At 43.3% G+C, this 57,671-nt stretch carries 55 protein-coding genes (2 of these 55 only partly in view); 22 read left to right on the top strand and 33 right to left on the bottom strand.

Annotated features, from left to right (window positions below; all coding sequences use genetic code 11):
- From purM to AC04MM_RS09115, 9 genes are all read right to left on the bottom strand, one after another.
- Window positions 1–773: the 5' portion of a phosphoribosylformylglycinamidine cyclo-ligase gene (purM, locus tag AC04MM_RS09075; protein ID WP_475380029.1), read on the bottom strand. Its footprint begins 241 nt before the window's first position; 773 of the gene's 1,014 nt are visible here — the first part of the coding sequence; the start codon lies at window positions 771–773; its stop codon lies beyond the left edge, outside the window.
- A gap of 39 nt (window positions 774–812) precedes the next feature.
- Window positions 813–2,378 (bottom strand): bifunctional phosphoribosylaminoimidazolecarboxamide formyltransferase/IMP cyclohydrolase, encoded by a 1,566-nt coding sequence (gene purH, locus AC04MM_RS09080; RefSeq protein ID WP_475380030.1) that lies wholly within the window; start codon window positions 2,376–2,378, stop codon window positions 813–815.
- Window positions 2,375–3,145, bottom strand: coding sequence for a phosphoribosylformylglycinamidine synthase subunit PurQ (locus AC04MM_RS09085; protein WP_475380031.1), 771 nt, complete (start codon window positions 3,143–3,145; stop codon window positions 2,375–2,377). Before AC04MM_RS09085 ends, purH begins: the two co-directional genes overlap by 4 nt.
- Window positions 3,145–6,117, bottom strand: a complete 2,973-nt coding sequence (locus tag AC04MM_RS09090; RefSeq protein WP_475380032.1) for a phosphoribosylformylglycinamidine synthase subunit PurL — start codon at window positions 6,115–6,117, stop codon at window positions 3,145–3,147. Before AC04MM_RS09090 ends, AC04MM_RS09085 begins: the two co-directional genes overlap by 1 nt.
- Window positions 6,118–6,128: 11 nt before the next feature.
- The gene (gene purN / locus AC04MM_RS09095) at window positions 6,129–6,734 is read right to left on the bottom strand and encodes a phosphoribosylglycinamide formyltransferase (RefSeq protein WP_475380033.1); all 606 of its coding nucleotides are present in this window, start codon (window positions 6,732–6,734) and stop codon (window positions 6,129–6,131) included.
- Window positions 6,727–8,025, bottom strand: a complete 1,299-nt coding sequence (gene purD, locus AC04MM_RS09100; RefSeq protein ID WP_475380034.1) for a phosphoribosylamine--glycine ligase — start codon at window positions 8,023–8,025, stop codon at window positions 6,727–6,729. Before purD ends, purN begins: the two co-directional genes overlap by 8 nt.
- Window positions 8,022–9,065: a phosphoribosylaminoimidazolesuccinocarboxamide synthase gene (locus tag AC04MM_RS09105; protein ID WP_475380035.1), complete on the bottom strand. Its 1,044-nt coding sequence runs from the start codon at window positions 9,063–9,065 to the stop codon at window positions 8,022–8,024. Before AC04MM_RS09105 ends, purD begins: the two co-directional genes overlap by 4 nt.
- A gap of 2 nt (window positions 9,066–9,067) precedes the next feature.
- Window positions 9,068–10,570 (bottom strand): amidophosphoribosyltransferase, encoded by a 1,503-nt coding sequence (gene purF, locus AC04MM_RS09110; protein ID WP_475380036.1) that lies wholly within the window; start codon window positions 10,568–10,570, stop codon window positions 9,068–9,070.
- An 83-nt stretch (window positions 10,571–10,653) separates the two neighbouring features.
- Entirely contained in the window at window positions 10,654–11,100 is a 447-nt protein-coding gene (locus AC04MM_RS09115; RefSeq protein WP_475380037.1) for an NUDIX hydrolase, read from the bottom strand.
- 126 nt (window positions 11,101–11,226) lie between these two features.
- On the opposite strand from AC04MM_RS09115, the gene AC04MM_RS09120 reads away from it, so the two are divergent.
- The 4 genes from AC04MM_RS09120 to AC04MM_RS09135 all read left to right on the top strand — a co-directional run bounded on the left by AC04MM_RS09120 (window position 11,227) and on the right by AC04MM_RS09135 (window position 13,994).
- Window positions 11,227–12,366 (top strand): 5-(carboxyamino)imidazole ribonucleotide synthase, encoded by a 1,140-nt coding sequence (locus tag AC04MM_RS09120; RefSeq protein WP_475380038.1) that lies wholly within the window; start codon window positions 11,227–11,229, stop codon window positions 12,364–12,366.
- Window positions 12,363–12,863 carry a 5-(carboxyamino)imidazole ribonucleotide mutase gene (gene purE / locus AC04MM_RS09125; RefSeq protein ID WP_475380039.1) on the top strand — a complete coding sequence of 167 codons (501 nt, stop codon included), beginning with the start codon at window positions 12,363–12,365 and terminating at the stop codon, window positions 12,861–12,863. Before AC04MM_RS09120 ends, purE begins: the two co-directional genes overlap by 4 nt.
- Window position 12,864: 1 nt before the next feature.
- On the top strand, window positions 12,865–13,257 hold the full coding sequence (locus tag AC04MM_RS09130; RefSeq protein WP_475380040.1) for a YccF domain-containing protein: 393 nt from the start codon (window positions 12,865–12,867) through the stop codon (window positions 13,255–13,257).
- A gap of 86 nt (window positions 13,258–13,343) precedes the next feature.
- On the top strand, window positions 13,344–13,994 hold the full coding sequence (locus AC04MM_RS09135) for a hypothetical protein (RefSeq protein ID WP_475380041.1): 651 nt from the start codon (window positions 13,344–13,346) through the stop codon (window positions 13,992–13,994).
- 99 nt (window positions 13,995–14,093) lie between these two features.
- On the opposite strand, the gene AC04MM_RS09140 is transcribed toward AC04MM_RS09135, so the two are convergent.
- The 5 genes from AC04MM_RS09140 to AC04MM_RS09160 form a co-directional block, all read right to left on the bottom strand.
- On the bottom strand, window positions 14,094–16,601 hold the full coding sequence (locus AC04MM_RS09140; protein WP_475380042.1) for an acyl-CoA dehydrogenase: 2,508 nt from the start codon (window positions 16,599–16,601) through the stop codon (window positions 14,094–14,096).
- A gap of 291 nt (window positions 16,602–16,892) precedes the next feature.
- Window positions 16,893–17,117 (bottom strand): acylneuraminate cytidylyltransferase, encoded by a 225-nt coding sequence (locus AC04MM_RS09145; protein ID WP_475380043.1) that lies wholly within the window; start codon window positions 17,115–17,117, stop codon window positions 16,893–16,895.
- 73 nt (window positions 17,118–17,190) lie between these two features.
- Window positions 17,191–18,045 carry a bifunctional DNA-formamidopyrimidine glycosylase/DNA-(apurinic or apyrimidinic site) lyase gene (gene mutM / locus AC04MM_RS09150; protein WP_475380044.1) on the bottom strand — a complete coding sequence of 285 codons (855 nt, stop codon included), beginning with the start codon at window positions 18,043–18,045 and terminating at the stop codon, window positions 17,191–17,193.
- Window positions 18,045–18,680, bottom strand: coding sequence for a DsbA family protein (locus tag AC04MM_RS09155; protein WP_475380045.1), 636 nt, complete (start codon window positions 18,678–18,680; stop codon window positions 18,045–18,047). The genes mutM and AC04MM_RS09155 overlap by 1 nt, the downstream gene beginning before the upstream one ends.
- A 2-nt stretch (window positions 18,681–18,682) precedes the next feature.
- Window positions 18,683–19,096 carry a disulfide oxidoreductase gene (locus AC04MM_RS09160; protein ID WP_475380046.1) on the bottom strand — a complete coding sequence of 138 codons (414 nt, stop codon included), beginning with the start codon at window positions 19,094–19,096 and terminating at the stop codon, window positions 18,683–18,685.
- Between the two features lie 47 nt (window positions 19,097–19,143).
- On the opposite strand from AC04MM_RS09160, the gene AC04MM_RS09165 reads away from it, so the two are divergent.
- Complete coding sequence (locus tag AC04MM_RS09165) at window positions 19,144–19,953, top strand: NAD(P)H-hydrate dehydratase (RefSeq protein WP_475380047.1); 810 nt, start codon at window positions 19,144–19,146, stop codon at window positions 19,951–19,953.
- 50 nt (window positions 19,954–20,003) lie between these two features.
- On the top strand, window positions 20,004–20,465 hold the full coding sequence (locus AC04MM_RS09170) for a hypothetical protein (protein WP_475380048.1): 462 nt from the start codon (window positions 20,004–20,006) through the stop codon (window positions 20,463–20,465).
- A gap of 4 nt (window positions 20,466–20,469) precedes the next feature.
- Here the strand turns inward: AC04MM_RS09170 and AC04MM_RS09175 are convergent, their stop codons facing one another.
- The 3 genes from AC04MM_RS09175 to AC04MM_RS09185 all read right to left on the bottom strand — a co-directional run bounded on the left by AC04MM_RS09175 (window position 20,470) and on the right by AC04MM_RS09185 (window position 26,938).
- Window positions 20,470–25,113, bottom strand: a complete 4,644-nt coding sequence (locus AC04MM_RS09175; RefSeq protein WP_475380049.1) for a tail fiber domain-containing protein — start codon at window positions 25,111–25,113, stop codon at window positions 20,470–20,472.
- A gap of 201 nt (window positions 25,114–25,314) precedes the next feature.
- Window positions 25,315–25,956 (bottom strand): hemerythrin domain-containing protein, encoded by a 642-nt coding sequence (locus tag AC04MM_RS09180; protein ID WP_475380050.1) that lies wholly within the window; start codon window positions 25,954–25,956, stop codon window positions 25,315–25,317.
- Window positions 25,957–26,047: 91 nt separating this feature from the next.
- Complete coding sequence (locus AC04MM_RS09185) at window positions 26,048–26,938, bottom strand: hypothetical protein (RefSeq protein ID WP_475380051.1); 891 nt, start codon at window positions 26,936–26,938, stop codon at window positions 26,048–26,050.
- Window positions 26,939–27,099: 161 nt separating this feature from the next.
- Between AC04MM_RS09185 and AC04MM_RS09190 the strand changes: the two genes are divergently transcribed.
- The gene (locus AC04MM_RS09190) at window positions 27,100–27,825 is read left to right on the top strand and encodes a VC0807 family protein (RefSeq protein ID WP_475380052.1); all 726 of its coding nucleotides are present in this window, start codon (window positions 27,100–27,102) and stop codon (window positions 27,823–27,825) included.
- Here AC04MM_RS09190 and AC04MM_RS09195 read toward each other — a convergent pair.
- Window positions 27,822–28,571: a hypothetical protein gene (locus tag AC04MM_RS09195; RefSeq protein ID WP_475380053.1), complete on the bottom strand. Its 750-nt coding sequence runs from the start codon at window positions 28,569–28,571 to the stop codon at window positions 27,822–27,824. The two genes, AC04MM_RS09190 and AC04MM_RS09195, sit on opposite strands and share 4 nt — an antisense overlap.
- Window positions 28,572–28,739: 168 nt before the next feature.
- On the opposite strand from AC04MM_RS09195, the gene sohB reads away from it, so the two are divergent.
- The 8 genes from sohB to AC04MM_RS09235 all read left to right on the top strand — a co-directional run bounded on the left by sohB (window position 28,740) and on the right by AC04MM_RS09235 (window position 36,942).
- Window positions 28,740–29,756: a protease SohB gene (gene sohB / locus AC04MM_RS09200; RefSeq protein WP_475380054.1), complete on the top strand. Its 1,017-nt coding sequence runs from the start codon at window positions 28,740–28,742 to the stop codon at window positions 29,754–29,756.
- A gap of 135 nt (window positions 29,757–29,891) precedes the next feature.
- Window positions 29,892–30,872 carry an ABC transporter ATP-binding protein gene (locus tag AC04MM_RS09205; RefSeq protein ID WP_475380055.1) on the top strand — a complete coding sequence of 327 codons (981 nt, stop codon included), beginning with the start codon at window positions 29,892–29,894 and terminating at the stop codon, window positions 30,870–30,872.
- Between the two features lie 9 nt (window positions 30,873–30,881).
- A complete protein-coding gene (locus AC04MM_RS09210) occupies window positions 30,882–31,901 on the top strand; it encodes an ABC transporter ATP-binding protein (RefSeq protein WP_475380056.1) in 1,020 nt (339 codons plus the stop codon).
- An 18-nt stretch (window positions 31,902–31,919) separates the two neighbouring features.
- Window positions 31,920–33,644, top strand: a complete 1,725-nt coding sequence (locus AC04MM_RS09215; RefSeq protein WP_475380057.1) for a peptide ABC transporter substrate-binding protein — start codon at window positions 31,920–31,922, stop codon at window positions 33,642–33,644.
- 117 nt (window positions 33,645–33,761) lie between these two features.
- Window positions 33,762–34,733, top strand: coding sequence for an ABC transporter permease (locus tag AC04MM_RS09220; protein WP_475380058.1), 972 nt, complete (start codon window positions 33,762–33,764; stop codon window positions 34,731–34,733).
- A 12-nt stretch (window positions 34,734–34,745) separates the two neighbouring features.
- Window positions 34,746–36,035, top strand: a complete 1,290-nt coding sequence (locus AC04MM_RS09225; protein WP_475380059.1) for an ABC transporter permease — start codon at window positions 34,746–34,748, stop codon at window positions 36,033–36,035.
- Between the two features lie 131 nt (window positions 36,036–36,166).
- Window positions 36,167–36,658, top strand: a complete 492-nt coding sequence (locus AC04MM_RS09230) for a hypothetical protein (RefSeq protein WP_475380060.1) — start codon at window positions 36,167–36,169, stop codon at window positions 36,656–36,658.
- A gap of 44 nt (window positions 36,659–36,702) precedes the next feature.
- Window positions 36,703–36,942: a twin-arginine translocase TatA/TatE family subunit gene (locus tag AC04MM_RS09235; protein ID WP_475380061.1), complete on the top strand. Its 240-nt coding sequence runs from the start codon at window positions 36,703–36,705 to the stop codon at window positions 36,940–36,942.
- Window positions 36,943–37,032: 90 nt separating this feature from the next.
- On the opposite strand, the gene AC04MM_RS09240 is transcribed toward AC04MM_RS09235, so the two are convergent.
- The 8 genes from AC04MM_RS09240 to greA form a co-directional block, all read right to left on the bottom strand.
- Window positions 37,033–38,022 carry a hypothetical protein gene (locus AC04MM_RS09240; RefSeq protein ID WP_475380062.1) on the bottom strand — a complete coding sequence of 330 codons (990 nt, stop codon included), beginning with the start codon at window positions 38,020–38,022 and terminating at the stop codon, window positions 37,033–37,035.
- Complete coding sequence (locus AC04MM_RS09245; RefSeq protein WP_475380063.1) at window positions 37,991–38,464, bottom strand: type IV pilus modification PilV family protein; 474 nt, start codon at window positions 38,462–38,464, stop codon at window positions 37,991–37,993. Before AC04MM_RS09245 ends, AC04MM_RS09240 begins: the two co-directional genes overlap by 32 nt.
- Window positions 38,461–40,131, bottom strand: coding sequence for a hypothetical protein (locus AC04MM_RS09250; RefSeq protein ID WP_475380064.1), 1,671 nt, complete (start codon window positions 40,129–40,131; stop codon window positions 38,461–38,463). Before AC04MM_RS09250 ends, AC04MM_RS09245 begins: the two co-directional genes overlap by 4 nt.
- On the bottom strand, window positions 40,121–41,902 hold the full coding sequence (locus AC04MM_RS09255) for a hypothetical protein (RefSeq protein ID WP_475380065.1): 1,782 nt from the start codon (window positions 41,900–41,902) through the stop codon (window positions 40,121–40,123). Before AC04MM_RS09255 ends, AC04MM_RS09250 begins: the two co-directional genes overlap by 11 nt.
- A gap of 7 nt (window positions 41,903–41,909) precedes the next feature.
- Window positions 41,910–43,283 carry a PulJ/GspJ family protein gene (locus tag AC04MM_RS09260; RefSeq protein ID WP_475380066.1) on the bottom strand — a complete coding sequence of 458 codons (1,374 nt, stop codon included), beginning with the start codon at window positions 43,281–43,283 and terminating at the stop codon, window positions 41,910–41,912.
- 95 nt (window positions 43,284–43,378) lie between these two features.
- A complete protein-coding gene (locus AC04MM_RS09265; RefSeq protein WP_475380067.1) occupies window positions 43,379–44,128 on the bottom strand; it encodes a glycerophosphodiester phosphodiesterase in 750 nt (249 codons plus the stop codon).
- Between the two features lie 2 nt (window positions 44,129–44,130).
- Window positions 44,131–46,116, bottom strand: a complete 1,986-nt coding sequence (locus tag AC04MM_RS09270) for a hypothetical protein (protein ID WP_475380068.1) — start codon at window positions 46,114–46,116, stop codon at window positions 44,131–44,133.
- A gap of 21 nt (window positions 46,117–46,137) precedes the next feature.
- Entirely contained in the window at window positions 46,138–46,617 is a 480-nt protein-coding gene (greA, locus tag AC04MM_RS09275) for a transcription elongation factor GreA (protein WP_475380069.1), read from the bottom strand.
- 116 nt (window positions 46,618–46,733) lie between these two features.
- On the opposite strand from greA, the gene AC04MM_RS09280 reads away from it, so the two are divergent.
- On the top strand, window positions 46,734–47,708 hold the full coding sequence (locus tag AC04MM_RS09280; protein WP_475380070.1) for a DHH family phosphoesterase: 975 nt from the start codon (window positions 46,734–46,736) through the stop codon (window positions 47,706–47,708).
- On the opposite strand, the gene AC04MM_RS09285 is transcribed toward AC04MM_RS09280, so the two are convergent.
- From AC04MM_RS09285 to AC04MM_RS09295, 3 genes are read right to left on the bottom strand one after another with little or no spacing between them, the layout of a single operon-like run.
- Window positions 47,682–48,074, bottom strand: a complete 393-nt coding sequence (locus tag AC04MM_RS09285) for a (2Fe-2S)-binding protein (protein WP_475380071.1) — start codon at window positions 48,072–48,074, stop codon at window positions 47,682–47,684. The two genes, AC04MM_RS09280 and AC04MM_RS09285, sit on opposite strands and share 27 nt — an antisense overlap.
- 37 nt (window positions 48,075–48,111) lie before the next feature.
- A complete protein-coding gene (locus AC04MM_RS09290; protein WP_475380072.1) occupies window positions 48,112–49,467 on the bottom strand; it encodes a TIGR01777 family oxidoreductase in 1,356 nt (451 codons plus the stop codon).
- Window positions 49,464–50,768, bottom strand: a complete 1,305-nt coding sequence (locus AC04MM_RS09295) for a cryptochrome/photolyase family protein (RefSeq protein ID WP_475380073.1) — start codon at window positions 50,766–50,768, stop codon at window positions 49,464–49,466. Before AC04MM_RS09295 ends, AC04MM_RS09290 begins: the two co-directional genes overlap by 4 nt.
- 67 nt (window positions 50,769–50,835) lie before the next feature.
- Here AC04MM_RS09295 and AC04MM_RS09300 point away from each other — a divergent pair, with 67 nt between their 5' ends.
- From AC04MM_RS09300 to AC04MM_RS09310, 3 genes are all read left to right on the top strand, one after another.
- The gene (locus AC04MM_RS09300) at window positions 50,836–51,639 is read left to right on the top strand and encodes a glycosyltransferase (RefSeq protein WP_475380074.1); all 804 of its coding nucleotides are present in this window, start codon (window positions 50,836–50,838) and stop codon (window positions 51,637–51,639) included.
- Window positions 51,640–51,642: 3 nt separating this feature from the next.
- Window positions 51,643–52,488 (top strand): COX15/CtaA family protein, encoded by an 846-nt coding sequence (locus AC04MM_RS09305; protein WP_475380075.1) that lies wholly within the window; start codon window positions 51,643–51,645, stop codon window positions 52,486–52,488.
- A gap of 84 nt (window positions 52,489–52,572) precedes the next feature.
- Complete coding sequence (locus tag AC04MM_RS09310) at window positions 52,573–53,373, top strand: hypothetical protein (protein ID WP_475380076.1); 801 nt, start codon at window positions 52,573–52,575, stop codon at window positions 53,371–53,373.
- Here AC04MM_RS09310 and AC04MM_RS09315 read toward each other — a convergent pair whose 3' ends face one another.
- Window positions 53,374–53,964 (bottom strand): LON peptidase substrate-binding domain-containing protein, encoded by a 591-nt coding sequence (locus tag AC04MM_RS09315; RefSeq protein ID WP_475380077.1) that lies wholly within the window; start codon window positions 53,962–53,964, stop codon window positions 53,374–53,376.
- 20 nt (window positions 53,965–53,984) lie between these two features.
- Here AC04MM_RS09315 and AC04MM_RS09320 point away from each other — a divergent pair, with 20 nt between their 5' ends.
- The gene (locus tag AC04MM_RS09320) at window positions 53,985–54,395 is read left to right on the top strand and encodes a thiol-disulfide oxidoreductase DCC family protein (protein ID WP_475380078.1); all 411 of its coding nucleotides are present in this window, start codon (window positions 53,985–53,987) and stop codon (window positions 54,393–54,395) included.
- Here the strand turns inward: AC04MM_RS09320 and AC04MM_RS09325 are convergent.
- Entirely contained in the window at window positions 54,392–54,802 is a 411-nt protein-coding gene (locus AC04MM_RS09325; RefSeq protein WP_475380079.1) for a (deoxy)nucleoside triphosphate pyrophosphohydrolase, read from the bottom strand. The two genes, AC04MM_RS09320 and AC04MM_RS09325, sit on opposite strands and share 4 nt — an antisense overlap.
- Before the next feature lie 31 nt (window positions 54,803–54,833).
- Here AC04MM_RS09325 and AC04MM_RS09330 point away from each other — a divergent pair, with 31 nt between their 5' ends.
- Entirely contained in the window at window positions 54,834–56,471 is a 1,638-nt protein-coding gene (locus AC04MM_RS09330; RefSeq protein WP_475380080.1) for a Na/Pi cotransporter family protein, read from the top strand.
- On the top strand, window positions 56,468–56,809 hold the full coding sequence (locus AC04MM_RS09335; protein WP_475380081.1) for a DMT family protein: 342 nt from the start codon (window positions 56,468–56,470) through the stop codon (window positions 56,807–56,809). The genes AC04MM_RS09330 and AC04MM_RS09335 overlap by 4 nt, the downstream gene beginning before the upstream one ends.
- 4 nt (window positions 56,810–56,813) lie before the next feature.
- On the opposite strand, the gene AC04MM_RS09340 is transcribed toward AC04MM_RS09335, so the two are convergent.
- The gene (locus AC04MM_RS09340) at window positions 56,814–57,614 is read right to left on the bottom strand and encodes a DUF547 domain-containing protein (protein WP_475380082.1); all 801 of its coding nucleotides are present in this window, start codon (window positions 57,612–57,614) and stop codon (window positions 56,814–56,816) included.
- Window positions 57,611–57,671, bottom strand: the end of a protein-coding gene (locus tag AC04MM_RS09345; RefSeq protein ID WP_475380083.1) for a DUF366 family protein. The gene runs 506 nt beyond the window's last position; 61 of the gene's 567 nt are visible here — the last part of the coding sequence; its start codon lies beyond the right edge, outside the window; the stop codon is at window positions 57,611–57,613. Before AC04MM_RS09345 ends, AC04MM_RS09340 begins: the two co-directional genes overlap by 4 nt.

Consider the following 57,671-nt stretch of genomic DNA (forward strand, 5'->3'; position numbering starts at 1 on the left):
TCGAAAGCTTCGTTCATGCGCGGAATATTTAAAAATCCAGAACCGGTGATATTGGCAAGCCCTTTGATATGATCTTTAAATTTGCTCAGTAAATGTAAAACACTGTTTACATAAATCCGAGTCGGCGTTAAGCAGTCATTTTTAAGCTGGACCAGATCAGATGCAGAGAGCTGTTTACTTGCAACTTCAGATATCACTTTTCTAACCAACGAGTAGCCGTTTGAATGAAAACCCGAACTTTGTATGGCCACGAGCGTATCACCAGCTTTAATTTTTTTGCCATCAACCAGGTTGTGCGTAAATACTTCTCCGACCGAAAAACCTGCCAAATCGTAATCACCTTCTTGGTACATGCCCGGCATCTCTGCGGTTTCACCGCCGATCAAAACCATTTTAGACTGCAAACAACCTTCTACGATTCCTGCGATGATCTTTTCTGAGGTTTTTAAGTTCAATTTACTGCTGGCAAAATAATCCAAAAAGAACAAAGGCTTTGCGCCAGAGCAGATCAGATCATTTACACACATCGCAACTAAATCGATACCGATGGTGTCATGTTTATCAAGTTCGATGGCAAGCTTTAGCTTCGTCCCTACCCCATCAGTACTCGATGCTAAGAATCGCTCTTGATCCATTCTATAGAGAGCACAAAAGCCCCCTACCCCGCTCTGAACGCTTTGGTTGTAGGTCGATTTTACCATTTGTGAAATTTTATTTACAAACAGATCAGCTTTTTCGATATCTACACCACTGTCTTTATATGAAATACTCATAATTAAGCTTCTCTTTCTTTTTAGGCACGTACGCGCGGCCTAGTGTCTAAAGTGTCGTACACCGGTCATCACCATGGCGATACCGTATTTATTGCAGGCATCTATAACTTCGTTATCGCGGATGCTTCCGCCCGGTTGCACGATGGCTTTAATCCCTACTTCGTGACAAACATCGACTGAATCCGCAAACGGAAAAAATGCATCCGAGATCATCAACACCTGATCCATCGGGATGTTTTTCATTTTGGCGCGGTGAACCGCAAGCAAACGCAATGAATCTAAACGGTTTGGCTGTCCCATGCCTGTTCCCACCACTGCAAAGCCGTTTGCGGTTTTAGCAACTAAAGCAATGCCGTTTGATTTCAGATGTTTACACGCCAGAACGCCAAAATCGAGCAACTCCTGCTGATTTGGAGGCAGTGATTTTTCAGTCACAAGCTTTGTAACTTCAGTTTTAAAACATCTTTCATCCTCGTCCTGTAGCAATAGACCGCCTGAAATAGAACGCATCATGGTTTCTTTTTGTTTAAATTCGCGCAGCGGCGTTTTTAAAAGTCTTACGTTTTTCTTTCTTGAAAATAACTCTAAAGCTTCCGCTGTGAAATCCGGCGCTATTAAAACTTCGATGAAATTCTGTGTTAAAAATTCGGCGTGTTTAACTTCAACTTTATAAGAACAGGCGATTATGCCGCCAAAGGCCGAGATGTTATCACCGTTCCAGGCTTCCATTAACGAATCAAAACTCTCAGTTGTCGCAGCCAATCCGCATGGGTTTGCGTGTTTAACAACAGCAGTAACAAACTTATCGGGTGCGGCGTGCGCTACATCACTCATTGCACGCCAGGCACTGTCGGCATCAACCCAGTTATTATAGGATAATTCTTTACCCTGGATGATCTCAGCCTTTGCTAAAGTGATCTGCGAATCCGTGTTGTTTTTAAGCATTAAACTTGCACTTTGATGAGGATTTTCGCCGTAGCGTAAGATCTTATTCATTTCCGGAAGATAGTTCTTCGTTAATTCGGTTGCAATCGCCTGATCATACTCAGCGATACGGACAAATGTCTTTACAGCTTGCGCCCTTCTAAACTCAAAGCTAGTGCCCGCTTTGTTTTCTATAAAGTGAGTCATAAAGTTTACGTACTCACCGGCACCTGATAATACCGTGACTGATTCGTAGTTTTTGGCTGCCGCCCGTAACATCAAGGGCCCGCCGATGTCGATGTTTTCAATCAACACATCCTCGGGCGAGTTTTGATTCATATATTTTTCAAACGGGTACAGATTGCAGATCACTAAATCAATCGGTTTAATATTTAATTCTTTTGACTCTTGTAAATCCTGGTCATGGTATCTGCGAAATAACAATCCTGAAGAAATCTGAAAGCTGATGGACTTCATTCTTCCACCGAAAGCCTCTGGATTGCCAGTCAGCGATTCAACGCTTGTTACCGGAAGACCTAACTCTTCTAAGTATTTTTTAGTTCCGCCAGTTGAGATTAATTCAACTTTGTATTCAAACAAAAACTTAGCAATTTTATCAATGCCGTTTTTATCTGAAACACTGATTAGTGCTCTTTTGATGCCTAGATTTTCTGTTCTCATAATAAAAACTCCTCACAGTGCTTTACTGCGTTCATAAAAAAATGTGATCCGAAGGCATGTCCTGATTTTTTAGCTGTACCGTCTGGTAAGAGCCAGTTTGAGGTCGCAGCCTCTGGATGCGGCATCAAACCTAAGATACAGCCTGTCGGATCGGTAACACCTGCAATCTGCTGGTAAGATCCATTCACATCTTCTGTGTATGATAAAGCGATTTGTCCGTTAGAATTAAGCGCCAAAAAAGTATTATGTTGCGTTTTCTGATCCCCGGCAAAAGTGATTTTTCCCTCACCGTGACGGATCGGAAGCTGGATTTCTTTTCCTTGTAATGACTTAGTCCAGATACATTTTGATTCAGGAACTTTTAAACTTACCCATTTGTTAATAAAATGTCCTTGGCGGTTGTGAGTTAAGGTCATTTGTCTTTCGGTAAATGGTTTTGGCAGTAAGCCTAAGCGCACTAGCACCTGAAAGCCGTTACAGATGCCGATAATCAATTTTCTCTGGTTAATAAATTCAGTCAGCGCTACACCTAATGAGTATTTCAGTTTTAACGCTAAAATCTGGCCCGAGCCGATTTCATCTCCGAAAGAAAATCCTCCAGGCAGTGCTAAGATTTGATACTGACCTAATTGCCCTGGCTGATCGATTAAATCCTGAATATGCATGATCTTTGTTTCGCAGCCATAGGGCGCAAAAGCTAAGGCGGTTTCTGTTTCGCAGTTAATACCATCGCCGGTAAGAATAAGCACTTTTACTTTCTTAGGCATTAGATAACTCCTTTTGCTTTTACACGGTACGCCGTTAAACTTTCTGAATTTAAAACCGTAAGTCTATTTTTGATATCTAGCTGACTAGAATCCGTTACTGCTCCTAAGCAGATACAGTGTGCAGCAAACAACCCTTCAAATTCTTTTTGCTTAGTTTTCTCGATCGTTACAACAATACGACCGGCACTTTCTTTAAAAAGATCAAGCGAAGTGCTGATTTCCATGCCAAGACCTGTGGCCATGATTTTTTCAGCCAATGCCACGGCCAGCCCACCTTCTGATACATCGTGTGCACTTTTCACAAATCCAGAAGTGATAGCCTTATATAAAGACTTATACAGCTCTAATTGCTTTTTAAAATCTGTTAATTGCTCAGGCCCCAGTAAGTAAACCAGATCGCCTGCAGCTTTCGCTTCGCTGGTCGTAACATGGCTTAAGGAGCGAACGCGCCCCATAGCGGTCACAAGTAAAGTCGGCAGAACCGAAATCTTAACATCATCAGCCATGAAGTCGTTTTTCATCGAGTCTTTACCGCTGACAAACGGCATTCCGTAATCAGTGCTTAAATCGTAAATCGCTTTTGAAGTACGAACTAACTGCGCAAGCTTGTAAGCACCGTCGGGGTTTTTACTTTGTGTGATTGGATCAGGCCAGCAGTAATTGTCGACTAAAACCATCTCAGACGGATCAGCTCCGACGCAGACGCCGTTTCTTACCGCTTCATCAAGCGCATGCACAGCCATCTCGTAAGCATCATAATGACTCACTTGCGGCGCGATCCCGCAAGAAATAGAAATGGCATTATCCTGTTCACCACCGTGGGGATAGAGCCAGATTACACCTGCATCGGTAGGAGCATGACGGCCTATTTCTTCCGTGCCGGTAAATGGTTTGACCAAAGTGGCTGCTTTAACTTCATGATCATAGCGTCGCACCAGGTGTTCATGCGACCTGATATTGGCAGAAGCTAATAACATGAGTAATTGATCTTTTGCTGACGCTGGCTTCTTCGCTTCTTTAATCCTTCCGCTTAACCAGTGTGATCTTTTAGACGCCTCAACCGAAGCCGTATCAATATGCGCCTTTAACTGCATTGGCTGAAGCGACTCGTGTAAGAAATGTAAATTCAGATCAGCTACGGTTTTTCCCTGATAGCGCACGAGAAGCTGCCCCTGGTTTGTAAACTCGCCGATCACCGACGAAAGGACATTGCGCTTTTCTGATAATTGTAAAAACTGGTGAATCTTTTCTTTTGGCACAGCAAAAGTCATGCGCTCTTGTGATTCACTCACCATTAATTCAAATGGCGAAAGACCCGGATACTTTGTCGGCGCGCGGTCCAAATCAACAATGGCCCCGTTTGTGTAAGTCGCCATCTCACCGATTGAAGAACTTAACCCTCCTGCCCCGTTATCTGTCACACTTGAAAATAAGTTTAAGCCTCTGGCTTCAACTAAAAAATCGCCCAGACGCTTTTGTGTAATCGGGTCACCGATTTGCACAACCGATGCTGGCGCATTTTCGTTTAATTCCATCGAGCTGAAGGTCGCACCATGGATACCGTCTTTACCGATCTTACCACCTGACATGACGATATAGTCACCGGCTCTTTGCCTTTTTTCTGCAGTCGATTGACTATTTTCAGATTGCGGTAAAACCCCAACCGTTCCGCAGAACACCAGGGGTTTTCCGACGAAATCATGATCGTACACGAAAGCGCCATTGACCGTCGGAATCCCTGACTTATTTCCGCCGTCCTGCACCCCTAGATGAACACCTTCTGCGATACGATCCGGGTTTTTAAGTTTAGGGTGAAGGGTAATCTTATGCTCTTTAAAGAATGAATCTTCGGCCAGACAAAAGACGTTTGTGTTAGCGATGGGTTTTGCGCCCTGGCCGCAGCCTAAGATATCTCGGTTTACCCCTAATATACCAGTCAGCGCACCGCCGTAAGGATCAAGTGCCGATGGCGAGTTATGCGTTTCAACCTTAATACAGACATCAACATTTTTATCAAAACGAACAATACCTGCATTATCGTGAAAAACAGAGACCAGCCAATCTAGATTACGATCAGCTCTGATCTTTTCTGTAGCGCCACGGATAAACGTTTTAAATATACTTTTTACTTCAAAGTTACCAAGTTTTTTCATGTGGCTTGGCAGTTCACCTTCAGTGTAATCAATGTGGCTGGCAAATATTTTATGTTTACAGTGTTCTGACCAGCTTTGCGCGATGACTTCCATCTCAACATCAGTCGGATTACGACCTAGAGTTTTAAAGTATTCACGCACAAAATGCATTTCTTCTAAGGTTAAAGCCCAGCAGTTATCGGCATTTATCTTTAACAACGCCTGATCATCTTGGTTTAAATCAATCACCGCCGCTTCATGAGATGTAGAAATCACTTCGACGATCTTTGGCGCCTGCATTCGTAAATTGTTCGCCAAGGCCTCTTTACGGCTTACGCTGACTTTTTGTAATAGTTGATTGGCCAGTTTTTCAAAAGTGTATTTTTCAAAGTCTGTATCAGTTAAAGCAGCAGAACTTTGCATAAAATAGCATTCGCCCGAAGCCACATTTAAATCGTATTTTTTTAGATCAGGAATCAGTTTGAATGCCTCTAACACCGCCTGCGCCGAGTTGTCCGTAACTCCCGGTTTAAAGCTGATGTCGCATAACACAGGGTCAGTAAATCCGCGTTTTGCCAGATAAGCAATCAGGTCCATATTTTTTGACTCGGATGAAAACAAGACTTCGGTAACCGAGTCTGTCAGAATGGTTTTTGCATAAGTGCCGATTTCTGTAATCGGTGCATTTGATTCTAATAAAAAGTAATTTACTTTAAATACTTTATCGAACTTTATGTTGCAGTATTTGGCAAACCACTCCGCAAGTTTAAGCTCGGATAAACTCATCTCAGTCGATTGGTGCTGGTTCGGGTAAATTTCAAATCTATAAGTCGTTTTCAAAACGCAGTCTCCTATTTCAACAAAAACTCATTAGTTAACTTTTCTAAAATGATGGGATAAATTCTGTTCTCCAGTGCAAGGCCACGGGCTTTAAAGGATGCAAAGTCTTCGCCTTCAATCTTTTTTAAGCGCTCCTGGTAGATCATCTTGCCGGTATCCATTCCTTCGTCGACAAAATGAATTGTACAGCCATACTCCTGCATTCCGGATTTAAACGCCTGCTCGTAGGCTTCTTTACCCGGAAACAGTGGCAGCAGTGAGGGGTGAATATTTACAACTTTAAATTGTTCGATTTTATGGTCGTAAAAATTCTGTAAAAAATCTTTGGATAACAGCCTCATAAATCCGGCCAGCACTACCCAATCCGGCTGGTATTTGTTGATCGCTTGCACCAGACGCTGTTCAAAGCTGGCTTTAGTTTCATCTTTTACTTTAACCACGGTCAGAGTTTCGACGTTGAGATTTTTTGCGCGGCTTAAAACCAAAGCTTCTGATTGATCACTGATCACCGCCGCCACATGGTACGAATCATGAGCCTGAGAATAGCGAATAATGCTTTCAGCATTTGAACCGCTGCCTGACGCTAGAATGACGATCTTAGCTTTATGGTTACCCACGCTCGATACCTCGTGCCTTAAGAGAAGCACCGATATCAGTTCTAAACTGGGCTCCGGCAAATTTAATTTTAGCGATATCCGCGTAAGCTTTTTCGCGCGCTTTTTCGAAAGTATCAGCTACTGCAGTTAACCCTAAGACCCGGCCGCCGGCAGTCGTTAACTGAGAGTCAGAACGATTTACGCCGGCAAAAAAGATCTTTGTTGCTAATTCAACCGGTAAAGTGATTTCATCGCCACTGCGAACCGGAATCCCCTCAGTGCCCGGGTAACCGTGAGCGGCCATCACCACATGAATCGCCTTTTCATTTTTCATCGCTACAGAAGTATTATGTAACACACCTTCGGCACAGGCTAAAAAAAGTGGAACGATATCATCATCAATCAAGGTCATCAGCGCCTGCGTTTCCGGATCACCAAAGCGAACGTTAAATTCTAAAGTTTTATAACCGTGAGGCGTTTTCATTAACCCTGCAAATAGAACTCCGGTAAAAGGTGTGCCGCGTTTGTTCATTTCGGCGATCACCGGTTTGATGATTTTATTCATCACATAGTCATGGTCAGCGGGTGCCCAATACGGCGACGGCGAAATCACACCCATGCCGCCGGTATTAGGCCCCTGATCATTATCCCGCAAACGTTTGTGATCACTGGCTGTACCTAAGAAAGTTACATTATTACCATCACTTAGCGCGAATACTGAAACTTCTGGACCAACTAAAAATTCTTCAATCAACAGATCCCGCACTTTGAATCCGAGAATATCATTCACCATAAAATCGTTTACGGCTTTAAAAGCGCTCGTTTTATCAGGACAAACAACGACACCTTTACCCGCTGCTAAGCCATCGGCTTTAACGACCATCTGAGTCCAAGGCGTACGTTCAATAAACTCAGACGCGGCCTGAAAAGTTTTAAACGATTTATAGGCAGCTGTCGGAACATGGCTAGCTGCCATGATCTCTTTGGCAAATGTCTTTGAAGATTCTAATTGCGCCGCTGATTTTGAAGGGCCGAACACTTTTAGGTTGTTGGCTTTAAACAGATCTTGCAGGCCCAAACTTAAACAATTTTCAGGACCTACCACCGTTAAATCAATTTTTTCTTTAAGTGCAAAATGCAATAATCCTTCAACATCGGTGGCTTTTATATTCACCGGTGTCAGATTTGGAAGTTTATGAAACATCCCTCCGTTACCCGGAGCAACAAATACTTGCCGAACTTTGGGAGAGTGCAAGATTTTCCAGGCTAAAGCATGTTCACGGCCACCCGAACCAACAATTAAAATTTTCATAAATACTTCTCCATGTAAGCTTTAACATTTAGCTGCGGAGAAAATGGCAGCGGTAAATTCAAAGTGGCAAAAACCGAGTTACAATAGCCCTGGTAGAGATCTTCAGCTTTTTGTTTATTTTGAAGCGAAAGCTTTATTGGCCACTGCTTATACTTCGTTGTGCAGATTTCTTTAAAGTCTAGACCTGTGTGCGCGGCTTCTTCTTTCGCCGCAGTTAAAGCATTGAACCATTCAGTCCCCCTATAGACTTCGCGTAAAAACTCTTTTGAAAGGCTGCGCCCTTGGTTAAGCAAACGAAGCTCATCGATGCCGATCGAGTCAACCAGCATAAAATCACGATCCAGCCCGCCCCCCCCCTGAATGAAGGCGAATTCAACCTTACCATCCCAAAGCTCTAGACCCATTTTTTGATGAAAGTCTTGTAAAACAATGGCAATCGCGGTCGCCTGAGAGATAAGCTTTTGCAATTCACCATCACTCATTCCCGCAATTGCCTGCGCTTCAGAATACGATAAATAACGATCGCCATTTTCAAGCTTCGTTGAAAAATCAATGAGTGGCTTTTCTAACATTCCTCCCTCTTCAGGAACTGAGGTTAAGCCAAATTGTTTGACCAACTCAGGATTGGCATTAAATCTTTTTGATAGCGAATTGCCACGGGCTAAACCTAAACGAAAAATAACCTCAAGAGGGACTAACACATTTACCAAACGGTCCTGATAGGGTTTATAGTTATAACCGGCAACTTCTTTTACTGGCCGCACCACTTTAATGTTTTTTACCCGGCAGCAATTGGTAACCCCAGAACCCACCAGCCCAAGCATATGGTGCTTAAGGCCGATTTGTTTTTCTAGATACTGAAAAAAAGCAAAACCCATTAAATTTAATGCGGCCCCTTTATTTGCAATCTGATCCGGCATCTCACCCCAATCAAAAACCGAATAGCGGTCGGAGTATTCAAACACCAATGAATCATCACTCACCAAGCCGCGAACATTTTTTACAGATCCCTGGTATAAAAGCGGAGGCAACTTAAACATATTTACCCCTCAATGCGATGCGCTTGGCGAATTTCGCTAAAATGTTTATTACTACAATCAACCGGATATTTTCCATCGATACAAGCCATGCATAACTTCTCGGAACCGATCGATTTTTTAAGCCCTTCAGTTGAAAGGTAAAAAATATGATCCGCTCCTAACATTTTGGCTACCTCTGGTTCAGATTTACCAAAAGCCACCAATTCTTGCGGATCCGGAAAATCAACCCCGTAAAAACACGGGTGTCGAATCGGTGGACATGTCGAAGCTAAATAGACCTCTGTGGCACCAGCTTCGCGAACCATATCAATGATCTTTTTAGAGGTTGTTCCGCGCACAACGGAATCATCGACTAACATAACTTTTTTACCTTTGATCTCAGAGGCAATCGCCGTAAGTTTCAATTGCACCGCACGCTTACGCGATTCTTGGGTATTTAAAATAAAACTACGCTGGATATAACGGTTTTTAATAAGAACCTCGCGGTACGGAATTCCCAACGTTTCACTCAGACTGATGGCGGCTACCCGGGATGTTTCCGGAATTGGTACGATGATATCGGGATTAATGGTGCCATCGGCGATCTTGTGGCGGATTTCTTCGGCAATGTGCTTGCCAAAATTTAAACGCGTGCCGTAGACCGACACATTTTCTAACTTACTTTCAGGGTTTGAGAAATAAACATACTCAAACATGCAGGTTTTCTGCGGGATTTTATTTTGCACTGAATAATTAGATGACGAATAAACTTCGCCCGAGTGATCAATGAAAATAATCTCACCGGGGCTTAAATCGCGAATCACTTCATAACCTAAGAAGTTCATCGCATTGGTCTCCGAACTGGCGCAATAACTCCAGCCAAAATTATTCGGCTGTTGATTTTTTTCATCCTCGGTCAGCGGTCTGCGTCCCAGAATAAGCGGCCTGATCCCGTGCGGATCGCGAAATGCAAAGAATCCTTTTTCTGCAACCACCCCCAAAACGGAAAATCCCCCTTTGGCTTGGTCAAAGAGGGATTTAACTGAGGTCTGAAATTTATCAAAAGAGAAGTTTAAGTCTTGAGTTTTTAATAGGTTTTGCGAAAGGATATTTAGAAGGGCTTCAAGATCATTTTGCGTAAACAGGATTCGGTTCGTGGTTTCTTTCAGGTCACTTTTAAGCTGGTAATAATTTACGAGATTACCGTTATGAACCATGCCGATACCGAAGGGATAATTCACCATCATCGGCTGCAAATCCCGCTTGGCATCTAAGGCCGTCTTGGGACCTACGGTGGCATACCTGGTGTGCCCGATACTAATATCGCCGCTTATGCCATAGAGTTTTTGTTCGTCGAAAACTTTAGCTACTAAACCGACATCTTTATAGAGAGAGAAATTTTTTGATTGGGAATTAAACGAAAGGATCCCAGCTGCGTCTTGACCACGGTGCTGCAAGAGCTGCAGACCTTGTTGAACCTCTTGAGATGAATACGGAGTTCCAAAAACTCCAATTACACCGCACATGGGTACTCCTATAAAAAACATCACATATGGCTCATAGTCTCCAAGTCACATGGATGGTTAAGTGTTGTGATGTAACTATAGAATTAGATAATTATGTTTTCAAGTAATTTGTCTTTTAACGTTTTTGGATAAAACTGCGTTGATTCCTGTATTAAAAAATTAGCATCAATCCATTCTGCGTCATTTAAAATTTCACCGGGCTCAAAAAGTTTAAAGCGCGCCTTATTATACTGAGACTTATCAATAAATTCACACAGATAGACTTGCACCAGCTCATGCTTTTGTTTTCCATGCTTCACAAAAATACTTTCATAACATCCAACATGCTTAAGCACTTTAACTTCCAGCTGGGTCTCTTCAAAAAATTCGCGCACCGCTGCTTTTTCAGACAATTCGCCAAACTCCACACGACCGCCAATCAGTCTATATATATGTTGCCCGTTTTTCTCATCCTGAATCCGGTAAACCAGAATCTTGTCGTTTTTTACTATTAGTACCTGTGCTTTAACTTTTACCCGTGGCGCGCCCATGGCCAATCATTGCACCGAATACTCTCCCCGTCACACCGTTAATTAGCCACAATTATTCAAAAAATAGATATTGATCATACGTTCCTTGCCCCGTATATTCAAACTCACAGGGGTAAAGGATCACGTATGAATGCAAATACGGTCTTAGGGATATTAGGTAGCGGACAGTTGTCGCGGATGACGGCACAGGCAGCTTATGACCTTGGTATCAAAACCCACGTTGTCTGCTCCGAAGATATCAACTCTCTAAGCCCAGCTTCACAGGTAGCCACTTACACCACCAAAGCCAACTTTTCTGAAATCGAAAAAATTCTGCAGTTTGCCGGCCAGTGTGATTTCATCACGCTTGAAAACGAATTTATTGATCAGGCGGTCTTAAACGCCATCGAAGAAAAATATCCCGATAAACTTTATCCGTCGGCTAAGACTTTTAAGTTAATCGGCGATAAAATCAGCGAGAAAAATACTTTTGCCAAAGCCGGGATTCAGGTCTGCCCTTTCAAAGAAGTCACAAACAAAGATGATGTTTTAAGTTTTATCAAATCGCATGGCTTACCTGTGGTTTTAAAATCAGCCAAAGGTGGTTACGATGGCTATGGCAATGTGACGATTAAATCCGAAGATGAAATTGAACCTGCCCTGGTCAAATTAAAGGGCCAAAAGCTGGTCGAAGCTTTTATTCCGTACACTAAAGAAGTGGCCATCATGGCGGCACGAAACAGCAGCGGCACCGTGCTCTATCCTATTGCGGAGACTATACAGGAAGACCACATCTGCCATTATGTTACATCGCCTTGCGAGTTATCTGACACTATCGAAGAACAAATCAAAGACTACACCATTCGTGCCCTTGAAGCCATCGGCGCACGCGGTGTTTACGCCTTTGAGTTTTTCTTAACCGCTGACGGCAAAGTTTATTTAAACGAATCCGCACCGCGCCCGCATAACTCAGGACACTACACGATGAATGCCTGTATCACATCCCAGTTTCACAACCACGTGCGCAGTGTTCTGGATTTACCTTTAGGTGAAACACAGCTGACAACTAAATATGCTGTTATGTTAAATTTGCTTGGCACCAAAAACCAGGTGGCAGAACTACAGCCTTTGAATGTGTTTATGAAAGTTCCTAATGGGCACTTACATCTTTACGGAAAATCGATGTCAAAACCTGGCCGCAAAATGGGACACTTCACTGTTTGTGGTAATAACAAAGATGAAATCTTTTTACGCGTTAAAAAACTAAAAGGAATTTATAGTTTATGAAAAAAACTAGCAAAACAAAAAAATCTGCAAGCCAAGTAGCCGTAATCATGGGAAGCCAGTCTGACTGGGAAACTATGAAGGGCGCCTGTGAGATATTGGCTGATTTTGATATTCCTTTTGAAAAAAAAGTTTTATCTGCTCACCGCACGCCGGATGATATGCGTGAATTTGCAATTAACGCCAGAAATAACGGAATTAAAGTGATTATCGCCGGAGCTGGCGGTGCCGCGCACTTACCGGGCATGACCGCATCGTACACAACCCTTCCAGTTATCGGTGTACCGGTAAAATCTAAATCACTGGATGGCATGGACAGTTTACTTTCAATCGTACAGATGCCAAAAGGTGTCCCGGTTGCCACCGTATCCATCGGCAATTCAGCTAATGCGGGGTTGTTAGCGTTACAGATGTTGGCCATTGAAAATTCAGCGATCGCAAAAAAACTTGAACACTTTCGCCTTGAACAAAGCGCTAACGTAAAGAAAATGAGGATCTAATATGATGCGTGTTTTATTAAATGTACTTTGGTTATTTTTTGGTGGCTGGACGACGGCCATATCTTGGTTTACTTCAGCGTTTTTCATGGTGATCACCATCGTCGGCATTCCGTGGGCGCGCGCGGCTATTAATATCGGTTTGTTAAATCTTTGGCCTTTTGGTTCTGATGTTGTATCGCGCGAAAGAATCAGTGGCCCGGATATCGGCACCGGTAGCCTGGGCTTAATTGGCAATGTTTTATGGTTTGTGTTCTGTGGCTGGTGGTTGGCCGCACTACATATCCTATGGGGTATTTTATTCTGCATCACTATAATCGGCATTCCGTTTGGTCTGCAGCATTTTAAATTGGCTAAAATTTCATTTGCACCTATCGGCAAAGCCATTGTTTTTTAACCAGAGAGAGCTGTCTTAACAATACCCTAACTTGAGGATCTTTACTGGTTCTGGCAGAAGTGTCTAAAACCATCAGGGAGTCATTCATGAAAACGGTGCTATTTTTAACAGGCTTTATCATCAACATTAACGTATACGCATTTACCCAAACGGCGAAATTGGACTTTACCAATCTTTATGGCAACACCGACGCAGGCGTTTACAATATGGCGGTGTCGTTTGTGCCAAAAACCACACCTTCCGTAAGTTTTTTAAACTTCTCTACCCATCACGATGATGGCATCAACTATTGCGTAACCGAAGCTAAATTTGAAATCGGCACGATGAAGTTCGTACTTACCGATAAACAAATGTGGCAGTTTGAAAAATATAAAACTGTCTTTGCAGTCATCACCCAGCAATCAGAAGATGCCACTTGCGTAACCGAGCTTTCGCAATTTTCCGGCCGCCAGACTCTGTATGCACAAATCGGTTTAGACCAGGCCATCTTACTTCCGGTAAAAGCACCATATGACTTCAAAACAGTTACAGCCTGGCTCGCTCCGTTTAACGGCTACTTAACTCTGGCAACAGACATCGCCGCAGTTAACGGTGAGTTAATCGTTGATCCAAGTAAGCTATTAACGGAAGACAACATCGTAAGCCAAAATAAAAACAACGCTTCGGTGACCTACTATGTAACCGCCAATAAGCAAAACACATCATTATCACTGGGTTCAGGCCTGGTTAAGTTCTAAGATTTAAAAATTTGAGATTTGCATAATAAAAAAGGCGACTTCTTCAAGTCGCCTTTTTTATGGCTGTGCTAAGCTGCTCCCGCAAATGGGACGCTCTGACTATGGCATTTTTTCTTGGTATTCAGACTCTGAGAAATCATCAACTAAGATCGCATCGTATCTTACTTTATCGGCTTCAGATAATAGGTTGAATTCTTCCTGCGAGATAATCTTTCTTGCTAAGGCATCTTCCCAAGAAGCTTTACCTTTTTTCTTAGCGATCGAACCGGCTTTGATGGCATTACGGATTTTTTTCTCCGCCGCCTCAGCGCGCGTTACTACGTTAAATGCATTTTCTAAGCGGGCTGTCTGATCACCTTTTGCAAGACGTGCGATTACCTCAGCCGGACCATGCGACTTTTCGCCCACCCAGTAAATACCATCAGTGATACGGTCACGCTGCTCACCTGCCGTCATCATAGACTGAGTGATTAAGTGTGACCAACCATCAGTACCCTGCGAACCGATTGAATTGATACGTGACCATGCACCAAGAACATCTTTCATTAAGAAACGATAGATGCCGCCGATCACAGGCACTTCAAGTTTTAAGTTATCAAATAAACCATCAAACGATTTTTGGATTTGGGCCATAGAATCTTTTAAGAAGTACTGAACATAAGGAAGATCTTCTTCACGTTGACCTTCTTCTTCGAAACGGCGTAATACCGCCGTTGATAAGTACATATGTGCAAAGATATCGGCAAAACGACCCGTGATTTTTTCTTTTAATTTTAATTGTCCGCCCAATGTACCCATCGCAACGTCAGCTAAAATTGCAAACGTAGCTGATGCCCATTGAAGTCGTCTGTAGTGAATTTTGGTTTTCGGGTGAACTCCAGACGGAGCGCAAGCCAAATAACCACGTGATAATGATAATAAAACCGAACGGCATAGGTTAGTTACAACGTGACCGATGTGGCCCCAGAAAGCAGCATCAAACCCTTTACTGTCGCCTTTATCGATTGTACGTACTTCTTCAAACGCGAACGGATGACAACGTAATGCCCCTTGGCCGAAGATGATCAGAGTTCTGGTCATGATGTTAGCGCCTTCAACCGTGATACCGATCGGCATTGCGACGTAACCTTCAGCGATCAGGTTTCTTTGACCTAAAGAAATGCCGGCACCGCCCATGACATCCATACAGTCATTTACTGCTGAACGAGACATTTCGGTCGCGTGGTATTTCATCATCGCGGTCACAACCGGCGGTTTAATACCTTTATCAAGAGCACCTAATGTAAATCTGCGGGCCGCATCCAAGGCATAGGCTTTAGATCCGATACGCGCCATTGGTTCTTCAACACCTTCAAATTTACCGATTGATAGACCGAATTGTTTACGGATGAAAGCGTGCGATGAAGCCGTACGGTAACAAAGTTTTGCACCACCGGTTGATTGTGCGGGTAAGGAAACACCACGACCTGCAGCAAGACACTCCATCAACATACCCCAGCCTTTACCGCAACCTTCAGCTCCGCCGACCACGGCGTCTTCGACAGTTACGACAACATCTTTACCTTGCGTTGGACAGTTATGAAACGGGATCGTCAATGGATCGTGACGACGGTCATTGACTACACCAGGAGTCGACGCTGGAACCAAGGCACAGGTGATACCTACGTCTTCGCCCTTACCTAATAAATTTTCTGGATCGCGCAAACGAAACGCAAGACCGATCACCGTTGAAACCTGCGCTAAAGTGATCCAGCGTTTATTCCAGTTAAGTTTGATTTTTAATTTACCATCAGTGTCTTTAAACACCACACCTGAAGATGTGATTGAACCTGCATCAGAGCCAGCTTGCGGTTCTGTTAAACCGAAACATGGTATCTCTTGGCCTTTTGCTAAGCGCGGTAACCAGTAATTCTTTTGCGCTTCAGTTCCGTAGTGAATCAATAACTCTGCCGGACCTAAAGAGTTCGGAACCATGACCGAGATCGAAGCTGAGATAGAACGCGTTGAAAGCTTCATCACCACTTCAGAATGGGCCATATTTGAAAAACCTAGACCACCGTATTCTTTAGGAATAATCATCCCTAGAAAGCCTTTATCTTTGATAAATTGCCACATTTCCTGCGGCATTTCGCGGTTACGCCAGATTTTCCACGGATTAGCCATTTTGCATAGCTCTTCAACTGGACCATCCATGAAGGCCTGTTCTTCTGCTGTAAGCTTTGCATATGGCTCAGCCAAGATTTTTTTGAAATCCGGGCGGCCTGAGAATAAGTCTTTTTCAATCCACACTACGCCGGCTTCTAAAGCGGTTCTTTCCGTTTCAGAAATTTTTGGCATGATCCCCTTCATCATTTTCATTAATGGAGTTGAGATCAAAATTGTTCTGATCGGCTTAATTAAAAACAGCACAAAAAGCGCTGCTACTGCGGCTGTCAGAGCACTAGGCGCGCCTAAGCCAAACAACAGCGCGACAGATACCACTGCCCAGACAAACAACGGCAGGCTAAAAAACCCTAAGAAAAGTAAGATGATGATTGAGCCGGTGATTAGGGCCCAGCTTGGCGCTAGGCCGGTTAAAAATCCCTGATAGCTTAATAGTGCGTCCACAAAAGTCTCCTTAAGTTGTGCCTGCATCGGCATGCAAGATGTAATATACAATTATTTCAGCACCCTACGGGACTTCTGACAAGCGGCAATTACTAGAGCCTTAGCTCTTTAGGTCTAATCGGAGGTTATAAGCAACTGTCGTTATGTTACGATGAACTGTGTTGTTACGAGATGGTCGAGTTTTCACTCTAAGAGATAAACAAAATCTATAGAAAAATAGAGGTGCCAAAAACAAAAAGCCAGTCACAGGGACTGGCTTTTCATTGTTAGCTTTTCTTTAGCTAAAACTAATTACTTAGTTTCAGTTGGAGCTGGAGCTGCTGCATCAGTTGGAGCTGGAGTAGCAGTTTCAGTTGGAGCTGCAGTAGCTGCTGCGCCTTCAGTTGGAGCTGGAGTAGCTTCAGCTGTAGGTTGAGCTGCTTCAGTTGGAGCTGCTGCTTCTGGAGCGTTTTTAGAACAAGTAAAACCTGTTGTGAATGATAAAGCTAATAAAGCTGTTACTAATAATGCTTTCATGGAAAGTCCTTTTGTTAAAACCCTATGGGGTATTTGTTATTAAATTTGTGTGAATTAAAGAAATCATGAAATTCTAGCGTTGGCAAGTGTTACAAAAAAAAGTTGATCGGCCTGCCTGAACTTTGCGAACGATGGTTCCGGTCTTACAGCGCGGACACTTTGTCTTTTCCTTACCGTAAACTAAGTGGGATTTTTGAAAGCTTCCCGCTTCTTCATTCACATTGCGGTAGTTTTTGATGCTTGATCCACCCATTTTAATTGCCTGAGATAAATTTTTTTTAATCTCGGCAATGAGCTTAACGAATGATTCTTTTTTAACCTTTGCTGTTTGTTTAAAGGGATCTAATCCGGCCAAAAACAGGGCTTCACAGGCGTAAATATTGCCGACCCCGACAATAAATTTTTGGTTCATAATGAACGATTTTAGAGGAGATTTCGAGCGTTTAGCTGACTTGTAAAGGTCATCGATTTGCGTATCGGTCATCTCAAGTGGCTCAAAACCATAGTCTTTAAAATAGACCGCTAAATCCTGTTTTCTGATCGCGTGAATAAAGCCAAACCGGCGAGGATCGTTGTATATAAGCCACATTTCTTTAGCCTTTGCTGCCTTACCGTCTTCAAAGCCAAGCGCCAAATGGTCATGTTTTTTCGGGGAATATTGGGACAACGAACCTCTATGAACACTCCACGCCCCGGTCATACCGAGGTGAGAGATGATTAAATAATCAGCAAACTCAAGCACGATAAACTTAGCCCGCCGGTGAATATTAATAAGTCGATTTTCACCGCTGACTATTTTTTGCAAAATTTTATCGGGGATCGGAAAACGCACGTCCTTACGCCAAAGCCTGGTCGCGATCAGATTTTTACCGATCACGATCTCATTTAAATTACGGACGACTATTTCTACCTCTGGAAGCTCGGGCATTATTTAAGTAGCTCGTCAATTTTAGCTTTTAAAGATTGGTATCGTAAATCATCAACCATCTGGCCATTGATAAATAAGGTCGGCGTACCCATGACACCTAAAGCTTTACCGTCGGCCTGGTCTAATTCGATTTTAGCGCGGTGTTTGGCAATCAAGTCCTGTGGTTTGATATCCATGATATCAATATCAAGTTTTTTAAGAATTACGGCTATTAACTCTGGTTTTGGATCATGATGATCAGCCCACTGCGGCTGACTGTAAAACAAAGTAGATAACGCCTCAAAGTACTTGCCTGAAGGACGGGTTTCTTCCAGTGCTGCTGCGGCTAGTACCGAATTTTTGTGTAACGGCATATAGCGAACGACAAAATAAACTTTATCGCCGTACTCTTTAACTAACCCCTTGATCACTGGATCAACAGCGGCACAGGCTTCACATTCAGGATCTAAGAATTCTACGATGGTGACCTTGGCGTCTTTATTACCCATGGTCGGATGATCTTCGCGGATTAAATGTTCCGAAGCTTTGCTGTCGACATTGGCCTGCTGGGCACCGCGGTATTGTGAACGCATTAGCGCAAAACCAGCGATCGCTAATATTAAAACTGCAGCAATAAAAATTAAATTCTTTTTCATGATTACTCTTCCTTACTTTTAAGAACCTTAAAACCGATTAATGTAATTAACAAAAATGCCATCAGTGACATTAACGGAATTGTGATAAAACCTAACCATTCAATCTGGCGCGACGTGCAGGATACACCACTCGTGCACGGCGTGATACTTTCCGGAATCAAGTGATAATACAGCAGATTATGGTAAATGGCGATAATAAGCCCCGTTACACTTAAGCTTAAGCCGTAGATAAATGACTCTTTGGCTTTACGAAAAAGTCCCACTGTAAAAATCAACACCAATGGGTACATCAAAATACGCTGATACCAACACAGCACACAGGGTGGCAAAAGCATCACTTCAGAGAAAAATAAACTTCCGCCGGTTGCAATAACAGAAAGTATCAGTGCCATTTTCAAAAACAGGTCATTCGTCATTCCCTAGAGGTAGCACATGGCATTCAATCTGCAACGCTTGCTGTTTGATGCCAAAATTAATCCCGATCACCAAAAACGAACTGCCCAGTCTTTTGCCAAAAAGAGCCGAAGATGCGCACAAATACGCCGGAGGAAAGTCACTGATCATTGCAGGCTCACAAGGTCTTTGGGGGGCGGCTTACCTAAGTGCAAAAGCGTGCTACCGGGTTGGCGCAGGTTTTGTCTACTTATCCGATAAAACCCCCGAACTCACTTTGCATCCGCATTTTTTATCGCTGCCAATAAGCGAAGATATGCCGTTAGATACTTTTGCAGCCATTGCAATGGGCCCAGGCTTAACGTTAACCCGGGAGATAAGAAAGACCTTTAGCCATATCCAGCGTCACTTTTCTAAACCGGTCGTCATTGATGCCGCAGCGTTACCGTTAGTCACTGAGCTATCAAAAGATTGGATCATCACCCCCCATGAAGGCGAACTGGCAAAACTTATAAATATAACCGCCGATGAAATTCGCGCTGACCGCTATAAAGCCGTGCGACTCGCGCAGGATAGCTTTGGAGGTATGGTGGTCTTAAAGGGCCACAGAACTTTAGTTGCCAACGACCACAACACCTTTGAAATTCAAACCGGAAACCGTGCTTTAGCAAAAGCCGGAACCGGCGATGTGCTCACTGGTATGATCACCGGTTTTTTAAGCCAGGGGCTTAAACCGATCGATGCCACTGTTTTAGCCTGTGGTTTACATGGCTACCTGGCTGACCGCTGGGTTGAAACTAAAGATCATTTGTCGCTGATCGCCAGCGACCTCATCGACCTGCTGCCGGAGGCAATTTTTACTCTGCGCGAGGAAAAATGATTGCAACTCACCACCTACTTTTGCAAAGATGAATTCAAAGAGGGGTTTAAATGAGCAAAATTTTATTTTCTGCGCTAATCATGCCACTTGCACTTTTAACTACGGCTTGCGCACCGAACGGCAGCACGACAAAATCAACCGGCAACGATCAGGTTAATGAATTCGTCATCAATAACTTAACCGTAAACAAGTGGTGTCAGAAAAATCAGACCAGTGGTGCCATTGATTTTTTATGGACGTTTAAACGCGATAACACCGCCCTTGTTAACGAAGCTGCCACGCAAAATCAGGATACATATTTCTGGACCATCAACAACGATAATTTACTCACTGTACGCAGCCAAAAAAATGGCCCAACGCTTTTTACTAAAAAAGTCAGCTATGGCTACGATGTGAATGCGCACAAACGCAGCATGCGCTGGATCGACCCACAGGCGCAACCGACATGCGACAGCCAAGGCGTATGCGGTATTTCATCAACTGACATCACTTCTTTTTCCGAGTGTGATTAATTAATTAATTTTTCTGATTTAATGATTTTTCAATGCGATCCAGGCGCTCTTTTAGCTCTTTGATCTCTTGCTCTTTAGCCTTATTGTCTTCTTTTAACGAAGCAATCTCACGCTGGACGCCGGTAATTTCGTAGTACAGATCTTTAATCGCATTCACCATCGCCCAAAAGATCGGCGTGGTATTTAGCGATAAAAAGCCATCTTTATCCATGGTAACCGCTTCTGGAATTTGCTTTTGAACCTGCTGCGCAAGCACACCGGAGAATTCTTTTTCCGGATCGATATCTTTAACGTTACCATTTTTATAACGATAAATAATCGTGTCGATGTTTAGAAGTTCGTTTAAACCCCGGTTATAACCGCGCACCACATCTTTTAGCCTTGCATCAGACGGCACAGTCCATGCAATATCACCGCCTGCGCGATACGGCGTTCCGGTAATACGGATATCACCGGCAACATCCAGCTGATATTGTGCAGCCGAGTTCATACCTAATCCGACAAAACCAGTGGCACGCGCAACCGCTACACCGTATTTTTCAACACCGTTTTCTAAAGTGATTAATTGTAACAAATCAGAGCCCGAGTTGTAACGTAAAATACCGCCATAGGCTGTAGTATTAAACTCAGAGATAAAAATATCGCGGTAATAGGTGTCTTGCGAATCAATCCTCAACGCGGTGGCATTGGCTGCACCGAGGCCGCCGATATTTACTTTTGCGGTCGGTGACGTTGTTCCAAAACCGACATTGGCTGCCGCATCGATGTGTAACGCCGTGGTTGGCGTAGCTGAGTTGGATTGACCAACACGCACACTTAAACCGTGGTAGACATTCATTTTCATCCCGTCCCACACACCTTCACCATCATTATTGTTCAAGTTGTTGTAAATGGTATGATTTCTATCAGTGGCCGTATTTGATAATGCTAAACGCCCGCGATTGGTATGAATATTACCTGCCAGTGAAGAAATATGACTTTGCACTTGTAATTGAGCCGCTGCCTCACTCGGGCCTGATTTAATTAATAAACCTTGTTGTGAAACCGAGGTCCCCCAACTTCCAAGCTGTATGGTGTGTAAACCACGGCGATGAAACGCTATTGCCGGAGCCGAAACAGCATTTGGTGAAACTAGCTCAAACACGTCATTAAAATCCGGATTTAAATTAGCTGAAACGACATCGGTTTCAGTACCGGCTTTAATTTTTCCGACCACGCGCAGTTTCGCATCCACATCCGTTGTGCCGATACCGATATTGCCAGACGTATCTTTCACATACATCGCAGTTACAGGCGCGCCCGGCGCCAGATTGTTATCCACCGAAGCATAACCATTTAAGAATAAACCTCCACCGTAATTCATCCATCCCCAGGTGCGGCCATAAGTACCATTTACTTTAGATGTATTTACCGTGTACAACGCTGGATAATCAGAAGCCGTAACCGCCAGATCACCGCCTGAAACCTGAAACTTTACAGCCGGAGTATTAATGCCGACCCCGACATTGCCATTCGGAAGAATTGAAAGCTTCTCAGTTCCTGAGACAAACATTGCCATACGCTCGCCGTTTACATTTGTCGGACCATAATAAAAAACCGAACCGGTGGTATCTGAACCGGCATTAAAACGCACGCCAGCCAAACCTGTCTTTGCTGTTGCTAAATCCAATAAAGCGTAATCGTCGTCTTCAAGCATGGCCGTTGTGTTTACCGCAACAAAAGTAGATGCACTGGCGTTACCGGTATACACATGTAATCTCGAAAATGGGCTCATTGTGCCGATACCGACACTTCCTAAATTGTTGATCGTAAAACGATCGACGGCACCTGACCAGGTCGAATCAGTCGTGCTCGTATCAGCAATGACAAACTGATTACCCTTAACACCGGCCGTATAGTGTTTATGAGTCATGTTTTTAAATTTAATGCCTGAGGCATATGAAACCGATGGCGTATTTTCAATAATAATATTACCGCTGACGACATGTAGTTTATCACCCGGATTGGTCGTACCAATACCCACATTTCCGGTTGTGTGCACGCGCATGCGTTCAACGTCATTCGAGAAAAATGCAACCACTCCGTTATTACCAAGTGCGGGCCCCGGCGAAAACATACCCGTATCACCGTCTGCACCAAAAGCATAACCATTGGTAGAGTTATCAGTGGCATTTGGCGCTCCCTGATCAGCACGAAAGCCGGTTGCCAGAACCCGCGCTGAACCACTGATCGAACCAGCAACATTTAAATTACCGGCGATTCCCGCGCCGCCCTGAACGACCAAAGCCCCGTTTGACGAGTTTGTCGAAGCTAGCGTGCTAGAGACAACCACGCTGCCTGCACCAGCGTTTGGCTGCATCACGATATCACCGCTGGCATTGGTTAATAAAGCTGCATTATCAAAAGTTCCCGGATTAGCTGTAGTTGCAATCGCTCGGCGCGTGTTATTTGCATTCGTCAGATAAAAATTAAAACCATCGTACTCGACAGTACCTGATTGCGGCGAAGCTAACAGGGTACCGGATGTAAACTTTAACGGCGCCACTGTTGTTGAGCCACTCGCCAAATGTAAGCGCGCAGACGGTGCTGTTACCCCAATTCCGACATTACCGCCCGATTTCATTAATAAAAGATTACCAAAGCCTGATGCCGGATTTACAAATTCCCAGGCTGATAGAAAACTAGTTTGATTAAAATAACCGGCCATCACTTTTGCGCCGACGGTCCCGTTGCCACTAAAAATTCCAAGATTCCCACTTGCATGTAATGATGCCCCGGCCGGAATTTCGCCTACACCGCCGTACTCAGAAGTTAAACCAATGACATTGGTCACACCTAATCGCAACGAAGGCATACCTCCATTTGGCGTAATATAAGCGCGCGTCACATTGCCAGAATCTGTTAAATTTAACCAATGCGCAGATTGCGACGGCGCACCTTTTAAAGTCAGTACATTCTGGCTTAGGTCGCTATTCTGAATCTGCAACATCGCATTCGGAACCGCGGTGCCCGTGCCAATACCGACCGTACCACTTCCGACAATCGTCAACCGGGTTTGCCCGTTGGTATCAAAGCGCATCTGATCATTACTTGCTGAGGCGTTAAACTGATAACTTAAAGCTCCTCGTGAAGCCGCGCCAGTAACACCGAAATAAACATTTGCCTTACGCACTGAAGAGGTAAATAAACCTAAGGCCACATCAGCTGATTCATTATCAAAAGTAGCCACGGTGCCTGGCGCCGGTGTGTTCGGCGTAAGACCATCACCATCGACAGAAAGTTTGGCCAGCGGCGTATTGGTTCCGACACCCACATCGCCACCCGTAAAAAATATATGACTTCCCGCAGTTGTCCATTGTGAGCTCGTGATCGCTGAAACTGCAGAAGTTAAATTCGCAAATGAGACTGCGGTTTGATTTGCAAGTGTCGTCACAGTGTTTGACACGGTCGTTAAATGTGTCGTGACGTTGGTAACACTAACACTCGAGGCTTTATTACTGAAATTGATATAATCAGCATTACTTAATAAGCCGGCAGTCACGGCACCAACCGAAGCCAGCGGAATATTAAAGGTGTGCACGCCGCCTGCGGTGTCAATAGCCGGGGCCGTGCCGGCAGTACCGAACTGGAAAGTTTGGGTGTTACTTGCTGAGCCATTGAGTAAAGTTAAGCCTGCACCACTGACACCTAAAGCTGTCCAGGCTGAGCCATTACAGTACTCGATGGCACCTGCATTATAGCGAATTGTACCAGCAAAACTGGTTGCACAAGTAGCTGCTTCAAAACTTACACGCACCCCACCCGAAACATCTAAGGCCGTGACCGCTGAAGTCGTGCCGATCCCGACATAACCCGCATTATAAAATAATGAAGCCCCGCTGGTTACCCATTGAGAACTGGTCATCGAAGCAAAGCTTGCGGCCACTGAAGACTGCAGGCTTGAAACTGAGCTTGAGAGTGAGCTCACTGTGGATGAAACCGAAAACACCGTTGATGAAACCTGCGATAAATTCGCAGTCACCGTCGTAAGACTTGCTCCGTCGGCCGGGGTATAGCCCAACGCTGTAATCACCGAGCCAGAAGTTACGCCACCGCCGCTGCCGCCACCAGTTGCCACGCACGAAAACGACGAACCATTATAGGTGATCGCATCACTTACCCCGCACGCCGGCAAAATTGACATCTGTACAAAGTCGGAAACTTCTAAGCCGTTAAATTTTTGCGCATCGTTGGCGTACATCGCGTAGGGAACCGCATTGATATTCATCGCAGGCAGTGTTTGCCAACCGGTACCATCATTAAACTGCATCACAACTTTTCTGGCATCATTGGCCATCGGTGTATACACCGCCGGAGCCCCGCCGCCAGTATCACAGGCCATATTCGGTGTGATATTTGAAAATACTTGCTCAAATGTCGTACTGCTGGCAGGAAAAGATTTGATTCCACTTCCTAATGAAAATGAAATTAAACCGCCGGTTGAAGACATATTAACCGAAGAGTACGATTCAGAATAAAGTCTACAGCTACCAGTCGGATCTAAAATCGTAAACTGAAAACCAACGCTGGTGGCTTCGAGCGGTAAACCATTGGGTTTGATAATCTTGGCCTGATATGTGGTTTTCGAAGGGCCGGCAATAGCGATCACACTGCTAAAGAATAGCAGCAACAATGTCGCAAAATGAGACAAGCAGTACCGTCCAGTCATTGGGTTCACAATGACATTTCGGCAAAAACTGTCGATCAGTTAATCTCTGGATAAGCACTTATTAGACTTAATAAAATAATTTTCATCACTAGCCTAAACCTGTGTTAAATTGCAGTCAAAACTCAACTCCCCAGACTTACTCTAAAGAAAAATCCCTTTGGCGCGAATTTCACTCATTCCGAGATAGGTTTCACAGAGGTTAATATAATCGCTGGTTAAATTATTAAGCTCATCTGAATTCATCCGGGTTTGCGCGAGCGGAAAAATTTCTTTTTCTTCTTTTTTAAAATGATTAGCCACCAATTCGCAGAACATCAAACTTTTCGCTTCTACGTCCTCTGTCCACAAAGCCATAAAATGCATATCTCGTAAATCATCCATCACCTGAAAAATCAGTTCATGTTCGTCTTGCGCCAAGTTACCTTCTACCCGCGGCTCTTTTTCTGGGCTTGCAATCATAAGTTTATAGAGCGTTGATTCTTCGGCTTTTGCATGCATTTCAAAAAGTTGCAGCAATCTATCCAAGTGAAACTGTTTATCTCGATCAGAACTATCGCGATCCAAACAAACGACCAGCGATTCTTTCATATAGTTGTGATGTTGTTTTAGCACATCGGTAAGTTTTGCACTTGTTCGCAGTGTTTTACTCATTTCTTGTCTGATCTCAGCCACAGTATGCACTTCGCCACGCAGCGATTTGCGCAAGTCATGCAGCATCTCGTGAAGCATGCCGTGACTGGTGGTGGTTGCATAGGTCGACTCTTTGTTATCGGCAATGGTCATAATGCCCCCTTTTGCTTACACAGCATAAAAAGAGCAAAGGCTATTCCATGAAACGAATTGCTATTTGTTTGGAGTGAAGTCCAGATGAGAATTACTTAACGTTTGATCCGGGGTTGACTCCGGCAAACTCCGCTCGGCAAAAACTTGCATTGCGCGGTAAAGTCATTTTAGTAAATGATTTGTTTGATTGCGGCGATAATAAAACCGCGTCCATTCCAGAATCATCGGCAATTTTTGCAAAGTTTTTATCGAAGTACTGGTAGTTCCATTGCCCTTGCACTAACATTTGCGACGGGTTCGGATTATTAACGGTAACCGTCACATGCGTTTGATCCGCAGGAATGCGGCAGGTTGCGGAAAGATTTTTTTGATCCAGCATAAACGTAGACGTGCCGGTATTTTGCACGAACAGGTCCTGTTTTTGCTTGTGTGCCTGAGTTTCAGCCTTAGCGTAGGCTTGCTCATAAGCAGGTCTTAACGCTGACCACTTAGCTTCACAACCGGCAAAATGAGTTTCAAAAGCACGGCCTGACAACTCAGTTCCATGTTTGTTGCCAATTTGTTCTGCGCGCGGCACAGAACAAAACGACGTCTTATAGGTGTTTTCCATTGTGTTTTTTAACGACGCAAAAGATGACATCGTCATGCAAGCTCCCATTTTTTTCTCAACCTCAGCCTTTGACTGGCCGGCTTCAACCGCAGTTTGCGTCATCTTGATGATTTCACTGGTTTGACAAATTTGATTTTTCTTTTCATCAAAACCTGCACGGTAATCAGCCTGATATTGCGCCGGAGAATACTCAGCCCCCTCACACGAATTAGCAGTTTTTAACCCTGGCATATTGATTTGACCATTAGCCGCATCGGCCGCACCTTGATTTTTTGCAGAAGTTGCGTTGCAAGTTAATTTTTGAAGCATGGCACATGAGCCGGTCGTCACTAGAGCCGAAACTAAAAGCGATATTTTAAATGCAGTTTTCATGAAGTTACTCTCCCAATGCAATAATTGAATCTTCGATATAACTGCTTTGCAATCACATCCCGCGTAAAGCTCAAAATAAAAGCAACACTTCAAAGTAAAGCTAATCCAACCGCATATAAGGTATTGACCTTAAAAGCCATAAGGTTAGACAATCACGGACTATGCAGAAATCAAACCCCAACAACAGTTTTACGCATATCCTGATCAACATCATCTTGCCGGTGTATATTTTAAACAAAGGTGCAAACTGGGGATTGTCACCCCAAAACGCCTTGCTTGTTGCCTTAGCTCTACCGCTATGTTCGGGTTTGTATTCAATTTACAAAAACAAAAAAATGGATTTTATCTCGCTTTTGGGTTTGCTGAATATCTTGATTTCAGGAACGTTGTCGTTAATGGCTCTGGGCGGAATCTGGTTCGCTATCAAAGAAGCCTTATTTCCACTGCTTATCGGTGTATTTGTTTTATTTTCAAGCTTTGGCCAAAGCCCGTTTTTTGAATCTTTATTCCTGAATCCGGCGGCTTTTGATGTCGATAAAATCCAGCAAAAGATTACAGAAACCAACAAAGAAAATGATTTTAAAGCGCTCATGAAAAGTTCGACCCAGCTGTTATCGCTGTCATTTTTAATGAGTGCTATCTTAAACTTTTTATTAGCTCTCAGAATTTTTACGCCGCTGGCAGAAAATCTTACCAGCGAAGAAAAACAAAACATTTTAAACCAACAACTGGGCCAGATGACGATGTATTCAATGGCCGTAATTTTAGTGCCGTCAATCATCTTCCTGGGTGCGATTTTATTTTACACCTTCAGAAAACTAACTGCCCTGACCGGCCTATCAACTAACGATCTATTCTTACAGGAAAAAGTAAATCCAAAAGGTTAGAAATCCCAGCCACCTTCTGGCGGCGGTGGTGGCGGTGGCGGAGGAATCGGCGCATCGCCAAAGCCTGAATCATACATTCCCGGCGCATTACCGAAATCACCCGGTGGTGGCGGCGGTGGCGGAAAATCCTCAAAGCTATCCTGTGGCATGGTATTAAAATCACCCGGCGGCGGCGGTGGGAAATCAAACGTATCCGGCGGCGGTGGCATATACCCCCCACCTGATGATCCCGATGAACCACCACCAAATGATGAGCCACCTTTTTGCATCCACTTATTGCGGCCACGCTTACGTAAGTCATAACGTGGGCGCTGGTTAAAAATTCCCAATTCTTCTTCTTCGCTGATCACATCCTGCGGAGAGTACTGGGCAATGATGCTTTTCTTAATAGCGATATGCTGCTTACGGCCTTCTTCTACTACCCGTTGGGCACGCTGTTTGACTTCGACATCATCGTAGTACTCTTTAGAAACATCCTGTGCCACACCTTGTGAATCGATGATGCCCGGAAGCTGCGGTTTGCGTGTTTTTTTATGTTCGTTGACTGCTTTTTCGCGGGCCGAATCCCACTGCTCTTGTTCTTCTAGCCACAGCGATAAGCCTTTATTCTGCTCTTTTTCGACTCTCTTTTTTTCATCTTCGAATTCTTTAAAGGCTTTACGACGGTTCGACTCATGCTGCAGATCTTCTTTTAATCGATCAGCTAATTCCTGATCATAGGCGAAGCTTTTCGCACTGAAAACCATACAGCTAAGAAGTAAGAGTAAATATCTCACTCCTTCTTTATCTCATAAATTGGCAAACTTGGCGTCATATCTTTTGGGAAAAACTCCTCAATTCCCGACTTTTGTCTTTATCTTGCCGCAGTTTTACAGTAAGTTTTTGGCACCTTTAAAACAAATGAAAGGGATGTTATGGAGATTCTTCAACAATTAGGTTTATTCTTCGGACAAACACTGATTATCGTTTTGGCGATTGTAGCTGTTATTTTAACCATCGCTGCAGCCGCAGTTAAAAATAAAATGGGTAAAACTTTCGAAGTCGAAATCATCAACGACAAGATCGAAGACCAAAAAGAAGCTTTAAATTCAATCATCTTGAATGATGCCGAGCTAAAAAAAGAGAAAAAGCGCCTTAAAAAAGAAGCTAAAGACGAAGAAAAATCTCCAAAACAATTCAGTTATTTGCTCGACTTCCTTAAAGGCGATATCGAAGCTTCTGCCGTTGATCACCTTAAAGAAGAAATCAATGCCGTGTTGGCTGTGGCCAAACAAGGTGACGAAGTTATTCTACGTATTGAAAGCCCGGGCGGCGTGGTGCACGGCTACGGCTTGGCGGCAGCTCAGATTTTACGCCTTCGCGAGGCAGGCCTAAGCGTTACTGTTTGTGTCGACAAAGTTGCGGCCTCTGGCGGCTACCTGATGTCCTGCGTAGCCCATCAGATCATTGCCTCACCGTTTGCCATTATCGGATCGATCGGCGTTGTCGCTCAGGTTCCGAACTTCAACCGCCTGCTTAAAAAGCATGATGTGGATTTTAAAGAATATACGGCCGGTGATTTTAAGCGCACGGTAAGCATTTTTGGCGAAATTACCGAAAAAGGCGAAGCTAAATTCCGTGAACAATTAGAGATTACACACCTGTTATTCAAAGGCTTTGTCGGCAAATTCCGCCCGCAGCTCAACATGGATAAAGTAGCTACCGGTGAATACTGGTACGGGCAAACCGCTCTTGATCTGAATTTGGTCGACAAGATCCAAACCAGTGATGATTACATCTTAAACAAGACCAAAACTCACAAGGTTTTAAAAATTTCATGCGAGAAAAAACCGACCCTGTCAGATAAGTTATCAGATGCTTTAAGTAAAAGTGTTTCTTTAACAATTGACAAACTGGTCAGTCAGTTATCGGCAAAAAAGCAAAACCTCTAATCAACAAACAACCAATATCGCTGCGCATCATAGGGATGGCAGCTTTATTTATAACTAGAGTTCGGGTACTAAAGGCACAGTGAAAAAATCCCGCCAGTGGGATTTTTAAGCTTATCGAATTGAGGGAATGAAACATTGGAACCGGTTTTAAAAGTTCGTGATCTAGAAACTACATTTTATTTAAAAACAGGGCCGTTCCGCGCTGTTAACCGCATCTCTTACGATATCGGCCGTGGCGAAACTTTGGGTATTGTTGGCGAATCTGGGTGTGGCAAATCAGTCACTTCATTTTCATTAATGCAATTAGTAGCTACACCAGGAAAAATCACGCACGGTTCAGCCGTTTTACAAGGCGTGGATCTGGTCAAACAAACGCCAAGCCAAATGGAAAGCATCCGCGGCGGCAAAATGGCGATGATCTTCCAGGAACCAATGACCGCACTTAATCCGGTATTAACTATCGGCTACCAAATGGATGAACAGATCCAAAAACATTTAAAACTAAGCGCCAAAGATTCACGTGACCGTGCGATTGAAATGTTACAGTTAGTCGGCATTCCGTCACCTGCTGACCGTTACGCCGCTTACCCACACCACCTTTCGGGCGGTATGCGCCAACGTGCCATGATTGCGATGGCCTTATCTTGCAATCCGACATTATTGATCGCCGACGAGCCAACAACAGCGCTGGATGTAACCATCCAGGCGCAGATCTTAGAGCTATTTCAAAGCTTACAAGAAAAATTTAACATGTCGGTGCAATTCATCACACATGACTTAGGAGTGATTTCTGAAGTTTCTGATAACGTCCTGGTGATGTACGGCGGACAAATGTGCGAAAAAGGCAATACCCAAGACGTATTAACCAGCCCGCGCCACCCGTACACAGCGGCACTTATCGAATCGCGCCCGCGCATCGGAACCCATACAAAACGTTTAAAAACCATCGAAGGCTCGGTGCCGGCGCCGCACGAATTACCGGCCGGCTGCCCGTTTGCGACCCGCTGTTCACGTGTTAAAACTGAATGCTGGTCAAACAAACCGCCGATGACGGCGTTTAAAAACTCTTCAGGCCGCGAACAATCAGTTGCGTGCTTTAACCCAATGCCAAACTAGGAGATTAAAATGAGTGAGCACGCTAAAAATTCCGACTCAGAAAACATTTTAGTCGCAAAAAATATTAAAAAATATTTTCCTATTAAAAAAGGTTTCTTTTTACGTCATGTTGGCGATGTTAAAGCTGTTGATGATGTAAGCCTCACTGTCCGCAAAGGTGAAACGCTAGGTTTAGTTGGCGAATCAGGTTGCGGAAAATCAACCTTAGGCAGAACACTAATCCGCTTATACGAACCTACTTCTGGCCAGATTGAATTCGAACAAAAGAATTTCTTGGATGCTTCCGGTCGTGAATTACGTTCGGCCCGTAAAGATATTCAGATGATCTTCCAGGATCCGTATGCTTCTTTAGACCCGCGTATGACCGTAGGTCAGATCATCGAACAACCTTTCGTGATTCACAACATCTTAGGCCCGAAAGAACGTGAGGCACGCGTAAAACAGTTATTAGAACTGGTAGGTTTACGCCCGTCACACATCAACCGTTACCCGCATGAATTCTCTGGCGGCCAACGCCAGCGTATCTCGATTGCGCGTGCGATTGCACTTGATCCAAAACTTATTATCTGTGACGAACCGGTTTCTGCATTAGATGTTTCGATTCAGGCGCAGATCTTAAATCTACTAAAGGATTTACAAGAGCGTTTAGGTTTAACCTATATTTTTATTTCGCATGATTTATCAGTGATCGAGCACGTTTGTGACCGCGTAGCGGTCATGTATTTAGGCCGCATTGTCGAAATCACCACGCGCGAAGAATTATTCAAAAACCCACACCACCCGTACACGCACGCTTTATTAGGATCAATTCCTTCAATCGGGACAGGTAAGAAAAAGATGGCAAAAATCTTAACCGGAGAAATTCCTTCGCCGATTAATCCGCCGTCGGGTTGTACGTTCCACCCACGCTGTCCTTATAAACAGGATAAATGTGTAACGGAACGCCCAGAGCTTACTGGGGAAGTAAGCCACCAAGCTGCATGTCATTATAAGTTAAATTCAACAACACAAAAGGAGTTGTCGCGCTAACCGCGCGCAAGGAGATTTATGAAAAATTTATCGAAACTTTTAGTAGTAGCCATGCTGGTTGCTGCTTGTACTAAAAAAGACGCTGGTCAAGGCGGCGACGTACAAGCCCAAGGAGCGGCGAAATTAACAAACAACGAATTAAAAATCGGTATCTCTCAGGAGTTCGAGAATTTTAATCCATTAATCGCATCGATGTTGGCAACAACATACATGCAACGTATGGTGAACAGAACTCTGGTGGTGATTGATGCTGACGGTAAATGGGTTCCGCAATTAGCGAAATCTATCCCGACTCTTGAAAACGGCGGCGCTAAAGTTGTTAAACTTGGCGGCAAAGAAAAAATCCAGGCAACTTGGGAAATCTTAGACAATGCAGTATGGGGCGACGGCCAACCAGTAACTTGCGACGATTTCGCATTAGCCGTTAAGATCGCTTCTTCTCCAAACGTCGGTGTTGGTGAAAAAGAAGTTTACACACAAATTGAAAAAATCGAGAACTTAGATAAAAACCCTAAAAAATGCTTATTCACATACGATAAAGCAAAATGGGATTTCTATATGCTTGGTACGTTCTATCCGGTACCAAAATCTTTAGAAGAAGCAGTATTTAAAAAATACGGCTCACAAAAAGAAGGTTACGAGAAGAACTCGTTGTACTCTAAAGAGCCTACAAATGTTGGTTTATACAACGGTCCATACGTTATCTCTGAGATCCAGTTAGGTGATCACGTTACGTTTGTGCCAAACCCTAAATTCTACGGCACCCAACCAAACATCAAAAAAATCATCGTAAAACTAATCCCTAACACTGGTACTTTAGAGGCGAACTTACGTTCTGGTACGATTGATTTAATTTCTACTCTAGGTTTAGCTTTAGATCAGGCACTTGCTTTCGAGAAAAAAGTTAAAGCTGAAAACTTAAACTTCCAGGTTTTATTCCAGCCATCGACTGTGTATGAGCACATCGACTTAAACTTAGATAACCCGTTTTTAAAAGATGTTCGCGTTCGCAAAGCTTTAAACTATGCGATCAACAAAGAAGATCTGGTAAACGCGCTATTTGAAGGTAAACAACAACCGGCCATCCACTCAATCACTCCGCGTGACCCATGGTTTACTGCTGATCCGGCTAAAGTTACTCTTTACAAATACAACAAACGCGAAGCTGAGCGTTTATTAGATGAAGCTGGCTGGAAACCAGGTCCAGATGGCATCCGCGTTAAAGATGGCAAACGTCTGTCTTTCACAGTGATGACAACTGCTGGTAACAAAACGCGTGAATTAGTTCAGGTTTATCTTCAAAACCAATGGAAACAAGTTGGTATCGAAGTTCAAGCTAAGAACGAACCAGCGCGTGTATTCTTCGGTGAAACCACTAAAAAACGTGCGTTTGATTCAATGGCGTTATTTGCGTGGGTTTCTTCACCTGAGAACACTCCAAAATCAACTTTCTCGTCTAAAAATATTCCATCTGCTAAAAACGGTTGGTCTGGCCAAAACTACATGGGCTGGTCAAACCCACAAGTAGATAAAACTTTAGAAGCTTTAGATACTGAAATGAAACACGAAAAGCGCGTTGAGATGATTCACGAAGTATTAAAAGCTTACACTGAGGAAGTTCCGGTATTACCGTTATACTACCGTTCAGATGTAGCTGTTATTCCAACGCAGCTTAAAGGCTACCGTCTTACGGGTCACCAGTTCCCAGAGACAAACGTAGTTGAGCTTTGGAACTTAGAATAAAGAGACCCTTAAGCTTCTTTATTTGATCAGCCTTCGGCTGACCTTATCCTGAAGGGAGCGCTAGCGCGCTCCTTTTGTGTTAAAAGTTATTTTTGTTTTTTTGAGGAACCTTAAACGATGACTACATATATTCTTAGACGTTTGGTGCAGACATTGATGGTAATCGTAATTTTATCTTACGTTTGCTTCAGTTTAATGACGTTAATGCCTGGCGACCCGATTGAGTTAATGATTTCGGCAAATCCTAAAATCACTCAAGAAGACGTTGTTCGTTTAAGAGCGTTTTATGGGTTAGACCAACCTACTTATGTTCGTTACTTTAACTGGGTTTCTGAAATCGCCAAAGGCGATTTAGGTTACTCTCGTACCTACCGTATTCCCGTAACCGAGATGATGGGACCATCTTTAAAAGCGACCTTTATATTATCAATGGGTTCGCTTCTCTTTGCTATTTTAGTCGGGATTCCACTGGGCATTTACTGCGCTTTGAAACCGAACTCCAAGGTCGATTACCTTGTTAATATTTTTAATTTCGGCGGAATTTCGATTCCATCGTTCTTCTTAGGTATCGTTTTAATTATTATTTTCTCTGTAGGTCTTGGCTGGTTACCGGCCGGCGGCTATCAGACTACCGGTATGCACTACGACAGCTGGTTTTCTGAAGTGTTGGATAAAGCCAAATATTTAATTTTACCGATTCTTTCACTATCAGTTCAGTCAATCGGACGCTTTTCGCGCTTTGCAAGATCTGCCATGGTCGAAGCTATGCGCAATGACTTCATCCGTACAGCACGTGCCAAAGGAATGTCTGAAAAAGTTGTAATCTGGAAACACGGTTTTAGAAATGCACTGATCCCGTTGATCACTATCGTTGCCATCAGCTTTTCATCAGTGTTCTCGGGCGCGCTTATCACTGAATCGTTATTTGCTTACCCTGGTGTGGGCCGTTTGATTTATACCTCAATCATTGGCAATGACTTTAATGTGGCGATGATTTCATTTATCATCTCAATTGCCATGGTACTTATTATGAACCTTGTCGCCGATTTATTATACGGCGCCGCTGACCCGAGAATCTCGTACAAGTAATAAGGAATATACATGAGCGAAGTTGAAACAACCAAACCAGTACAAGAAGCTCCGAACACGCCGCCGACAATGACTGCGAATTTAAAAGCTATTGAAACGTCGCAAACGTTTTTTCAGATTGTTTACTCACAGTTTAAAGAACATAAAGCAGCAGTTTTTGGTGCCTACACGATTTTATTCTTTATATTAGTGGCTTTATTTGCCCCGGCTATAGAATGGGCGACAGGCACAGATTCAGATTCACAAAACGTATTTAACCGTTACAAACCACCGTTTTCAAAAGTTGTGGCTTCGCAGGATGTACGCGAAAGCCAGGTGCAGGCCTTTATCCAGGCAAATCCAGCTGATGCAGCTCAAATCCAAGAACAGCTGCTAGCAAAAAACCTGGTGCAACCGGTCCGTCCTGAAGATGCAATGTATGACTGGGTAAATTTAGAAAAATCTAAAGCCATCGAAACCATGCAGTCTTTAGATACAGCTAAAAAAGACCAGCTAATTAAAATGGTTAATGGCTTTTCCAGCTTTCACCTATTCGGTACCGACGAATTAGGCCGCGATGTTTTAATGCGTCTGGTTTATGGAACTCGCGTTTCCATTGGCGTTGGTATTTTAGTAGCTTTAGCTTCGGCCATCATCGGTCTGATTATCGGATCGTTAGCTGGTTACTACGGCGGCTTTATCGATACCGTTTTGATGCGTGTCACTGACTCGTTATTATCGTTACCGATCTTACCGGTGTTAGTCGTGATCGCTGCTATTGATCTTAAAAAAGTATTAGGTGGTTTAGTCAATGTCGCCAACAACTGGTTCGGCACTGCCGCAGGTAATTTTACCCAAGAGATTGTGAATAACATCTTTTCGGGCGGTAAAGAATCGATCTACAAATTAGTGTTCATTCTTTGTCTGTTCTCGTGGATGACCGTGGCGCGCTTAATCCGTGGCGCCATTTTATCGTTACGCGAGCGCGAGTTTATCTTGGCCTCTAAAACCTTAGGGGCGACAGATCTAACAATTATTGTGCGCCATATGTTCCCAAATGTAATTGCGCCGCTATTGGTCTCGGTAACTTTGGGTGTGGGCGATTCAATTCTTTTCGAAGCGGCGCTGTCATATTTAGGTTTAGGTATCCAGCCACCGATGCCTAGCTGGGGCAATATGTTATTTAATGCCCAGGAGTTAATCTATCAGGCACCGTTCTTAGCGATTCTACCGGGAGTACTTATTTTCCTTGTGGTTGTAAGCTTTAACTTCTTAGGGGATGGTCTACAAGATGCGATCGATCCTAAAACGGTTCGCCGCTAGCACGTCTATTCTCGCGACAACAATGTAATATTTTACCTACAGGGCTCACTCAGAGCCCTTTATTTTTGCTCCCGGCTGGCCTGTGGATTGTAATACCCTTTTATTGAATAGATTTAATGGGGAATAGTTTTATGAAAAGCACAGCTTTACCAACAGTATTTTTATTAGGAATGTTAAGCGTTTCAAATTCATCAATGGCGGCGACCGGTACATCCTTTGAATTAATGTGCCGTAACAAGGCTAAAGAAATCGCGGCAGAAACCTATAATACCTGCGTAACTGAAAACAAACAGTCACAGATCAAAGAAGTGCGTAACGAATACGAAACCGAACTAGCCGCTCTAAAAAAGCGTATGGATGCTAAGCTAAAAAAGATCTCAAAAGGAGAAATGGCCAAATCCCCGGCGCCCACAGCGTTAAGTTCAGACGACAATATCGAAAAACAAAACAATAAACCTTCTAACGAGGGTTATATCAGACGATCTTCTGGGGCGCGTGAGCTTCCTATGAACTCAGAAACAATGCCTAAAGATACACCTAAAGACCAGGTAAAGGGCGATCTTAGCAACAATACAGACGCATCATCGATTGAAATTGTTGAAATACCCGCCGAACAAGAGTAATCTGGACTCCTAAATAGAAAGCAATTTCTTACAAAGGAGCTACCGTGGGTGAGTTTAGCCTTTCACATATTCTGATCTTATCTTTAATCTTATTGATCTTCTTTGGACCAAGCCGTTTACCAGCTTTAGGCCAATCGTTAGGTAAAGCAATTAAAGGTTTCAAACAGGGCCTAAACGAGATCGATACCGACGCAAAAGACGTATCTCCACAGCAACAATTAAATCAAAATCAACAGGGTGTAAATCAAGCACAAAACCAAAAACAAAATCAAAATAACTCTTAAGAGTTGTTTTCTGGTTTTGATCTGCCTTCGGCAGACCTTTTTTCTAAAGGGCGAGTTAACACTCGCCTTTTTTTATTTCTAAAACCGTGTTCAAGAAAAAAGAATTTTTCGTAGGGATTCGCGGCTTAATCTCCACCCTACCGAGTCGATGAAGAAATGGTGCAAGTTTAGAAAAATAAATATGCCGGTGACTAGAGTTGCACCCAAGCTTGGCCACCACTGGATCATAAAGTACGGAATACCGACAAAAAACAGGGTTGAGAGTGCGAATATACCAAACGTTGCCCGTGCAAAGTCTTTAGTTTGCTGCTGCAAACGCGAAATCCCCTGCAACACAAATGGCCAGTACTGAAGTGCGTGAAAAATAGGAATCAACGCAAAAAAACTCTCGATCGCCCACCACGAAAACCACATCAAATTCGCAATCCACGGGATAACAATATAGAACAATCTTTTTTTACTTTCGCTGTGCTTTAGATAACTCCACACAAAACCTGCAAACAACAGCCAGGCAAAAACTAACAGTGCCAACGAAAAGTACTCCGGCACTTTAAAAACTTTCACATAGCTTTTAAAAAGCAGAATCTGCGCATCTTGACGCTGGATATTTAAAAAACCAAAACCGGCCAGACACAAATAGCTGTTAAGTAAGAGAGATTTGCTGACTTGAGGAAACCCGCTTTTACCCAGAAACACCGAACAGCCATAGCTTTGTTTGGCAAAATGCCAGAACAACAGTATCCAGCCGCAAATCAGCAGAGCTTGCTGCAAAGTTGAAATCTGCAGGGTAAACACCAACACCAGAATCAACACGATAATCGCCGGCAGATACAGGCCGACAAAGCGGCTTTCCTGACGTAAGCTTTCATTTTTATAAAACCAAAAATAACTGGCGATAAAATGCGGGTAAGAAAATAATATCAGCAGCCAGCGCACATCCTGCTCGGAAGATTTAATGGTGTAGTCCTGATTTAATTGATTAAACAAATAAAGACTGCCTAAGGCCAAAATCGAAAACAGGCCAAACAGCAGAAGATGAACTATGCCGTCACTGTCTAAAAACTGTAATCGTTTCATCATAGATAGGTCCCAAGTTGTTGTTTACGCCGATGACGACCAGGCGGAACTGATTTACGACCGCCGTTGATGTGAGATGTATCTCATAACCGCTTATCGTACATAAACCGCTGTTTTTCTTAATTGTCGTATCATTAAAAACCTTAATCACCGGCTCCATATCACCAGTCGTATTTTTAGCCGGCCGGATTGAGGCATCAAAACACAGAACGTACGTCGCAGGAGATCCACTCACCACGATATTCGGATAACGAGAAAACTGATCCTGCAGGTTTTGTGAAAAAGAACTGACAATCTCGACAGCAACCGTGCGCTTTGATAAGCGCTGGAAGCTGCTTTTAATCCAGGTGATACCAGAAACTGCGGCACCGATAATTAAAAATCCGATACCACCCATCATCATTGCTTCAACTAATGAGAAGCCTTTATTATTTTTAAGAATCATAAAGTCCTCATGACGTGAAAGATTAATGTGCGGTTATGCGGGCTTGAGGCCCTGAATAAAATACTGATATTCGGAAATCCACTCGCCTCTATATGGCGGCGGTAACTACGCATAAAGGTTGGCCAGCAGTAATCATTCGGAAACGCAGAATCACAGGCCTCACTGGCTGGCGCAATCTGTGCGCCCGTCAAATCAGTCTGCACGGCTCCTGAAAACCAATCCGCCGGCATTTTATGGCCGTAGTTCGGGTGGGCAACACTTAAGTCATTGATAATCGGCTGATAGAACGGATTGCCGATGTAAACCTCTAAGGTTTTCATTTCGCGGCGAAGTTCAGTCATATTTATGACCGCATCGTAATTTTCTGTAAGGGTTGTATCAAGCTCAGGGTCAACGATATGCAGGATTCCACCACCGCTTACTCTGATTTCATCGAAGTAGAATTTACCAAAAAGATAATGGGTCTTTCCTGACTGCAATTTTACATGCAACTTTTGCACTTTCATCATACCGCAAAATTTAAGCGGGTCAGAGTCCGCAGAAAAATCGAGCGTTACTTCGGCATCGGCTCGGTAAAGCACCATGATCTTTGAAATGGCACTTCCAGATATTCCAATCTGGCAGGTATGCGCAAGCTTAGTCACGATGGAGGGATGCGGAAAAGAAGTTACATTCGCCAGCCCTGAATTATACCTATGTCCGTCAGAATTCGTTGAAACGCGCGGAGAATTAAGCCGAGGCAGCGGGCTTAAATCCTGCACGCCGCCTGAGTTTTCATAGACGTACTGATAATCAATCGGTTGAGTCCAGTTATAGGCACTGTAGGTCGTTGGAAAGTGCAGCGCCTTCTGCAGGTGTCCGGTGATAACACCCTTTTCAAATACTGAATTAAACTTCGGAAGTTCCATCGTTGAGCCAACTGCAATCTGCCTTGCCAGCGTAAAAACACTTTGTTTGAAAACGACTTGCGGAGAGGATCCGCTATAGGTCACCAGTTTATTCACATTCCATGGTGTGGCTTTATTTGAATGCAAAACGTGCGCATCGAAATACACCTTGCTCGATGAATCAATATTAAAGGCGTTCAAACCACTTGTATGCACAATACTACCGTAGCGGTCTAAACTTAATAAACTTAACGAATAGTGCCTAATCACCGCCTGTGAGGCGACTGCATTTTTCTTCTGCAATTTAATCTCGATCCGCAGTTCACGGCGGGTTCCCATAAGATCGTCAGAAGTTGGCAGCGGCGTAATTGTCAGAACCACCCGCTCAAGTTGCGCGGCCAATTGGCTGTTAATCAAACACGCTCTCGCACTTACAGCCGGCTGAGGTGAAGAATTTGAAGGATTCGTATCCCAGGTAAATGGAGCTGGATTATCATTAGTTAAATCGCGAAAATTAGTTGCGGCTGTAACCAGCTGGTTATCGCAGGTTGATCCCACGAGCGGTTGCGAATAAACCTCAAGGATATTTCCGATCACTTCTTCGGTCATCGAACGGCTCGTTCCTTTGGCGATGATAAACGATAATGCGTCGGTTGAGTTTTTTACGTAATAGATCATCCCCGCAATGGCCATCATAACAACAACGCCCATCATCATCATGACGACCATGGAACCGTTGTTGTTGTTTATCAGTGAATGTCTGAATCTATTATCTGCCATTATAACAATATACGTTTTGCGAACAGCCTATCGAACGGATCTTAAATGTCGCATTGGCTGTTCCAGTTGTTGCGGTCACAAAGCTACTCATACCTAATGATACTTTAAACGAAGAGTTAAACTTTGCATCTCCGTTTGCGTTATTAAATACCGCCAGTGAATTTCCTGATGGAGTCAAGTAAGGCGCATCGCCACCGATCGCAAAGAACGGCTCTGGATGCACAACTGGCGCTTTATCAATTGTTAAAAGTAACGATCCCGCCACATCAGGATCTGGATCAATGTTGATACCAACCGATGAACCGATGTATTTCACGAATTCACCACTGCCTGCGGTTAGCGGAAAGCACGCCCCTTGGTTTAACGCATACACTGCAGGGTTGCTGGCAATCAGCGACTTTAAGCGATCCTGAGCGACCTGAATTGCATTCGGGGTACCGGCAATTTTTAAAAGTTTTTTATTTACCTGCACTTTACGCTGGCGGTATTCATTGTCGCTGATGTTTGTTAAATTCAACGAAGCCGGGCAACTTGGGTAAACCGATGTTGGGCTTACGCTGGTACAAGCATTTTTATTGGTATCAGCGTTGGCAAATAGATCATTGATCGCTGCTTCAAAATTGGCGATCTCCTCGGCAATAACTTTATGATACATCTGACATGCGGCATTCGTGCGGTAAATTTCCCACGGGTAATCAGTCGCGGTAAAGTTAATACCAGGACTTGCATCACAGATACTTTTATTGGCCTGGGCCTGGTTAAATCTGTTTTTAAAGTTTTCAAATCTTGCTTTCAGCGACGCCAAATCCGCCGAGTAGCTTAAGCGGTCACAATTACAGGTCATCGGCACCGGACCTGACGCCGATGGCGTAAGTACCGCAACGGTACTTACGTGTACCGGAGGTTTTGACGCTGAAGCCAGATCATTGATTAAATTTACTAACTCAAAAGATAAAGATTCACTGCCCGAGCCGGTAAACTGCAGCTCAATTGATTTTGACGGGTTACCACTGCCGGCCGTGTTAACGTTAAAACGTGTTTTACTGATCGACCCATTGGCTTCAATCATACTGTCGTGCATGTAGTCTTTTAGATTAGTTGTGCCGACAAGATTTAATCCTGAGATAAACTGACGGTTAATCTTTAAATTATTCATCCCGCTCGTGCCACCGATCCCTGACGTATTTTTAAACGTAGGACAGGCCATAGCCACGAATTTCATATTATAATTTGTTGATGCCAAACCAGAAATATTAGCTGATGTTGCCGCTTCAGCAATAGAGGCTGCATCCTGCATAGCTTCTTTAATCAATGCAAAAGTCTGGCGGCGCGGCTGATCTGAAAAGTTAACCGCAAGCAAGCGCTCTGTCACATCAGAATCAATCTTGGCATCGGTCACATAACCAATTGAGAAAAATTTAGACGGCGATAAATCAATTGCCCCACCTGCCGGGCTCATCCAGTAACCGACGATGATATTCGTGTCGGGATCTGTTGATGGATAAAACTCTGTGGTTGGATTCTGTTCAGCGTAGTGGGCCACGTCGCCATCCCCGCAGTACATCGTGCTTTGAAAACGGAATTTTCCGGCACCACCGGCCATGACCGTTTTTGCCTGTCCGCCCACCGGCACTACTTGTGAGTTGGCCAGCAAGTTACCACTTAAGATAACTTTGGATTTTTTCTTAAACCCGCCAGCCATGGCAGTTTCTGCCAACACCAGGGTCATAAGACTTAACACCATAAATATATGTAGAACGATTTGTTTCATATCATCCTCACTTAATAAAAATTTCAATCATACCGGTTCCCAGCTTACGATTAACATAAACATGGGTATCAGCATCGGTTTTTAGCTTAATCGAAGGTACAAGCACGATCACTTCATGGCTGGCAGACTCAACCACAAGATCGAATTTGTCTTTAAACTGTTTGCTCTCTTTAAGTTTAATGTAACCAAGATCAACCGGAAGCAATACAATGGATGCGTCTGAGCCATTGGCATTCATGTAATGCTGAATACGCTTAACATCTACCGGAGAAAAATCCAAATCCCCCTGAAGCATGGGCCGATCGTCATAAAGCGAAAAAGACTTACGCGGAAATAAATAATCATTAGAAGTGTTGGTGCCCGCAAACCAGTTACCTTGCACTAATACAGATTTTGAAGTCGGAATATACTTACTGGTTAAATGTTGGCGGGAGCCCGGTGCCGCGTTTGCGGTAAAGCTTGAAGAAATCGGCACATCATCAGTTTTAACTACCATCGTATTGGCAAATCCCGCAGCTTCTAACCCCGGCGTGGCAAGGTCAGATATTAACATCCCCGCCTGTTTACACAGATTTTTTGTAGTTGCATCCTGCGGACAATTCATAATGTCGGTAACTTTTTGCAACACAAATTGGTTAGGACGGTTGATGTTATAGGCCACCACCAAAGAATCTTTCAGATCTTTAACCAATTTTTGCGCTTTAGCCGGAGTTAAAGATACGTTATAAAAAGAAATTCCTTTCGGTGCGGCATTTTCATAAGATGCTCCGAATTGTTTTATATGTGACAACATCGCCGCGTCTTTTTTACGGACTAAAATAGGCAGTGCTTCAGAGTATTCATCCGTGAGCGGCCAGCTTGCATATACAAACGAAGTTTTACGCTGCGCTGTTAAACGACTGACATCAATATTGGCACCCATCATCATGTGAACAGCATCATTCACGGCGCCGGCAGCCGACATCCCCGGAAGCTTGGTCTTTTTCATTTCACCACTGGTATCTTTGTAAAAATCAATCGAATTCGGGATTCCCGGAGACGAGTTCACTTCAGTCAATGCCCCGGTTGCCGGATCAAGCTGACGCAGGCACGGAATCTTTGCTGAACTTCCGCAGAATGAACGGATCGGAACATGTAAAAAATAATACGAAGGAGCAGCGCGGGTCAGATAATCCTGCTGGGCTGTTTGCACCATCAGATCTTCCATCGAGTTCATTGAATCTTTTGCTTCGATTTCGCCTTCTTTAACAGTGCTTACGACGGCGGTCGCGATACCGGCTAAAATAATAGACATAACGCCTACCGAAATCATAGTTTCGACAAGAGTAAAACCCTTATTTTTACTAAGAAAAATAAAACACGATGGTTTCGCTTTGAACACGATATCCCCCGTCAATTTTATCGGCAGAAAACACGGATTTATTAAGACCTTAGTTGGTAAACAGAAGATTTAAGATGTATCAGCTTGAAACGAAGTTACATTTTTAATAGGTCAGATGGCTTTAACTTATCGCTGATAACCCCAAAGACCCCCTGAAGAAAATATTTTTTTACCTTTTCTGGGTCGTTACAGGTCCATAAAACCACAGGGATCCCCCTTTGCAACAGAGAATTAAAGCGCTGAGGCGACCAGTTGCTTTCATCTAAGTGCAGTAGATGCGGGCGGGCTAACAGGTTTAAAACCTGACTGCGCAGAACGCTGTTGTTACCCGCATCTGCACTGTAGGTAAGTAAAAGCGCTCGGGTAAGCCTTGGGTAATGACGTCTGAAATAATACAGCGAAAGTGGGTTAAAGCTAGAAATCAGCACCCGCTCCTGCACGTTGTACTTCAGAATAAGCTGTAACACTTTTGTTTCTAAGCTGCGATTGATTTTAAATCTGGATTTTATCTCAATATTTAAATAAAAACTGCCAGGTGCAGTCGTCTTAAACCACTCTAAAACCGATTGAAAACCATCTACCGGGTGCAAGGCATTAACTTCAGCCAAAGTCAGATCCGAAATTTTTCTGTTTCCGATCACATCATCATGAAACAAAATCACTTCGCCGTCTTTGGTGATGCGAATATCAAACTCAGACATCCCATAGCCAAGCTCATAAGCTTTTTTAATCGACGCTAAAGAATTCTGCGGAAGTCCCTCGATCCAGTATCCGCGGTGACACTGCAGCTTCGGCGGCTTAACGGATTCAATATTGGCATTGTAAAAGTATTTCAAAAACATCATAACTACTTATTTGGCGTTACGACTAAAACATCCATCGCCCCAGTTAAGGTAAAGCCAGAGTTTTTAAACGCTCCCTTGGCCATAAGCTGTTTGCCTGAAGGTATATACTCGCCGCTTAAGTTAAATTCGGGCTTATTTTTATGATCAGCACGGATATTAAAACTGATCTTACCCAGCCCGTCTTTCTGGATAACCATGCGGCTTTGATTAAAACTCACAGCCGGTTTCGGAAAGATCTTCTCAAACAGGACATTTAAATGTTTGGTTTGTGCAACGTTAGATTCTTTAACCGTTAAACCAGCAGTTTTTAAATTATAAATTTCGCTCTTAAGTAACAGATTTTTTTCGTAGTCCAAATTAAACTTGGTCATCTCGAGCTGGTGGATATTTAACTTATCAATACTTGCACTGCCTTTAAGGTTATTCTTTAAATCGGTAGCAAATAACAGTTTAATTTCCGGATTGCTCTCAGCACCGGTAAATAATTTAACCGTTTCAGGCTTTAACAGATGGCCTTCTAAGTCAACCGCCAGCGCTTTATCACCGGATTCATGTTGGTGCGAGTACTTTACAAACCCCTGGATCTTCTGTGAATCCAGAATAAATTCGTTGATGTTAAGGCTCAACTTTTTGCTATCAAGAGTGGCGTGAAAGTTAAAACTATCAAAAGTCTGAAATACACGCTCACCTTTATTCGAAAAAACGAAACTGGTTTTTTCGATAAGGGCTTTAACCTTAACTTGATCAGCTCCAGCAAACTGGATCAATCCCGAAATAGACCCGGCATTCTGGATACTCGGCCGGATATTGTCGAACGCTTTATGGTTTAAAATCTTAGTCAGCTCAATATGTGACAGCTGCATATCAAACGGTCTGATTTGCGCCTTTGCATCTATTTTGCCAAAGACAAAAATTTCGTTGATTTCAGCCACACCGTTTCCGGCTAAAATTTTAATATCTTTAATATCAATTTCATAATGACGGTCATCGATAAAATATTCGCCGGTAAGATAGCCGCTCATCGAAGATCCGGTCAAAAAATCGTAGACTTCCGTATTTGGCCGCTCGGCTTTGACAATATAATTAATCGCCTTAAGTGAAATACCGCTTAACTCGCCTAAAAATTGAATACTGTTTTTCTGTAAGTCTTGTCTGATTTTCAGTTGAAACGGACGATCCATGACCAGGCCCTTAAGCTCGGCCGAAACGTTGGCTTTATCTTCTAGCTTTACTAAAAACTTGATATCAGATTTAAGCAGGTAATAACTTTTGTCGGCTTCTTTAAAAGCCAACAACTGTCCACCGACGTTAAGTTCGTTTAGTTTATTTTGTTCATATTTAAACGAAACCTGAACCGCATTAAAATCAACCGCAGTGTTCATCTTATCCACAGCAATTACGCGCAAGCGGTCAATTTTGACTTCGTTTAAATGCGATTTAAAATTTCGTAACTTTTCAATAGCAGCGGTTTTTACCTCGGCAGCAGTTGAAACGGGTTTAGCTGCGTCTGCAGATACGCTTGCCGCGACCGGTTTATCAGCAGCCAAGACCACACGGTTTGCCACCGCGCCTTCAACCGCCGGAGTTTTCGAAAAACACATACGCGTGTTCTTCGTACGCACTTCCATCAGTGAAATATGCAAAGTCGAAATCACTTTTTCTTTGGCAAAAATTAAATTAAAACTTAGCGGAAACGAAAGGGTTTCGATAAAAACCTGGTTTTCTTGGCAGGCCGCTTTAAGCGGACTGATACGCACGCCCCGAATCACGATCACCGGACGCGGCAGCCCCCATTCGCTTAAACGAACTTCGACCGATTCAAAATCAATATTGATGTCTTTTTGCAGCCTTACGAGAGATTGCTGGAGTTTGGCTTTAACGACCGATGCTCTGATCTGCGATTTAAAAATAAGCCCGATAAATAGCGATAGGATTATCCCTATGATTACGACCCTTAAACCCGCTTGATCGACGACCGCTCTTTTCATGGGCTAAATTGTAGAACAGAATTATACGAATTTAAAGGAAACAACTTCGTAATCTTTATCGCCTTTAGGAGACTGCACAGTAAAAGCTTCACCGGCTTTTTTGCCGATCATCGCACGTGCAATCGGCGACAGGATAGAAATCATGCCGTTTTTTACGTCAGATTCATCAACACCAACAATCTGGTATGTCGACTCTTCTTCAGTTTCTTGATCAAGAATAACAACGGTCGCACCAAAGACCACACGGTCAGATTTGATCTGCGAAGGATCAATAAACTCAGCACCAGCTAATTTGCCTTGAATTTCACCAATACGGCCTTCGATCATCCCTTGACGCTCTTTGGCTGATTCGTACTCGGCATTTTCCGAAATATCACCCTGGGCGCGGGCCTCTTCGATGGCTTTAATTACGGCAGGACGCTCTTCAAACATCAGCTTTTTAAGCTCTGCTTCAAGTAATTGTTTTCCACGAATTGTCATTGGTAATACTGAATCTGCCATAATTATACCTGCTTCTTAAGTGATCCCTATTCAAAAGTCTTATTTTATACCAAAAATGTTTAACTTTAACAAACTACAGGGGACAGGCTACGTCGCGTCATATTAACATATACCCTATGCTTATCGAATCCCAAATTGATGTCATCCTGCAAGCCCAAAAAATCTTACTGACCACACATAGAAATTCTGATGGCGATGGCATCGGCTCTTTGGCCGCACTGTACGGGGCCCTTAAAAATTTAGACAAGCAGGTTTGGTTTGTACCGGTCGATGAGGTTCCGAAACGTTATTCGTACATGCTTGAAAATGTCGATATCTGCAACAACCCTGAAGCTATCGATGCTGATTTGTTGATTATTTTAGACACCAATCACGGCGATCTTTGTAACCCGCTTTTTCAGAACAGCTTGGATAACAACTGCAAAGTTTTATTTATCGACCATCACGTAGAACACTCAAAGCCACACCCGCTTATTTTCCGCATCATGAATTTAGACGCAGCTTCGACCGGCGAGATCGTCTTTGATATTATTAAAACCTTAAACGTTCCTATTAATGACTTCATCGCTTCCGCACTTTATTCTTCGTTAACCTTTGATACCCAGGCGTTTAAGCTGGTGCGCAACTCGGCCCGCTCTCACTCGATCGCTGCCGAGCTTGCCGGGCATCAGATCAACACCGAAAAAATCCAGCGTGCGCTTTTTGCCCACTGGACACCGGAAAAAATGCAATTTTTAGCCGAGCTGATTAAATCGGCCAAATACTCTGGCAATCATAAAACCGTAGGCCTTACGGTCACCTTAAAACAGTTAGAAAAATACCAACTTCACGGCGATGATGTAAATGATATCGTTGATATGTTTACGTTGATCCCAACAGTTAAATTTGCCTACTTTATCCGACAGGCATCGCAGGACGAATACAAAGTGAGCTTTCGTTCGGCTTTAAATGATTATGCCTACCTTGTGGCGACACGTTTAGGCGGTGGCGGGCATAAAAGTTCTGCGGGGACCTGGTTAAAATCAGATAACATCTCTTCGATCGAAGAAAAGATTAATAACGAATTAAGACTTCTTAAACTGTTCGATTAAATCATCGATATCTTTTTTACAACTGCCACAGCCGGTGCCGGCCATGGTTGTGCGCGATACGTCGTCGACTTTAAAACAGTCATTTTTAATCGAGGTAAATACTTTCTCAGTCGGCACGTTTCTGCAGTGACAAAGCTCTTCATGATTATAGCAAAATTTAAATTCAAAATTCGCCTTTAAGATAAACTCATTAATAAGAATATCCTCACCTGAAGCCACCCGTTGCTGCGGCCATTTGTGCGGATCAGTACCAAACTGCGCTTTTAACGCATTAACCTTATCCAGCAGCTCTTTCGAACCACGGACAGTGATCTGTTTGTCTTTAAGCTCAATACGAGCTTTGTAAGGAATCTCGGCAAAAACCATATAGCTCTAGTTTCGGCCGTTTCTTTGCAAAGATGAATCACATTTTTAGCTTTTGTATCACTTCGCGACGAAATTTGAAGATCTTTTCAACATCGCTCTGGACGAAAGACGAGGCCATCATCTGCCCTAAGAAACCCAAAGGCAGTTTATACTTAACTTCATCAGATAAAAGTGTACCTTCACCTAACTTTTCAAAGCGGTGGGTGTGATGCCAAACCTGGTAGGGACCTTCAAGTTGCGTATCAACAAAAGCATGCGGCGGATTCCACTCAGAAATTAACGTACGCCATTTCATCGGAATGCCTTTTAGTTTTAGCTTATAGTCAATCAGCGTGCCTTTGTGAATGGCCTTGGTTGACATTTTACTGATTGCAAAATTTAAAAACGGCGGCGTGATTTCTTCGAGATTTTTTGCATCTGAAAAAAACTTAAAAACTGTATCAATATCGCGAGGAACATATTGTTTGACACTGAAAAAATACTGCCCGTTTTTATAGGGTTCAAGGGCATAGGCAAAGTAGTCTTTTAACTTTGGATATTTGAATTTAAACTTATTTGCAGTCAGCTTTTCTGGCGCTATCTGGATAGAGGCCAGCACTGAGTCGGCAAACTCACCGATCGCCATTCTTAAGGCAAATGACGGCACCGGTGGCGATGGCAGCGCATTAAGCTGTTTGGCTAATAGCTTGGTCCATTCGGCGTTGGTGACCGGATTATCGGTCGCGCAGTTAATCGGCCCATGGTAGTTTTCATCAGTTAAACTATGAACGATAATCTCGGTTAAATCTTCGATGGCAATCCAGCTCATATACTGCTTGCCAGAGCCTAATGTGCCGCCTAAACCGCGCTGAAACAGCGGGATCATCTTACGCAATACACCTGATTGTGGATCTAACACTAACGAAATACGTAACTGCACGGTACGGATAGTTTTTTTCACGTGCTTAAAGGGCTCTTCCCACTGTTTGCAGACTTCGGCTAAGAAATCATGCCCTAGCTTTGAGTTTTCGGTCACCACATGAGATTTGTGATCACCGTAAATCCCCTGCGCCGAGGCCGAGATAATCACTTTTACTGAATCAGGTAAATGTTTTAACAAGTGTTCGCTGCTTTTTGCACGCGATTCTAAGATTCTATCTTTTTTCTCTTTGGTCCAGCGGCCGTCTACGGTTTCACCCATTAAGTGGATGATCGCTTCAATGCCTGCCAGTTTGTTTTCAGGCAATACGTGATGAACCAGATCATGCTCAATAATCTCAGCCGGAAACTCCAGGTAGCTTAACGCTTTTTCTTTCGATCTGGTGATAACCGAAATGTCGTGACCAAGTTGTACTAATCTGCGTCCAACATAATTACCCACATGTCCTGTGGCTCCAGTGATTAGGATTTTCATTTTTTTAAGCCCTCTTTAAATGCGGCCAGCGCACGTTCACGAGCAAATTTATGCTCGACGATTGGTTTAACATATTTTGGCGTGTCAAATTCCGGCACCCATTTTTTTACATACTCAAACTTAGCATCAAAGCGTTCGATCTGCGATTGCGGATTAAAGATTCTAAAATACGGTGCCGCATCACAGCCAGTACCTGCGGCCCATTGCCAGTTACCGTTATTGGCTGACAGATCATAATCCAGTAGCTTTTCAGCGAAATAGCGCTCACCATCATACCAATAATGCAGTAAATGCTTACATAAAAACGAAGCCGTCACCATGCGCACACGGTTATGCATATGCCCAGTGGTATTAAGCTCGCGCATGCCGGCATCCACTAACGGGTATCCGGTCTCACCGTTTTGCCAGGCTTCAAATTCAATTTTGTTTTTTCGCCAGGCCACCTGATCGTACTGCGGCCTGAAACTGCTCTTTTCGACATGCGGAAAATGCCACAGCACCTGCATAAAAAAATCCCGCCACGCAAGCTCACTTAAGTACACTTGCGAAAGTTTTTTACTCTCTCGCGCTAGCTCGCGGATAGAAACCGTGCCGAAGCGTAAATGTAAGCCCAAACGGCTGGTGCCTTTTGTAAGGCTTGGTATATCACGGGTTTTTTCATAATTTTTTAAAATCGCTGAGGTCACTTCAGGAGATGGATAAATAAATTTCTGCTCTTTAAAACCAAGGCTGGCCAAACTGGGCATCGTTGATGGTTTTACTTTTGCGTAATTGCTTTCATACAGATCTACCGGATATGATTTAAGATAGAATTCTGAAAGGGAATTAAACCATTTTTTCTTGTACGGCGTATAGACCGTGTACGGATTTCCCTGATCGGTGACGATTTCATTTTTTTCAAAAATAGTCTGATCTTTAAAAGTCTTAAACTCGATTTTCTCTTTGGCGCAGAGCTTAGCGATTTTTTCATCGCGCGCCCTGGCATAGGGCTCGTAATCGTGGTTGGTGTAAATCGCTTTAACCGGGTATTTTTCTAAAAGCTTTTTAAACACATCAACCGGTGATCCCTGTTCGATGATTAAATCACTCTTTTTTTTCTGTAAGCTGTCTTTAAGTTCAGCCAACGTTTGATGAATAAATTGCACCCGCAAATCATATTCAGGCAGTTTATTTAAAATCTCGGTGTCGAAAATAAATACCGGTAAAACGTTTGTTTCATGTTTTAGGGCATTAAAAAGCCCAGCATTGTCAAATAACCGTAAATCCCGTCTAAACCAAAACAAGGTATATGTTGTATTCATCAGCAATAGCCTAACACGTTAAAAACTTCTATTTGAACTTTTTCCGCTTCAAGTCTAAAAAAAGGTCATGTCAAAGCCCTATGGGATTTCGATCCTATCTTTTAACCACCCAGAGTTAACTGCAAAGTGCGTTAACAGCGTCCTGCAGTTTGCAAATCCTGAAAACATATTTTTGACTCACAATGGAAGCCTAGAAAAACATATTGCCAGCCTTAAAACCCAGTTTCCCCAAATCACTCATATCATTTTAGCTGAAAATAGAGGCTACTCCGGCGGCGCTAATTTCGCGATTCGCGAAGCCCTTAAGCATTTTAAAGCAGTGCTCTTTTTAACCAATGACACCGAAGCCATCACCCTGCCCGAGCAAGCGCCTGCCCATTTCTGCTCGGTTAAGCTTTTACGCCGCAATTCAGAAGAAATTGATTCGGTGATGGGCGCTCTTAATCCCCGTACCGGAAGATTAAAGCACCTAAAAAAATTATCTGACCACAACAAACGTGATATCACTTATGTTCCGGGCACGGCGTTTTGGATTAACCAGCAGACTTTCAGCAAACTTAAAGGCTTTGACGAACGTTTTCATACTTATTGGGAAGATGTCGATTTTAGCTTACGTGCCCATCAGCAAAATCTGGCCGTCGGCTATGATGAGACCACTGTGTTTCGCCACAAAATCGGTAAAACTTGCCACAAAGACCGCTTTTACACGTACGAACTTTTTCAACGTAACCGCGGCCGCTGTATGACTAAAAACAAACTTACCTCACTGCGTTTTTATTTTAACTATATCCCCGATATCATCAAATACAGCCGTGCCGATTACCGCAAAGCTTTAAGTATTTTTAATAATCACCGTTTAGCGAAAGATTAACTCATGACCCCGCAAGAAAAAAAGACACAGAAATGGCTCGGTATTTTTTGGTTTTACACTTTGATCGTTATTTTCTGGGGAGCGTGGGTGCGCATTTCGCATTCGGGTGACGGCTGCGGTGATCACTGGCCCTTATGTCAGGCCGAACTCATCCCCGATCTGACCCAGAAAAAAACTTTTATTGAATATTTTCACCGCTTAATGACCGGCGCTTACGGGCTGATCGTTTTTTATATTTTCTTTAAGCTGCGTAAACACGGCAGAGATCTCGTGCGTAAACTTAACATTTGGCTGCTGGTTTTAATGATCATCGAAGCCCTGATCGGCGCACTATTGGTTAAACTAAGCCTTGTGACCATCAATGATTCTTATTTGCGCCTTACTTTTATGATTGCGCACCAGTTAAACAGCTTTTTACTGACCGGGGTAACCTATCTACTTTTTAAAGCCATCGATCCCGCGTTTACTTTTAAGCCGTCAAAAATACTTATCTTATTTTTACTGGTTTCGGTCACTGGCGCCATTGCAGCCCTATCGGTTACACTCTTTCCGAGTATCTCACTGCTTCAGGGTATTATTGATGATTTCAGTAAAGATTCGCATATTTTTATTAAACTTCGAATCATACACCCCTTATTAGCCACAACAATTATGACCGGCTTTATGATTTGGCTTTATATAAAAAACCAAACCCGCTTTGCGCTGGAGATTTTAGCGGCTATGTTCATCGGCGTAATCACCTTGGTCACTTTAAGCCCGGTCGCCTTAAAAATTGCCCACTTAGGTTTAGCGCACTTATTATGGGCGCGTTTTCTAGGTGTAAACTGGAAAACAGCACAGCCAAACTAAAGCATGGCGCTGCTTCGTAATTCTGGAGCGCTCTTTAGTCTAGTCGCGTAGGCGAAAAAATATAACCACTCTAACCTTTAATTCATGGTTAAAAAACTGTTGTCTGCGGGTTTTGCTTTTTTCACAGAAAATAATATCGACATCGAAGACCCGCAACTGCTGGTCTGGAAAAACAAACTCGAATCTGTAAAGACCCGCCAGCAACTGATTGATTTATTTCATGTCGTGATCAGCGGCCACACCTACGATTTACAAAAACACAGCTTTGTAGCCTCATTCTACTTAATGGATGGCCATCAAACCACCAAACTAAAAATTTCTTCTGACATCGTCGTAGCCAGCCCCGAAACCGAAAAAAAACAAAAGCTCACATCTGAAATGCGGTTTTCGGGCGGCACTCCGCAACTAGCTGAAATTTTTAAAACCTACTTTTCTGACAAAGTCACAATCGAAGCTCTACACGATAATATGTTAAAATGCCGTCTGCAGCTCAACTTTAAAAATACGCACACCAAAACCAACCTGACCTTAAACTTAAACCAACACTGCGTAAGACTTCTTTCACTTGAGTCAAACTACAACGACAGTTTTTTGGCCGAAGTTAGTGATCTTTGGGTCGATCATTGCCACTTTGATGGCTCTGAGAACCGCCACCTCACCTTTAGCTTTTGTAACGAACAAATGACTTTTTATACTTTTAGATTAAAAACACAAAAAACCATCGAAGATCTTAAAAGATTTACCGATTACGATTTTTTTATCACCGAACGCTACAAACATTTAAAACCAGCGGCACCATTTTTTAAAGCGCAATTTCAAAGCGGGCTTATTACGTTTTTGTCTGTTTCTGGCGAAAACCTGGCTCGTTATGTGATTTTGAAGTAACTAAATCGTAAGTTCGTTTGATTCATACAACCGAAACAAATAACGGATCTGATCGTTGATATTTATGATCTCCATCATTTCGTATTGCAAATCGTAATCTCGAATCAGGTAGGCCGCAAAGGCTGAAACGATTTCTTGCGGGCCTTTAAGTGATCTAACAAAAACTTCGCGCTGTTCAGCATCGGGAATATGCTTTTGCACCCACTGCACCAATAGCTTTGATAGCGTCATGTATTTTGGTTTTAAGGTTTCGTCGACCTGCAAATCTTCAGGGACGATTTCACACTCGGCAATAATATAAGGTTTACCGTGCGAAGTGGTATCTTCTTGCAGAATTCTGACTTTACCCTGGCCGGGTAAAAAAATTAACAACGTGTCGTTGGGTCTTTGATCAATGACCTGCGGCAAGCCAAATCCGGCTATGGAGCGGTAGGTATCACCGTTTTCAGGCACATAGGCTAAGGCAATCGGTGTTTTTGATTCGAGTGAATCTTCGACCATCTGCAAATAACGCGGTTCAAAGATATTTAACGGCTTTGTGGTGAGCGGAAATAAATTTGCGTGCGTGAGCGGAAAAACAAAACATTTCATCTGCTTAAAAACAGTGTATCATGATAAAGATGCAACAAACCAGCAAAAGAATCCTTTTTTTCGACGGCGTTTGCCACCTCTGTAATGGTTTAGTCGATTTTGCATTACCGAAATTTAAAGTCGGAGAAATTTATTTTGCTCCCTTACAGGGCCCCACAGCTGAGACCTATCTTACACCACAAGACCTTCGTCTTGATTATGTCGTGTATTTCCGTGACGGCGTAACTCATCGTAAAACACAGGCTATTGCTTATTTACTGCAAGATATGGGTGGGCTTTATTACCTGCCAAGCATTATGTTACATATCTTGCCTTGTTTTATTTCGGATTCACTGTACCGGCTTGTCGCTAAATACCGCTATCGCCTGTTTGGTAAAGATGAAATGTGCCGCATTCCGACACCTGAAGAGCGCAGGTATTTCTTAGATTAATTGTTATAAAGATATTTGATAAATGGAATATCCGCCGGAGCCAGATCGAAGGTGGCTATTTCGCTTTCATCGACCCAGGCATGCTGATCGTGATCGACCAACAAGAACTGATCAATGGCCTTTTCATAGCGGTAGAGATGAATTTCTACCAGGCGCTGTGGATACTGGTATTGGTTGCTGTGCACATACTTAAGGCCCGATTCTTGGATAGTAAAACCAAGCTCTTCTAAGATCTCGCGCACCAAAGCCTGTGTGTGGCTTTCATTGGCTTCAATCTTACCACCGGGAAACTCCCAGTGTCCGGCACCGGAGTTTTGTTTCGCGTTACGTCTGACAATTAGATAGCGTTTTCTCACCGGGTGAAAAAGCGCTAAAGCCACAACTTGTAAGACATCTGTATTTGCCATTAAGCCCATTATCCTTGTATTATTAAATGCTATGATCGATCTGCAAAATAGTCACATTGTAATTTTCTTAGCCGGTATCGCCTTTTTTCTTTACGGCGCCTCAATGGCTTCAGGTTCACTTGAAAAATTAATGGCGCAAAGAATTACGCTTTTAATGACCAAGCTTTCAAAATCAAACGTGCTATCGATCGGTGTCGGCGTAGGCCTGACCACCATTTTGCAGAGCTCGGGTGCTGTAACCAGCATGTTAGTAGGCCTTGGCTCGGCACGTGTAATCCAGCTTCCGCAGGTAATGGGTGTGATTATCGGAACCGCCATCGGTTCAACCTTAACCGTTCAGTTAATCTCGTTTGATCTGTCACAATACGCCCTGCCGCTGTTCGTGCTCGGTTTTACCGGATTTTTTCTGGCACAAAAGCCATCGCTAAAAAACCTAAGCACCGTGATCATGGGTTTTGCCATGTTGTTTTTAGGGCTTAAAATGATCTCGATCAGCTCGCATTATTTTGCGCAGTTAGAATTACTTGCCGAATTTTTTAAAGCGATCAAAGAAAACTCAGCCTATTCGTTTTTTGCGGCGATGTTTTTCTGTGCCTTTGTTCACAGCAGTGCCATCACCATCGGTCTTGCGATGAGTCTATGTTCGGCCGGCGTTATTTCAACCCACGATGCGATCATCTGGGTGTACGGCGCCAATATCGGCACGACGTCAACAGCGCTATTTATGGCCGCAAGCAGTAACTACATCGGTAAACAAGTGGCCTGGGCCCATTTTTTTTACAAAGCCTTAAGCGTAATTATCTTCTACCCGCTGACGGCTTACTTTATTGAGTTTGTAGCCCAGTTTCAGTCAACGACTTCCCGCTTGATCGCCAATGCGCATTTTTTCTTTAATATCGGCTCTGCGATTATCTTCTACCCGTTCATTTCTAAAGGCTCACAGATAATCCAGAAAATGTTTCCTAAGTCGGCGCAAGATGAATTCGGCACCGAATACTTAGCCATGAACAACTATGAAAACTCGGCCTTAGCTATATCTTACGCGCAACGGGAGATTATGCGCACTGCTGACATCGTCTTAAGTATGTTAAAAGATTCAGTGGTGTTATTTGAACAGGAAGATCCGGTATTAATCCAGTCAATTAAAGACCGCGATAACCAGGTGGATTTTTTATACCGCGAAACAAAAATGTTTTTACTTAACACCGCCAACAATGCGGCCGTCGTAAATCAGAATGTGATGAATATGATCATGTTCATTTCAGATCTTGAACGCGCAGCAGATTCTATCGATATTAATATCAGGACTCTGGCGATAAAAAAACATGCGTTAAAGCTCTACTTTTCTGACGAAGGCTGGAACGAAATCAAACAAATGCACGCACAGGTGGTCAAAGTGGCGTCGATGGGAATCAACGCCTACGACAATCCCGCAATGTGCGAATCGGCGATCCAGTTAAAACGCGAACTTGCAAAAATCGAATTGGCATTACGCGAAAATCATATCACCCGCTTAAACAAAGGCATGCGCGATTCGATCAACACCAGTTCAATTCACCTGGATTTATTAAGCGAGTACCGCCGTATTGCTTCACTTCTTTGCAACCATGCCTACAGCACCGTTAAAGGTGTTAAAAAAGACCGCGAGCAAAAAGAAGATTTATCATGAGTTTAAATGCCCTGTATCCGCTCCTGCTATTGGTGATTTCAAATATCTTTATGACCTGGGCCTGGTACGGGCACTTAAAAACCATGAAAGATTCAGCCCTATGGATGGTGATCTTAGTCAGCTGGGGAATCGCCTTTTTTGAATATCTGTTTCAGGTGCCGGCAAACCGTTTGGGATTTGAACATTACACACTTCCACAATTAAAAATCATTCAGGAAGTGATCACCATTTTAGTATTTATTATTTTTTCAACTTTTTATATGCAACAAAGCTTTAAATGGGATTACGTCTGGGCCGGGCTTTGTATGGTCGGTGCGGTTTACTTCGTCTTTAAGTAAACCGTTATTTTTTACTATTTGGCGGATGATTCAGCGTCCAGTCCATTTTCGTGAACTCAAGGTCTAAATCATTTTCGTTTTTAATGGCCTTATCCTTTAACAACTCTGAAATCGGCGCAACGCGGATTAAATAGTTTTTTAAATCTGTGTACTCTTTAGAATCTTTCATGTGTTTTTCACGGGATTCAAAATAATCACAGACATACAGAGTGACCTCTGAAATCGAATAACTGATATTTTTATCCCAGGCTAAAAAAGCACGTGATACCTTGAGCAGTGTTTTTGCCATATTATCGGCGGTGTAATATCCCGGCGGCGGGCATCCGCGGGCGGCGCAGGCAAACGAAGTCATAAATTTAAAATCACTGTGAAACTCTTTGGCCAGCTCTTGTTCGATGTAATTAAGGCTTCGTTTTTCGCCGAACAGTTTATAAAACTTCTGATCAAAGATATCGGTAAAGCCTTTTTTGCCGTCTTTGATCGACTTCGGAAGTTTTTTACCTTTTGTCTGATCCAGTACGGCTTTAATCGCTAAAGCACCGTACAGATTTAGTAAATAGGCCTTACGCTGATCAATGCTAAACGCTTCGTACTCTGGCTTTGTAACGGCAACTAACTCCCTTAGGGTTTCAGAAAAATCCAGGCGGTTATTTTTAATCGCTAAATAATCAACGTTTGCTGGTACAGCATCATAATCAACATTTTTCTCGATCACACGCTTCCAGAGACCATAGTTATGGTCAAAGGCTGCAAACGACGAACTGACAAAAGTAGCTACTAATAAAAACGCAATTATTTGCTTCATAGCGGCTTTACCTTTTGCGTGGCCCAGATCACATCTTCAAATTCGCAAGCAAAAGCT

The sequence above is a fragment of the Bdellovibrio sp. SBM16 genome (assembly GCF_056175625.1).

Coding starts and splice junctions, on each gene's coding strand:
- AC04MM_RS09265 (WP_475380067.1), bottom strand. CDS start 44,128: ATGATGTTTTTGAAATACTTTTACAATGCCAATATTGAATCCGTTAAG.
- AC04MM_RS09225 (WP_475380059.1), top strand. CDS start 34,746: ATGAGCGAAGTTGAAACAACCAAACCAGTACAAGAAGCTCCGAACACG.
- greA (WP_475380069.1), bottom strand. CDS start 46,617: ATGGCAGATTCAGTATTACCAATGACAATTCGTGGAAAACAATTACTT.
- AC04MM_RS09300 (WP_475380074.1), top strand. CDS start 50,836: ATGTCAAAGCCCTATGGGATTTCGATCCTATCTTTTAACCACCCAGAG.
- AC04MM_RS09255 (WP_475380065.1), bottom strand. CDS start 41,902: ATGAAACAAATCGTTCTACATATATTTATGGTGTTAAGTCTTATGACC.
- AC04MM_RS09335 (WP_475380081.1), top strand. CDS start 56,468: ATGAGTTTAAATGCCCTGTATCCGCTCCTGCTATTGGTGATTTCAAAT.
- AC04MM_RS09315 (WP_475380077.1), bottom strand. CDS start 53,964: ATGAAATGTTTTGTTTTTCCGCTCACGCACGCAAATTTATTTCCGCTC.
- AC04MM_RS09320 (WP_475380078.1), top strand. CDS start 53,985: ATGATAAAGATGCAACAAACCAGCAAAAGAATCCTTTTTTTCGACGGC.
- mutM (WP_475380044.1), bottom strand. CDS start 18,045: ATGCCCGAGCTTCCAGAGGTAGAAATAGTCGTCCGTAATTTAAATGAG.
- purD (WP_475380034.1), bottom strand. CDS start 8,025: ATGAAAATTTTAATTGTTGGTTCGGGTGGCCGTGAACATGCTTTAGCC.
- AC04MM_RS09330 (WP_475380080.1), top strand. CDS start 54,834: ATGATCGATCTGCAAAATAGTCACATTGTAATTTTCTTAGCCGGTATC.
- AC04MM_RS09280 (WP_475380070.1), top strand. CDS start 46,734: ATGCTTATCGAATCCCAAATTGATGTCATCCTGCAAGCCCAAAAAATC.
- AC04MM_RS09120 (WP_475380038.1), top strand. CDS start 11,227: ATGAATGCAAATACGGTCTTAGGGATATTAGGTAGCGGACAGTTGTCG.
- AC04MM_RS09305 (WP_475380075.1), top strand. CDS start 51,643: ATGACCCCGCAAGAAAAAAAGACACAGAAATGGCTCGGTATTTTTTGG.
- AC04MM_RS09250 (WP_475380064.1), bottom strand. CDS start 40,131: ATGGCAGATAATAGATTCAGACATTCACTGATAAACAACAACAACGGT.
- AC04MM_RS09130 (WP_475380040.1), top strand. CDS start 12,865: ATGATGCGTGTTTTATTAAATGTACTTTGGTTATTTTTTGGTGGCTGG.
- AC04MM_RS09210 (WP_475380056.1), top strand. CDS start 30,882: ATGAGTGAGCACGCTAAAAATTCCGACTCAGAAAACATTTTAGTCGCA.
- AC04MM_RS09340 (WP_475380082.1), bottom strand. CDS start 57,614: ATGAAGCAAATAATTGCGTTTTTATTAGTAGCTACTTTTGTCAGTTCG.
- AC04MM_RS09290 (WP_475380072.1), bottom strand. CDS start 49,467: ATGAAAATCCTAATCACTGGAGCCACAGGACATGTGGGTAATTATGTT.
- purH (WP_475380030.1), bottom strand. CDS start 2,378: ATGAGAACAGAAAATCTAGGCATCAAAAGAGCACTAATCAGTGTTTCA.
- AC04MM_RS09085 (WP_475380031.1), bottom strand. CDS start 3,145: ATGCCTAAGAAAGTAAAAGTGCTTATTCTTACCGGCGATGGTATTAAC.
- AC04MM_RS09270 (WP_475380068.1), bottom strand. CDS start 46,116: ATGAAAAGAGCGGTCGTCGATCAAGCGGGTTTAAGGGTCGTAATCATA.
- AC04MM_RS09160 (WP_475380046.1), bottom strand. CDS start 19,096: ATGACGAATGACCTGTTTTTGAAAATGGCACTGATACTTTCTGTTATT.
- AC04MM_RS09240 (WP_475380062.1), bottom strand. CDS start 38,022: ATGATGAAACGATTACAGTTTTTAGACAGTGACGGCATAGTTCATCTT.
- AC04MM_RS09195 (WP_475380053.1), bottom strand. CDS start 28,571: ATGGTTTTCAGTGCGAAAAGCTTCGCCTATGATCAGGAATTAGCTGAT.
- AC04MM_RS09230 (WP_475380060.1), top strand. CDS start 36,167: ATGAAAAGCACAGCTTTACCAACAGTATTTTTATTAGGAATGTTAAGC.
- AC04MM_RS09295 (WP_475380073.1), bottom strand. CDS start 50,768: ATGAATACAACATATACCTTGTTTTGGTTTAGACGGGATTTACGGTTA.
- AC04MM_RS09220 (WP_475380058.1), top strand. CDS start 33,762: ATGACTACATATATTCTTAGACGTTTGGTGCAGACATTGATGGTAATC.
- sohB (WP_475380054.1), top strand. CDS start 28,740: ATGGAGATTCTTCAACAATTAGGTTTATTCTTCGGACAAACACTGATT.
- AC04MM_RS09165 (WP_475380047.1), top strand. CDS start 19,144: ATGCCAAAATTAATCCCGATCACCAAAAACGAACTGCCCAGTCTTTTG.
- AC04MM_RS09310 (WP_475380076.1), top strand. CDS start 52,573: ATGGTTAAAAAACTGTTGTCTGCGGGTTTTGCTTTTTTCACAGAAAAT.
- AC04MM_RS09105 (WP_475380035.1), bottom strand. CDS start 9,065: ATGTTTAAGTTGCCTCCGCTTTTATACCAGGGATCTGTAAAAAATGTT.
- AC04MM_RS09285 (WP_475380071.1), bottom strand. CDS start 48,074: ATGGTTTTTGCCGAGATTCCTTACAAAGCTCGTATTGAGCTTAAAGAC.
- AC04MM_RS09145 (WP_475380043.1), bottom strand. CDS start 17,117: ATGAAAGCATTATTAGTAACAGCTTTATTAGCTTTATCATTCACAACA.
- AC04MM_RS09325 (WP_475380079.1), bottom strand. CDS start 54,802: ATGGCAAATACAGATGTCTTACAAGTTGTGGCTTTAGCGCTTTTTCAC.
- AC04MM_RS09115 (WP_475380037.1), bottom strand. CDS start 11,100: ATGGGCGCGCCACGGGTAAAAGTTAAAGCACAGGTACTAATAGTAAAA.
- AC04MM_RS09185 (WP_475380051.1), bottom strand. CDS start 26,938: ATGAAAACTGCATTTAAAATATCGCTTTTAGTTTCGGCTCTAGTGACG.
- AC04MM_RS09215 (WP_475380057.1), top strand. CDS start 31,920: ATGAAAAATTTATCGAAACTTTTAGTAGTAGCCATGCTGGTTGCTGCT.
- AC04MM_RS09190 (WP_475380052.1), top strand. CDS start 27,100: ATGCAGAAATCAAACCCCAACAACAGTTTTACGCATATCCTGATCAAC.
- AC04MM_RS09245 (WP_475380063.1), bottom strand. CDS start 38,464: ATGATTCTTAAAAATAATAAAGGCTTCTCATTAGTTGAAGCAATGATG.
- purE (WP_475380039.1), top strand. CDS start 12,363: ATGAAAAAAACTAGCAAAACAAAAAAATCTGCAAGCCAAGTAGCCGTA.
- AC04MM_RS09135 (WP_475380041.1), top strand. CDS start 13,344: ATGAAAACGGTGCTATTTTTAACAGGCTTTATCATCAACATTAACGTA.
- AC04MM_RS09180 (WP_475380050.1), bottom strand. CDS start 25,956: ATGACCATTGCCGATAACAAAGAGTCGACCTATGCAACCACCACCAGT.
- AC04MM_RS09170 (WP_475380048.1), top strand. CDS start 20,004: ATGAGCAAAATTTTATTTTCTGCGCTAATCATGCCACTTGCACTTTTA.
- purF (WP_475380036.1), bottom strand. CDS start 10,570: ATGTGCGGTGTAATTGGAGTTTTTGGAACTCCGTATTCATCTCAAGAG.
- AC04MM_RS09155 (WP_475380045.1), bottom strand. CDS start 18,680: ATGAAAAAGAATTTAATTTTTATTGCTGCAGTTTTAATATTAGCGATC.